Origin of the sequence: Inquilinus limosus, assembly GCF_002195995.1 — a bacterium.
GTDB classification, from domain to species: Bacteria; Pseudomonadota; Alphaproteobacteria; order DSM-16000; family Inquilinaceae; genus Inquilinus; species Inquilinus limosus_C.
Genome location: NZ_NHON01000040.1, coordinates 1 through 54269, shown reverse-complemented (window position 1 = coordinate 54269; position 54269 = coordinate 1). Strand labels below are relative to the sequence as shown.

Below are 54269 nucleotides of genomic sequence, written 5' to 3'. Positions count from 1 at the left end.
AAAAGCCCAAGGTCGCCATCGTCGCCGTCATGCGCCGGATGCTCACCATCCTCAACGCCATGCTCAGGGACAACGCACCGTGGCAAAACCACGCCGCATGACACCTCTCTCCCAAGACAGTTGCTACCCCCCTCCCGCAAGGGGAGGGAGGACTCATAAAAGGTTTGTGAACTCGGCGGACCCGACGAGGAGTGCCCGGCCATGACCGATGCCGTCCTCGCCATGGAGGGAATCTCCAAGATCTATCCCGGCGTGCAGGCGCTGAAGGATGTCAGCCTGTCCGTCGGCCGCGGCGAGGTGGTCGGGCTGATCGGCGAGAACGGGGCTGGCAAGTCGACGCTGATGAAGATCCTGGGCGGGGTCGAGGCCCCGACCACGGGCACCGTCACCGTCGGCGGCACCCAGCGCGCGGCGCTGACGGTGCAGGAGGCGATCGCCGCCGGCATCGCCTTCGTGCATCAGGAGCTGAACCTCTTCGACAATCTCGACGTCGCCGCCAACGTCTTCATCGGGCGCGAGCCGCGGCGCTTCGGCCCGCTGAAGCTGGTCGACACCGCGCGGCTGCGCGCCGACACGCAGGGGCTGCTCGACCGGCTCGTCGTCGATTTCGGGCCGGCGACGCCGCTGGCCGAGCTGTCGATCGCGCAGCGCCAGATGGTGGAGATCGCCAAGGCGCTGTCGCTGAACGCCCGCATCATCATCATGGACGAGCCGACCTCGAGCCTGACCATCGCCGAGACCCAGACGCTGCTGCGCGTGATCGGCGAGCTGAAGGCGGCCGGGGTGGCGATCATCTTCATCACCCACCGGCTGGGCGAGATCGAGGCCTGCGCCGACCGCGTGGTGTGCCTGCGCGACGGCCGGCTGGTCGGGGCGCTGGACCGCGAGGAGATCCATCACGACCGCATGGTGCGGATGATGGTCGGGCGCGACCTGCGGGCGCTGTACATCCCGCCCGGCGTCGCGGCGCAGCCGGACACGGTCGAGATTCGCGGCGTGCGCACCACGGCCTGGCCGGAGCACGAGGTGACTCTCTCGGTCGGCCGCGGCGAGATCCTGGGCCTGGCGGGCCTGGTCGGGTCCGGCCGCACCGAGCTGGCGCGGGCCGTGTTCGGCATCGACCGGATGCTGGCCGGCGAGATCCGCCTGGACGGCAAGGCCTTAGTCATCGGGTCGCCCCGCGCCGCCATCGCCCAGGGGCTGTTCCTGGTGCCGGAGGACCGCAAGCGCAGCGGCCTGGTGCTGGACATGACCATCGCCGAGAACGTCACCCTGCCGGGCCTGCGCCAGGTCGCCAAGCGCTGGCTGATCGACGGCCGCGGCGAGGCGAAGGAGGCCGAAGCCCAGCGCGAGCGGCTGCGCATCCGCACGCCGTCGGTCACCACCACGGCGCTGAAGCTGTCCGGCGGCAACCAGCAGAAGATCGTGCTGGCGAAATGGCTGGCGCTGCAGCCGCGCTTCCTGATCTTCGACGAGCCGACGCGCGGCATCGATGTCGGGGCGAAGTCCGAGATCTACCAGCTGATGCGCAACCTGGCCGATCGCGGCGTCCCGATCCTGATGATCTCCAGCGACATGGAGGAGGTGATCGGCGTCAGCGACCGCATCGCGGTGATGCATGAGGGCCGGATCGCCGGCACCCTGGACCGCGACCGGTTCAGCGAGCCCAACGTCATGCAGCTCGCCGTCGGCCGGCCGCTGGCGGCTTAGTGACTGTCCCCTTGTCGTCATGCCCGGGCTTGACCCGGGCATCCAGGGGGCTCGACATCTTCTGGATTGCCGGGTCAAGCCCGGCAATGACAGCGAATAGAACGCGAAGAGACGCGAACCGGGAGGACGTCTGGTAGATGAGGAAGGAACTGGGGCTGGCGATCCTGATCCTGGTGATCGGCTGCGTCGTGGCGGTGCTGCAGCCGCGCTTCATCTCGGCGGTGAACCTGTACAACATGGCCAATCTGGTCGGGCTGTACGGGCTGTTCTCGATCGGCCAGGGGCTGGTGATCATCACCGCCGGCATCGAGCTGTCGGTCGGGTCGATGTTCGCGCTGATCGGCGTCGTCTTCGTCGACATGGTGGTGAACTGGGGCTGGTCCTGGCCGCTGGCCCTGGCCGCCGCCATCGGCATGGGCGGGGTGTTCGGCGCCATCCACGGCTTCCTGGTCGCCCGGGTCGGCATCCAGCCCTTTGTCGTCACCCTGTGCGCCCTGCTGATCTATCGCGGCGCCGCCCGCTACTACACCGACGACGCCACCGTCGGCTTCGGCTATGGCGGCGATTTCGACACGCTGGCGGATTTCGCCAACGGCCAGAGCTTCGGCATCCCGAACACCTTCCTGGCCATGGTCGTGGTGGCGCTGGTGATGTGGGTGGTGCTGCACCGCTCGGTGTTCGGCCGCTACCTCTTCGCCGTCGGCAAGAACGAGGAGGCGGCGCGCTATTCCGGCATCAGCACCCGGGCCGTGATCGCCTCGGCCTATGTCATCTGCGGCCTCCTTGCCGGCCTCGCGGCCGTGTTTCTCGCCTTCTACACCAACTCGATCCAGCCCTCGGCGCACGGTAATTTCTATGAGCTCTACGCCATCGCCGCGGCGGTGCTGGGCGGCTGCTCGCTACGCGGCGGCGAGGGGTCGATCCTCGGCATCATCCTCGGCACCGTGCTGCTGCAGGTGCTGCAGAACCTGGTCAACCTGCTCGGCATCCCCTCCTCGCTCAACTTCGCGGTGATGGGCACGGTGATCCTGATCGGCGTGCTGGCCGACCAGCATCTGCAGAGGCTGCGCGCCGCCCGCCAGGCCCGTGCCGTCCCGGCCGGGGCCGGTCCGGCGCCGGCGGTCGCGGGATCGTCACCGAAGCCGTGATATCCTGTCCGGACGGCGGCACCCCCGCCGCCGGATGGGAGGCGACGATGCCCGAACACGGCACCTTCTGCTGGAACGAGCTGAACACCCGCGACCCCGAGGCCGCCCGGGACTTCTACGGCAAGACCCTGGGCTGGAGCTTCGACACCATGCCGATGGCGACCGGCGGCGACTACATCGTCGCCAAGGCCGGCGACCGGATGGTGGGCGGCATCTTCGACATCCGCGGCCATGCCGGCATGGAGAACGTGCCGCCGCACTGGTTCGCCTATATCGAGGTCGACGATGTCGACGCCCGCGTCGCGAGGGCACAGCAGGCCGGCGGCGCCCTGATGCGCGACATCTTCGACGTGCCCGGCGTCGGCCGCATCGCCATCGTCCGCGATCCGACCGGCGCGGTCGTCGGCTGGATGACCTCGGCCCCCCGGGCCGGCTGACGGCCACGGCTGGTCTGCGTGGCAACAACCGAGGCGGATTGAGCTCAGGACTGTGTTCTATTTTTCTGTCGTCCTCGGGCTTGACCCGAGGATCCAGGGGCTTTCAGAGCAACTCTCGGTGGCCCCTGGATTGCCGGGTCAGGCCCGGCAATGACAGAAAGGGAGGACGCTCCCGTCTCCGAAGCCTGCATTCGGAGCCCTGCCGCCGGCCGGCCGGATTGACGGCCCCACCCCGCCGCGCTTACTTTGCCGCCATGCGTCGCACCGCCTCCCTTCGCCTGCAACAAGCCCGCCGTCATCCGGCGGTCGCTGTCGCATGCGCGCCCGGGGCGAAGCCGCGGTCTTCCTGACCGGCGGCTGACGGCCCGACGCACGACGCCCCGCCCATCCGGCGGGGTTTTTCTTTGATCCTCGCCGGCCCCTCCCCCGTTCGGAGAGCCCCGATGATCGACCCGCATTTGCTTCTCGCCTTCATCGCCACCGTGACCGTGATCATCCTGGTCCCGGGGCCGAACGTGGCCCTGATCGTCGCCAACAGCGTCGCCTGGGGGCCGCGCACCGGCCTGCTGACCGTCGCCGGCACCAGCTCGGCCATGGTGCTGCAGCTCGGCCTCACCGCTTTCGGCATGGCCGAGGCACTGGGCACGGCCGGCCACTGGTTCGAGGCGCTGCGCTGGGTCGGCGTCGCCTACCTGGTCTGGCTCGGCATCGCCCATTGGCGGGCGCCGCCGGCCGACCTGACCCGGGTGGCGGCGCAGCCGAAATCCGCCCGCGCGATCTATGGTCGCGCCGTGCTGGTGTCGCTGACCAATCCGAAGACGCTGCTGTTCTACGGCGCCTTCTTCCCGCAGTTCGTCGACCCGGCGCGGCCGGCGGGGCCGCAGGTGGCGCTGCTGTCGGCGGTGTTCCTGCTGCTGGCCATGACGCTGGATGGGTGCTGGGCGCTGCTGGCCGCCCGCGCCCGCCCGCTGCTGGCGCGGCACGGCCGGCTGCGGCAGCGGATCACCGGCGGCCTGCTGGTCGGCGCCGGACTCGGCCTGGCTCTGGCGCGCGGCAAGTGATGCCATATACGTTGACGATTATATAATCCTGAGATCATATATTGTCATGGACGTGTTCGAAGTGGTGGCGGAGCCGCACCGCCGGGCGATCCTCGCCCTGCTGGCCGACCAGGCGCGGCCGGCGGGCGAGATCGTCGCCGCCTTCCCGGCCCTGACCCAGCCCGCCGTCTCGCGCCATCTGCGGGTGTTGCGCGAGGCCGGGCTGGTCGAGGCCCGAGCGGCGGCGCAGCAGCGGATCTACGCGCTGAAGCCCGACCGGCTGGCCGAGATGGACGCGTGGCTGGAGCGCTTCCGCCGGCACTGGGCCGGCCATCTCGATGCGCTGGAGCTGCACCTGGCCGCCACCGTGCCGCACAAGCAGGACGACCCGACATGACCAGCCGCACCGGCACCATCATCCGCCACGGCGAGACGGCGACGATCCGGTTCGAGCGCCGCCTGCCCTATCCGATCGAGGCCGTCTGGGCGGCGCTGACCGACCCGGCGCAGCGCGGCCGCTGGCTGGGCCCCACCACGATCGACCCGCGCCGGGGCGGCCGGATCGAGACCGTGGCCGAGGGCCCGCCGGTGCCGCCGCAGCACCGCAGCATCGCCGGCCGCATCCTGGCCTGGGACCCGCCGCGGCTGCTGGAGCATGAATGGCACCAGTCGATCATCGGCGAGACCGTGGTGCGCTACGAGCTGGAGCAGGATGGCGACGGCACGCTGCTGCGCTTCAGCCATATCGGGCTGCGGCCGCGCGACGCCGGGGGCTTCGTCCCCGGCACCCACGCCTATCTCGACCGGCTCGAGGCCCTGCTGGCCGATGCGCCGCTGCCGGTGTGGACGCAGCGCTACGCCGAGGTGCAGCCGGGCTATGGCGGCCCCTGGTCCGGACCGGCAGCCTGAAAGGACTGCGGTCCGCCCTCCAGGGCTGCGCGGGCATCCATCGCGGCCGAAACCGGGCCGCCGACCATTTGCGACGGCCAAGAAAAACAAGACCGCCGCTTCGGTCAGGCTCGCTTATTACGCGCCAATGCCGTATAAAACCGCTTTATTGTAACGTTGATTTCCAGGGAGAAGCCCAAATGGCCAAGATCCATACAGTGCTGTTTGCAGGATTCTTCATGACCGGCCTGGCCGGATGCGGCTCGTCGCAGACGACCGCCCCGGCCCCGCAGGCCGCCGAGACACCGGCCCCGGCGGTCGCCACGGTCAACGAAGCCGGCAAGCTGAGGGTCAATCCGCGGGACTTCGAAGCCTGGCTGAACACGATGCCGGGCGAGGCCGCGTCACTGCATGTCGAAGGCAAGCTCGGCGCCGTGACCGCACCGTCCAGCGGCTGGACGGTCACGCTGGTCGACAGCGACCGCACGGCGGGCCGCAGGACCAAGGTCCTTGAGCTCTGGGCGACGGCGCCCTCCGACCCCGCGACCCAGGCGCTGACCCCGATGGAAGTCCCGCCCTTCGTCGAGGATCCGGCCAAGGCGAATTACAGCCGGGTGACGATCTGGTACGGCAAGCGCCACTTCACCGTCCGGGTCAAGACGGTCCAGTAGGCCGGCACGGGAAGGCGGGCGTCACGCCCGCCTTCCCTTCCGATCCATCGGCGTGTCTATTCCGCGATCGTCAGCCAGGGCCAACGCGCCCGGTACGACTCCGCCTTGGCGCGGAACAGCTCGGGGGAGGGGTTCAGCGGGTTGGGCCGCAGCACGCCCGCGACCATGTCGTCGAGCCCGTTCGGGGCGTAGAGCCGGCCCGTTGCCGCCTCGATGCCGATGCAGGTGCATTGCACGAGATATCGGTCGATGCCGTCGGTGGCCGAGCGCAGCTGCGGATAGGCGCCACCGAAGCGCTGCCGGTACCAGAGATGGACGCGGGCCTGGTTCTTGACCTCGACCGCCACGCCGAGATCCGCGCACAGGGCCGCAGCCTCGCGGATCACCGCATCCTCCGCCTCCCAGGACAGGTCGCGGTTGTCGAAGTAGAAGATGTCGTAGTCCTTCACCGCCGTCTCCGGCGGCTGGCCGGAGCGCCGGTTCCACACCGCCTGGAACAGGCAGCCGGCAGTGAGATAGCACTGCGGCAGGCCGAGGCGCGGTAGCCGCTGCAGCAGCGCGGCATTCACCGGATTGGCCATCGCCCAGGCGACGATTTCGGCGGCGGAGGCCGGCACGGCCGTCAGCGCGTCAATCCTCCGGCCCCTCGGGCTTGGCCTTGGGGTCGAAGTCGAAATAGCGGAAGGTCGTCGCCATGTGCGGCGGCAGCGGCGCGGTGACGTCGATGGTGCCGCGCGTGGGGTGCGGCAGCACCAGCCGGCGGGCATGCAGATGCAGCTGGCGCGGCAGCTCCGCCCCCGCGATCACGGCCTTGCCGGCGCCGTACTTGCCGTCGCCCAGGATCGGCGTGTCCAGCGCCGCCATGTGCAGGCGCAGCTGGTGGGTGCGGCCGGTCACCGGCCACAGCGCGACGAAGGCGGCATGCCGGGCCGCGGCCTCGACCACCGAATAATCGGTGACCGCGCGCTGGCCCTCCTCGTCACCATCCTCGACCACTCGGCCGACATTGTTCGGCGACCGCGCCAGGGCCAGGTCGATGCGGCCCTGATGCGGGTGCGGCACCCCGGCCGTCACCGCCCAGTATTCCTTGCGCGTGGCGCGCTCGCGGAACGCCTCGCTCAGCCGCCGCGTCGCCTTGGCGGTGCGCCCGATCAGCAGCACGCCCGAGGTCTCCTGGTCCAGCCGGTGGATCAGCCGCGGCCGCTCCTTGGCGTCGAACTGCAGATGGTCCAGCAGCCCGTCGACATGCGCCTTGACCTTGCCGCCGCCCTGCGTCGCCAGGCCGGACGGCTTGTTCAGCACGATCACGTCGTCATCGATCAGCAGGATGGCGCGCTTCAGCTCCGCCGCCAGCCCTTGCTCCTTCTCCGCCTTCAGCGGCATCGGCGCGCGCGGCACCGGCGGCTGCGCCGCCGCCTCGTCCAGCGGCGGGATGCGGACGGTCTGGCCCGGCTCCAGCCGCTGCGCCGCCTTGGCGCGCTTGCCGTCGACCCGGACCTGGCCGGTGCGCAGCAGCTTCTCCAGCCGGCCATGGGTCAGGCCCGGGAAGCGCTGGCGGAACCAGCGGTCCAGCCGCAGCTCGCCGTCGTCCGGCGACACCGCGACGTTTTGCACAGCGCGCGGCGCTGGGTCGCCGGATCGCGGGGTGGCGCCGGCCGCGGGCTTCGGCGCAGGATGGTCTTTTCGGGTCGGCGGCGGGGCGGGCGTTCGGCTCATGCGGGTGGTGTAGCACGAGAGGGGATCGTCGCGTGGGGACTTATCTGTGGGTCGCGGCCGGCAGCGCGCTGGGCGGCATGGCGCGGTACTGGTGCTCCGCCCTCGCGATCGAGCGCTTCGGCGCGGCCTTCCCCTGGGGCACGCTGTTCATCAACATCCTCGGCTCCTTCGTCATCGGCATCTTCGGCGGCCTGACCGGGCCGGACGGCCGCTTCCTGGTCAGCGCCGATGTCCGGACCTTCGTCATGGTCGGGGTCTGCGGCGGTTACACCACCTTCTCCTCCTTCAGCCTGCAAACGCTGGGGCTGATGCAGGACGGCGAATGGGCCCGCGCCGGAGCCAATGTGGTGCTGTCGGTGGTATTGTGCCTGGTCGCGGTCTGGCTCGGCGTGCTGGCGGCCGGGGCGGCCAACGCGTTGGCGCGCTGAAAGGAGTCCGAGGGCGAGAGATTTTCCCGCCATCCGTGCATAACATAGTATTATCGTCTCTCGACGGGAGCGAGTCGGCTCAGAGATTTGGGAGATCGGGCGATGAGGCTGGGGATCGTGGCGGGGATCGTGCTGCTGGGCATGCTGGCGGGCTGCGCGCCGAAGCCGCTGCCGCCGGCCCCGACCGCCGAGGACCTGCTGGCCCATGGCGCCAAGCCGATCCCCCGCATGGACCTGCTGGAGCGGCTGAACGACAAGACCGTCTACGGCACCTTCTCGGTCGACACCAACACCGACAAGGCCGGCGACGCCTGGACCGAGTATTTCGCCCCGGACGGGCAGCTATGGTACCGCGACCGGCGCACCACCTTCCGCGGCCGCTGGTACCTGCCGGACGGCAGGGACGAGCTGTGCCTGAGCTTCCGCGAGGGCGAGGAGCGCTGCGCCAAGCTGTATGAGCTGAGCGGCACGCTGCAGTTCATCTCCGCCGCCCAGGGGCCCTATCAGGGCCGCGCCGTCTCCTATGCCGACAAGACGGTGGACGGCGACGCCGAGGGCTTCATCCCGAAGAAGCCGGAGCCGCGGAAGCGCCGGCAGAAGAAATAGTCACCCCAGCGGCCACATCACACCGAAGCTGAACGGCGCCCACAGCGCGGTGGGCGCGCCGGCGGCCCGCAGCGCATCGGCGGTCCAGACATTGCAGGTGCGCCAGGGGCGGTAGGTGCCGTGGGCGGCGTAGAAGGCTTCGTAAGTTCCGGTCCCCGCGGGCGCCGCCAGCACGCCGCGCCCGTCCGGGCCCAGCGCCGCCGTACCGCGGATGGTGTCGACCAGCGCCTGCCGCCCTGCCCGGTCCAGCGCCAGCCGCTTGCAGCCGGGTGCTGTGGCCGGGTCCATGACATAGGCGACGTGCAGGGCGCTGGGGCCGCCGCCGAACAGCGCCGCCATGGCGGTGCGGAAGCGCAGGTCGGCCCAGCGCGGCGTCTCGCGGTAGAAGGTCAGGTCGCCCCAGCCGAAGGCGACATGCAGGTTCGGCACGAAGGCGACCGGCGCCGCGTCCGGGAACACCGCCGTCCAATCGGCCAGGTCGTCCCGTGCCGGCAGCACGATGTCGGAATGGGTCAGGGTGGCGCAGACATAGGCCGGCGGGTCGCCCGCCGCGACCTGCTGCGCCCGGCCGCCGAGCGGCAGCAGCGCCAGCGCCGTGGCGACGGCGATGTACAGCACCGCGAGGCCGAGGAACCCGCCGATCAGGGCGATGACGGTCGCGAGCAGCAGCCGCAGCGCCTTCATCCGCGTACCCCGAAGATCCAGCCCTCGGTCCGGGCGGTGGCGGGGTCCAGCCCCGGCGGCGACCAGACCATCGGATCCCCGGCCAGCGCCCGCAACCCGGCCGCGGCCACCAGAGCGTCGGTGGCGTGGTCGGTCAGCGGATCCGGCGCCGCGGCCGGGCCGCTGCCGAGCCGGGCCAGCGCGGCGTCGAGCCCGGCGCGGTCGCGCACCTTGGCGCTGAGCATGCGGCCGGAGCGGCGCCAGAACAGCCGCGGGAAGATCTCGACCATGACCAGCGGCTGCGCCGCCGGCGTTTCGAACGGCCACACCGCCAGCCGCCCGTCGAGCCGGCTGCGCAGATGGTGCAGCACCCGCATCCCGGCCAGCGCGCCGGGACCGACGGTCTTGGGGCCGAACTGCTTGAACGGGCTGTCCGGCGCGCCCAGCCCGTCGCGGCGACAGGCCAGCTCGGCGGCGCGGTGCGGCTCGACCCAGCCGGCCGGGCGCGGCCCGCGATGCCAGAAATCGGCAACGTAGTCGGCATGGCGGGCGAAGCCGGCGCCATGGAAGTCCGGCGCCCCGGCCGCGACCCGGTCGACCAGCGCCCACAGCGCCCGGGCGTCGCCGCCCGGCGGCAGGTAGCCGGCGGCGACGGCGAAGGGCAGCGAGAAGGCGCAGTCGATCCCGGCCAGGATCCGGCCGCCGCCCAGCGCCTGCGCCTCGAGCCACTCGGTCACGGCGGTGCGGGTCCAGCGCCGGCCGGCCGGGGGCTGCAGCAGCGCCGGTCCCTCGGCGCCGGCCCGGCACTCGGCCACGGCGATGCCGTCATAGGCGCCGACCGCACCGGACCAGTCGATGGCGACGAAGCGGTCGAAGGCGGCAGGGCCGCCTTCATGCGTCAGGGATGTCACCGCAGATCACGCCTCGTGCGGGGAACGGGCCGGCCGATACGGTGGCGCGGCGGCGTGTCCGAAGAAAGGCGATCAGGCCAGGGCGAGGAACGCCGCCAGCAGCCCGCCGAAGAAGACGTATTTGATCGCGTAGTACAGCTTCCGGTTCTTCTTCTTCACACCCTTGAAGTAGGTCCGGATCGGGTAGATGTAGGCGAACGCCTTGTTCAGCCCCGAGACCTTGTCGCCGTCGGCGTTGCGGGTGGCGCCGGCCTGGATCAGGTACTTGGCGAAGAAACGGTTCACCGCCAGCGCCCAGCGGAACCGCATCGGCCGCTCGACGTCGCAGAACAGGATCACCCGGTTCTCGTCCGAGAAGTTCTCGGCGTAGTGGATGAAGGTCTCGTCGAAGACCACGTCCTCGCCGTCGCGCCAGCTGTAGGACTTGCCGTCGACGACGATCCGGCAGCGGTCGTCGTTCGGCGTGATCAGGCCGAGATGGTAGCGCAGCGAGCCGGCATAGGGGTCGCGATGCGCCACCAGCTTGCCGCCCGGCGGCAGCGAGGTGAACATCGCCGCCTTCAGGCCGGGGATGGTCTGCACCAGCGCCACCGATTTCGGGCACTGCGTCGCGGCCGAGGGCAGCGGGTCGCCGTACCACTTCAGGTAGTAGCGCTTCCAGCCGCGCCGGAAGAAGGAGTTGAAGCCGACATCGTCGAGCTTGTCCGAGCCCTTGATGTCGCCCTCCTCCTGCAGCCGCAGCGCCTCCTCGCGCAGCACGTGCCAGTTGTCCTTCAGCGCCTGCAGCTCCGGGAAGCTGCGCGGGTCGTGATAGGGCGTGCTCGGCACCCGCGAGAACAGGTACATGAAGCAGTTGATCGGGGCGAAGAAGGTCGAGTGGTCGGTCAGCTGGCGGGTGAAGCGGTGCCGCACCTGGCCGCGGAAATGCACCCATAGCGCCGAGGCGATGTAGGCGTAGACGATCACGAACTTCGGGGCGAACACAGTGGCCAGCATCTGGGCCGTACCTCCAACCGGGACCCGGGCGGACGGGACCGGGTTTGCGACCAATTCGCACGCTCTATACCATTCCTCCGGTCTTACCGATAGGTCAGGGCGCCGCAGGGCTCAGGACGCCCCCGGCTGCCGCGGCAGGAAGCGGATCTCGCGCAGGTCCTGCAGCGCCTTCTGCCACAGCGTCTCGAACCCCTGGGTCAGGCTGGCGGCCAGGTCGCGGTCATGCACCAGGAGCGAGGCGAAGCGCCCTTCCGGCACGAAGGGGTGGTCGAGCGACAGGATCACCGTCTCGTCGTCCAGCACGTGGAAGGGGTGGCCCAGCTCGCCGGAATAGCGCAGCCCCGACAGGTGGCCGAGCGACCCGCCATGCCGCCGCAGGAAGGCCAGCAGCCGCGGCGCCGTGCGATCGGAGAAGCCGAAGATCGCCCGGTGGTCGAGCCCGCGGCCGGAGGCGGCGCGAGAGACGCGCCGGAGCACGTCGAAGCCGGATTCGGCCTGGCGGTCGATGGCCGAGAGGTCGCCCTCCTCGAGATAGGACAGCACCCGGCGGCGGGCGCCGGCCAGGCGGGCGAGGTGGCGCTTGACATGGCTTTCGGTGCCCAGCGCCAGGTCGACCACGCCGCGGCCGCCGCGCAGCCGCCCCGGCAGGTCGCGCAGGGTGGCGCGCAGCTGGTCGGCCTGGGCGGCGAAGCTCTCGGCCCGCTCGCGCGCCAGCTCGACCAGCCGGTCGACCACGGCGTCGGGCGGCAGCGCGGCATACAGCTTGGGCCGGCTGTGCTGGGCCTCGCACAGCCCCAGCCGGGCCAGCTTCTCCATCGCCAGGTAGATCTTCGAGGTCGGGATGTCGCCCTCGCGGCACAGCCCGGCCGCGTCCGACACGCCGAGAATGCCCAGGGCGACCAGGGCGCGCTTCTCGTAGAGCGAAAAGCCGGCCTCGTCGAGCAGCGCCAGATCCTGCCATCGCATGACCGATTTCTACTCCGAAAAGTAGATGAAAGCGACAGGCCGGCCGCGGACAATCCCTCCACCAGCCACTCATTGGGGAGGACGAGATGAGCGAGGATCTGAGCCACCTGAAATATCCGGCGGCGCCGGCGCAGGTGATCCCGAGCTTCTGGGTCGAGGAGGTGGAGGCGCTGCGCGACTTCTATCTGGAGAAGCTCGGCTTCGGCCACATGATGGGCATCGTCGGCAAGGACGGGAAGTTCGACTTCGGCATCGTCCGCCGCGACGGGATCATGGTGATGATGGGCCGGCCGCAATCGCCCGGCGCCGGCATCGCCCGCGGCCAGGGCGGGGCCCGGCCGCTGGACATCTACTTCTACGTCCCCGATGTCGACGCCTTCCACGACGAGGTGCGGTCGCGCGGCGTCGCGGTGGCCGAGGCGCTGGCCACGCAATGGTGGGGCGACCGCACCTTCGCGGTGAAGGACCCCTACGGCTATTCGCTGTGGTTCTGCCAGACCGTCGGCGCCCCCGAGCCGCCGCCGGGCGTGACCATGGTGTGAGCCAGGCCGGGACGGGGAGGCCTACTCTCCGTCCTCGCCTCTCTGCCCGCGCAGCTTGGCCCAGTAGTCCAGCCGCTTCCGGATCTCGCGCTCGAAGCCGCGCTCGACCGGGCGGTAGAACTCCTGCCGGTCCATGTCCGGCGGGAAGTAGTTCTGGCCGGAGAAGCCATCCTCGGTATCGTGGTCGTAGGCGTAGCCCTTGCCGTAGCCGATCTCCTTCATCAGCCGGGTCGGGGCGTTGAGGATGTGCATCGGCGGCATCAGGCTGCCGGTCTCCTTGGCCGCGCGGGCCGAAGCCTTGTAGGCGGTATAGGCGGCGTTCGATTTCGGTGCCGTGGCCAGGTAGATCACCGCCTGGGCGATCGCCAGTTCGCCCTCCGGGCTGCCCAGCCGCTCATAGGCGTCCCAGGCCGCCAGCGACTGGGTCAGCGCCTGCGGGTCGGCCATGCCGATATCCTCGACCGCGAAGCGCACCAGCCGGCGCACGACATAGAGCGGGTCCTCGCCCCCCGCTAGCATCCGCGCGAACCAGTAGAGCCCGGCATCGACGTCGCTGCCGCGCAGCGATTTGTGCAGCGCCGAGATCAGGTTGTAGTGGCTCTCCTGCGCCTTGTCGTAGACCGGCGCCCGGCGCTGCACCGCCTGGGCCAGGGCGGCGGCGTCGAGCGGCGCCGTCACCTTCAGCGCGAACAGCTCCTCCACCAGGTTCAGCAGATAGCGGCCGTCGCCATCGGCCATCGCCTTGACCGCGTCGCGCGCCTCCGGCGTCAGCGGCAAGGGCCGGCCCTCGGTGGCCTCGGCCCGCTGCATCAGCTCCTCCAGCGCCGCGAAGTCCAGCCGGTTGAGGACGAAGACCTGGCAGCGCGACAAGAGCGCCGCGTTCAGCTCGAAGGACGGGTTCTCGGTGGTGGCACCGATCAGGGTGATGGTGCCGTCCTCGACCACCGGCAGGAAGGCATCCTGCTGGCTGCGGTTGAAGCGGTGCACCTCGTCGACGAACAAGAGCGTACCCTGCCCCGCCGCGCGCCGGCCGCGGGCGGCGTCGAACACCTTCCGCAGGTCGGCGACGCCGGAGAAGATCGCCGACAGCGGCTCGAAATGCAGGTCGGTGTGCTCGGCCAGCAGACGGGCCAGGGTGGTCTTGCCGCAGCCGGGCGGCCCCCACAGGATCATGCTGGCGATGCGGTGCGCCGCCACCATCCGGCCGATCGGCCCGTCCGGCTTCAGCAGATGGTCCTGGCCGACCACCTCGGCGATGCTGCGCGGCCGCAGCCGGTCGGCCAGCGGCCGCGGCGCCTGGTCGGCGAAAAGGGAGGGGGTGTCGTCGGGTCTGGGAGAACGAGCCATGATGGCGCGCATCGTCGGCCAGCGGCCGCGGCGGCGCAATGGCGAGCTTCGAGTCCGGGAGTCGTCGCCGCAATGCCGCCGTTGTTTCGCCCGGTTGTGATCACAATCACTTCCGTGGGAACTTTTGCAGTGCAAAAGGCGAACGGGGGCTAGCTATAACCCCCGACAATTGACAACCCCCCAGGCAGGCCCGACCCTCTTGGCCGGGGACCTCCTTCGGAGAGCGAGACATGATGACCAGGCGCCTGCAGACGCGGCCAGGCAGGGTGCTGGGCACCCTCGCCGCCTTGGGAACGGTGGCCTTCCTGGCCGCGTGCAACGAATCGGGCAGCAGCCAGGCCCAGTCGGCGCCGCCGCCCCCGCCGGTCACGGTGGCCTCGCCGCTGGTCAAGAAGATCACCGAATATGACGAGTTCACCGGCCGCTACGAGGCGACCGCGCGGGTCGAGGTGCGGGCCCGCGTCTCCGGCTACCTGCAGTCGATCAACTTCGCCGACGGCGCCATGGTCAAGCAGGGCGACGTGCTGTTCACGATCGACCCGCGACCCTATCAGGCGACGGTGGATTCGGCCAAGGCCGACCTGACCAGCGCCCAGGCCCGGCTCGACCTCGCCAAGGTCCAGCTCGACCGCGCCTCGTCGCTGGTCGCGCAGTCCAACGTCTCGCGCTCCTCCTACGACCAGGCGGTGCAGGAGCGGCGAGCGGCCGAGGCCGCGGTGGCGCAGACCACGGCGGCGCTGCAATCGGCCCAGCTCAACCTCGACTTCACCCAGGTCAAGGCGCCGATGGCCGGCCGGGTCTCGAACCGCCGCGTCGATATCGGCAACCTGGTGACCGGCGACCCGAGCTCGACCCTGCTGACCACGATCGTGGCGCTGGACCCGATCTATTTCGAGTTCGATATGAGCGAGGCCGACTACCTCGCCTATCAGCGCGCGGTGGTGGCCGGCAAGCTGCCCTCGACCCGCGACAACCAGACGCTGATCCAGACCCGGCTGCCGGACGAGCAGGAGTGGCCGCATGCCGGCACGATGAACTTCGTCGACAACCAGCTCGACCCCGGCTCGGGCACCATCCGCGCCCGCGCCATCCTGGACAACAAGGACCTGTTCATCACCCCCGGCCAGTTCGGCCGCATCCGGCTGCCCGGGTCGAACGAATACGACGCGGTGCTGATCCCGGACAGCGCGATCCTGACCGACCAGTCGAACCGGATCGTGATGACGGTCAAGGATGACGGCACTGTGGAGCCGAAGATCATCCGGCCGGGCCCGACCCAGCCGGGCGGCCTGCGCATCGTGCGCGAGGGGCTGACCGGGCAGGACAAGGTCATCATCAACGGCTTGGTCCGCGCCCGCCCGGGCGGCAAGGTGACGCCGCAGCCCGGCAAGATCGAGCCGGCGCCGGAATACGACGCGAACTGAGGACGGGCCTGATGCGCTTCTCCCATTTCTGCATCGACCGGCCGATCTTCGCGACGGTGCTGTCGATCCTGGTCGTGCTGCTCGGCGCGGCCGCCTATTTCACCCTGCCGGTGGCGCAGTATCCCGAGATCGCGCCGCCGACCATCGAGATCCGCACCTCCTATCCCGGCGCCTCGGCCGAGGTGGTCTCCAACACCGTCTCGACGCCGATCGAGCAGGAGATCAACGGCGTCGAGAACATGCTGTACATGCAGTCGCAGGCGACCGGCGACGGCCAGCTGGTGATCCAGGTCACCTTCAGCCTCGGCACCGACCTCGACATCGCCCAGGTGCTGGTGCAGAACCGCGTCGCCGTGGCCGAGCCGCGGCTGCCGGAGGAGGTGCGCCAGATCGGCGTCACCGTGCGCAAATCCTCGCCCGACATGCTGATGGTGATCCATCTCAGCTCCTCGGACGGGTCGCGCGACCCGCTGTACATCTCCAACTACGCCACGCTGCAGGTGCGCGACGTGCTGGCCCGCCTCGACGGCGTCGGCGACGTGCGCATCTTTGGCTCCCGCGACTACGCCATGCGGGTCTGGCTGGACCCGGACAAGGCGGCCTCGCGCAACCTCACGGCCGGCGAGATCGTCGCGGCGCTGCGCTCGCAGAACGTCCAGGTCGCCTCCGGCGTGCTGAACCAGCCGCCGGTGCCGAACCAGAGCGGCGCCTACCAGCTGAACGTCGAGACCCTCGGCCGGCTGTCCGACCCGCGCCAGTTCGGCAACATCGTCATCAAGACCGACACCGACGGCCGCGTCACCCGCGTGCGCGACATCGCCACGGTCGAGCTGGCGGCCCAGGACTACACCGCCAACGGCTATCTCGACGAACGGCCGGCGGTGCCGCTCTTGGTGTTCCAGCGCCCGGGGTCGAACGCGCTGGAGACCGCGGACCGCCTGATCGCGACCATGCAGGAGCTGTCCAAGAGCTTCCCGCCGGGCCTGCAATACGACATCGTCTACAACCCGACCGAGTTCATCGCCGAATCGGTGCATGAGGTCGAGAAGACGATCTGGGAAGCGATCGTCCTGGTCGTCGTCGTCGTCATCCTGTTCCTGCAGACCTGGCGCGCGGCGATCATCCCGGTCGTCGCCATCCCGATCTCGCTGGTCGGCACCTTCATGGTGATGGCGGCGCTGGGATATTCGCTGAACAACCTGTCGCTGTTCGGCCTTGTCCTGGCCATCGGCATCGTCGTCGACGACGCCATCGTGGTGGTCGAGAATGTCGAGCGGCACCTGCGCGAAGGCAAGTCGCCCAAGGAGGCGGCGCATCTGACCATGGACGAGGTCGGCGGCGCGCTGATCGCCATCGCCCTGGTGCTGTGCGCCGTGTTCATCCCGGCGGCGATGATCAGCGGCATCGCCGGCCAGTTCTTCCGCCAGTTCGCGGTCACCATCGCCGCGGCGACGGTGATCTCGGCCTTCGTGTCGCTGACCCTGAGCCCGGCGCTGTGCGCCATCCTGCTGAAGCCGCACCAGGAGCATCACGAGAAGAAGACCTTCGTGCTGTTCCGGCCGATCACGGCCTTCTTCCGCGGTTTCAACTGGTTCTTCGACAAGCTGTCGCTGGGCTATGGCGGGCTGACCCGCCGGATCCTGCGCTTCGCCGTGCTGATGCTGGTGGTCTATGTCGGGCTGATCGGCCTGACCGGGCTGCAGTTCGGCCGGGCGCCGACCGGCTTCATCCCGCAGCAGGACCAGGGCTACCTGATCACCGTCATCCAGCTTCCCCCCGGCTCGTCCCTCGCCCGCACCGACACGGTGGTGCGACAGGCGGCCAAGGAGATCCTGGAGGTGCCGGGCATCGCCCATGTCGTGCCCTTCTCCGGCTTCGACGGCGCCACCTTCACCAACGCCTCGAACGCCGGCGCGATCTTCACCCCGTTCGAACCCTTCGCCGACCGCGACGCCAAGGGCCAGACGGTGACGGCGCTGCAGCAGGCGGTGACCCAGAAGCTGTCCAACATCCAGGACGCCTTCATCATCACCATCCAGCCCCCGCCCGTGCGCGGCATCGGCACCGGCGGCGGCTTCAAGATGATGGTCGAGGACAAGACCGGCCGCGGCCTGCCGGCCCTGGACGCCGCGACCCAGGAGATCGTGGCCAAGGCGAACCAGACCCCCGGCCTGGTCGGCATCTTCTCGCTGTTCAACACCCGCACGCCGAAGCTCTACGCCGACATCGACCGGGTGAAGGCGGAGATGCTGGGCGTGCCGGCGGACCGGGTGTTCGAGACACTGGAGGTCTATCTCGGCTCGACCTATGTCAACGACTTCAACTATCTGGGCCGCACCTTCCGCCTGACCGCCCAGGCGGACGGCAAGTTCCGCCAGAACCTGCGCGACATCGGCAACTACAAGACCCGCAGCGACAGCGGCGGGATGGTGCCGCTCAGCGCCGTGGCCAGCTTCCACGACCGCACCGGCGCCTATCGCGTGCCGCGCTTCAACCTGTACCCGGCGGCCGAGGTGCAGGGGTCGACCCTGCCGGGCTATTCGACCGGCTACGCCCTGGCGACGATGGAGCAGATCGCCAACGAGACCCTGCCGCAGGGCTTCGGCTTCGAATGGACCGAGATCGCGCTGCAGGAGAAGCTGGCCGGCAACACCGGTATGCTGGTGTTCGTCGCCTCGGTGGTGTTCGTCTTCCTGCTGCTGGCGGCGCAGTATGAAAGCTGGACCCTGCCGCTGTCGGTGATCCTGATCGTGCCGATGTGCCTGCTGGCCGCGGTCACCGGCCTGCTGCTCAGGGGCATGGACGTCAATATCCTGGCGCAGATCGGCTTCGTGGTGCTGATCGGCCTGGCGGCGAAGAACGCGATCCTGATCGTCGAGTTCGCCCGCCAGGCGGAGGAGCATGGCGAGACAAGGCAGGAGGCCGCGGTCTCGGCCGCGCGCACCCGGCTGCGGCCGATCCTGATGACGTCCCTGGCCTTCATCTTCGGCGTGGTGCCGCTGGTGATCGCGTCGGGCGCCGGCTACGAGATGCGGCAGTCGCTGGGCACGGCCGTGTTCTTCGGCATGATCGGCGTGACCGTGTTCGGCCTCTTGTTCACGCCGATGTTCTACGTCGTCTGCCGCTGGCTCGGCTCGGTCTTCGCCCGGCGCAAGCCGGCGGCGCCGAAGCCGGAGAGCACCCCGGCGGCGTGATCGTTGCGATGACGGTGTCCCGGGCCCTCAGCCCGGGACACCGGTCCGCGCCAGCTCCGGCAGGCGCAATGACCGGTAGGCTTCGGCCAGGATGCCGGCGAAGACGCCGACCTCGACCGTGGTCAGGGCCATCGACACCAGGTCGATCACCAGGCTGACGAGGCCGGGGCCCTCCTCCTCCGGCAGGATCGCGTCCAGCACCAGGCCGAGGCCGATGGCGACCAGGAAGAATCCCAGCAGGGCGATGACCAGCGCCGCCAGCACCGCCGTCCGCTGGCCGCGCAGCAGCCGGCTGCTCTCGGCGCCGGTGACGCCCCGGTCGCCGATGGCGATGGCGGGCAGGACCAGCCCGTAGAAGGCGAAGGGCACGGTCGACAGCACCGTGACCACGGCCGTCAGCACCAGGATGCCCGGCACCCCACCCGACGCCCCGCCATCGGCGAAGGCCTGCAGCAGCGACGGCCCGCCGACGAGGCCGAACAGGATCGACAGCACGAACAGCCCGGCCACGGATGTGAGCATGCCGAGGATGCCGAGCCAGATCTGGGCCAGGAAGAAGCGCGCCATGGCGGCATCGGCGGGGAACGGCGCCATCTCGCCGCGCAGCACGTAGCGGTGCCAGCTGACGCCGATCAGCGCGACCGCGAACAGCAGCACCAGCATCGACAGCAGCACGGCCAGGGCGCCGGCACCGGACGGGACCTGCCCCGAGGCCATCGCCGCGACCTCGTCGCCCCACAGCCAGTCGATGGCGAAGCGGAAGATCAGGGCGAAGACGACGGCGGGCGCCGCCAGCCGCGCCAGGGCCCCGGCCTGCCCCAGGACCCAGCCCACGGAGCGCCGCAGCAGGTCGCCGGTCGAAAGTGCCGTCATCGGTCCATCCCCTTCCTCGAATCGGGGCGGATCATTTCAGCCTGTGCCGGGCAGAGCAACCAACGGGCAACGAATCCCATGCCGCCTTGTTGCGTTGCTCTCCCGCAAGGGAGGCCTTCTCGGAACGCCCCCTCGCCGTCATTGCGAGGAGGCGAAGCCGACGAAGCAATCCAGGGGCCGGTTCGCACTGGCCCCTGGATTGCTTCGCTGCGCTCGCAATGACGGCATTGGGAATTCTAGGGTCTCGCAAGCGGGAGAGGCAAAACGACGCCTCAGCGCCCCACCACCGTCTCCAGCACCTGCCCGCCGCGCTGGATGGCGATGCGCCAGGGGCCGCGGGCGCCGCGCAGCGCGTCGTCCAGCGCCGCCGTGCTCTCCACCGCCTCGTCATTCAGCCGCAGCAGCACGTCGCCCGGCTGCAGCCCCAGCCGGGCGGCCGGGCTGCGGGCGGCGACCGCGGTCACCACCACGCCCTTGCCGGGACCGTTCAGCCGCATCTCCTCCACCACCGCCGGCGAGACGTTGAGCACCGTCGCGCCCGCCAGGGGCGAGCGGCCGCCGAGCACGCGCTGGTCGCGCGCCGGGGTCTCCGGCGGCGCCTCGACCGGGAGCGCCAGCTCGGCCGTGTCCTTGCCGCGCCGCACGGTCAGCTTGGCGCTGGCCCCGAGATCGAGCGTGGCGAGGCGGAAGCGCAGCGATTCCGGGTCGTCGACCGCGTGGCCGTCGACCGCGGTGACCACGTCGCCGACCTTGAGGCCCGCCCGCGCCGCCGGGCCGCCGGCGGTGACGCCGTTGACCAGGATGCCGGCCGGCCGGTCCAGCCCGTAGGCCTCGGCCAGGCTGCGATCGACCGCCTGGCCGTCGGCGCCGAGCCAGGGCCGCACCACCGGCTGCCCGGTCTCCGCCGCCCGCATCATGCTGCGCAGCATGTTGGCCGGGATGGCGAAGCCGATGCCGAGCGACCCGCCGGTGCGGCTGTAGATCGCCGTGTTGATGCCGACCAGCCGGCCCTTCATGTCGATCAGCGCGCCGCCGGAATTGCCCGGGTTCACCGCCGCATCGGTCTGGATGAAGAAGTCGTAGTCGGAGATGCCGACGGCGGTGCGGGCGATAGCGGAGACGATGCCCATGGTGACGGTCTGGCCGACGCCGAAGGGGTTGCCGATCGCCAGCACCAGGTCGCCGACCTCGAGCGCGTCGCTGTCGCCCAGCGGCAGCGCGGGCAGCGACCGGCCGGCGAGGTCCTTGAGCTTGAGGAAGGCGAGGTCGGTGCGCTCGTCCGACAGCACCAGCTCGGCCTCGTACTCCGTGCGGTCGGACAGCACCACGGTGATCTGGTCGGCGTCCTTGATCACGTGATGGTTGGTGACGACCAGCCCGCCGGACCCGACCAGGACGCCGGAGCCGAGCGAGTTCTCCACCCGCTGGCGCGGCCGGCCGCCCGGCATGTCGTCACCGAAGAAGCGCTGGAAGAACGGGTCGTCGAACAGCGGGTTCGCCCGCTCGACCACCATGTGGCGGGCGTAGATGTTGACCACGGCCGGCGCCGCGCTGCGCACCAGCGGCGCGAAGCTGAGGTCGATCTCGGCCTTGCTGGTGGGCACCACCGGCTCCGCCCCGGCCGGCCCGGCCAGCAGGAGCAGCACCGCCGCCGCGGCGCCTGCGAAACGGAACATCCTTCCTCCATCCGCCGTCACGGGCTGGGTCTAGCCGAAGCCCCCGCCCAGCGTCCAGGGTGCGGCATGCCGCGGATGGAGATGGTTCTGATAGGTGGGGCCGGCTTTCCCCCTCACCCTCCCGTCGTCAACGCGACGGGCCCCTCCCTCTCCCCGGGGAGAGGGAAAACACAGGCGCGGCCTCTTCACCTCTCCTTGGGGAGAGGTCGAAATCGCATCAGCGATTTCGGGTGAGGGGCGGCACAGACCGACCGCCTACCGCTGCGCCATCTCCTCCCGCAGCAGGGCCAGGGCCTGCAGCAGGGCCGGGGACCGGTCGGCACGGCGCCAGACGGCGGCGATTCGGGCCCGTGGCGCGGGCTCGGCCAGGGCCAGATACCGCACCCCGTCGGGCCGCAGCCGGCGCAGTGGCCCCGGCACCAGCGACACGCCGAACCCGGCGGCGACCAGCGACACGATCGCATGCATCTGATGCGCCGACTGCGCGATCCGCGGCACGAAGCCGGCGACGGCGCAGGCCTCCAGGATCGCGGCGTGGAAGCCCGGCCCCTCCCCCTGCGGGAACATGACGAAGGGCTCGGCGGCGAGGTCCGCCAGCGCGATCCGCCGGCGGCCCGCCAGCGCGTGGTCGGCCGGCACCACCGCGACCATCGGCTCGGACCAGGCCGACCCCTGTTCCAGCCCCTCGCTGTCCGGCAGCGGCGGGATGACGAAGCCGAGGTCGCAGCGGCCGCCGCGCAGATCGTCGAGCTGCCGCATCGTCGTCGCCTCGCGCAAATCCAGCGCCAGTCCGGGATGGCGGGCCCGCAGCGCCTTCAGCACCGGCGGCAGGCGCTCGAACATCGCGCTGCCGACGAAGGTGACGCGCAGCAGGCCGGTCAGCCCCTGCCCCGCCTGGCGGGCCACCGCCACGGCATGTTCGGCCTGGGCCAGGGTGCGGCGCGCCTCCTCCAGCAGCGCCGTGCCGGCCGGAGTCAGCGCCACCCGGCGGCGGCTGCGGTCGAACAGGGCCGCGCCGACCACATCCTCCAGCCGCCGCATCGCGGTGCTGAGCGGTGGCTGGGCCATGCCCAGGCGCTCCGCCGCGCGGCGGACATGCCGCTCCTCGGCCACGGCGATGAACTGGCGCAGGAGGCGAAGCTCGATCATGGGCTGATATCTAGCAGATATCAGATCGATCCGATCTTCGGTTTGAAGTATGGCCGGCATCGCCCCACCTTCCGCCCGTCACGAACAGGAGAACGGATCGATGGCACGGGTTATGGTGGTCAGCGGCGGCGGCACGGGCATCGGCCTGGCGGTGGCGCGGCGTTTCGCCGGGCAGGGCGAGCAGGTGGTGATCCTGGGACGCCGGGCCGGCGTGCTGGCGGAGGCGACGACGGCGATCGGGCGGGAGCATCCTTCAGCCCCGCCGGTGCTGGCGCTGCCGGGCGACCTGTCGCGGCCGGAGATGGTCGAAGGGCTGCGCCGGGGGATCGGCGAGCGCTTCCCGGCGGTCGACGCGCTGGTGCATGCCGCCGGCGGCAACGTCATCCTGCAGGCGCCGCCGGGCCATTACGACGACGGGCTGGCCGGGGTGGCGCGGCGCTGGACCGACAATTTCGCCGGCAACGTGCTGTCGGCGGTGCTGCTGACCGAGGGGCTGCGCGACCGGCTGCGGGCGCCCGGCGGCCGGGTGGTGCTGGTCAGCTCGATCGCCGCCTATCGCGGCTCCGGCGCCGGCTGCTACGGCGCCGCCAAGGCCGCGCTGCACCCTTATGGCTACGACCTGGCCGCGGCCCTCGGCCCGCGCGGCATCACCGTCAACATCGTCGCGCCCGGCTATATCCGCGACACCGAATTCTTCGCCGACCGGCTGCCGGCGGAGCGCCAGGCGGCGCTGATCGCCGAGACGTCGATGCGCCGCGCCGGGCTGCCGGCCGACATCGCCGACGCCGTGGCCTGGCTGGCCTCGCCCGGCGCAGGCCATGTCACCGCCCAGGTGATCCAGGTCAATGGCGGCGCCGAACGCGGCCATTGACCGGCGGGATCCGCAACGAAAAAAGGCCCGACTTGCGCCGGGCCTTGATCCGTTCACCGTCGTGGGGCCGATCAGCCCTCGGCGCCCTCGGCCTCGGCCGCGGCAGCCTTCAGCTCGGCGTCGCGGGCCTTGTCCGCGGCGCCCTTGGCGTCGCGGTCGCGGTCGACCAGCTCGATCACGGCCATCGGGGCGGCGTCGCCGTAGCGGAAGCCGGCCTTGAGCACGCGGGAATAGCCGCCGGCGCGGGTCTTATAGCGCTCGGCGATCACCGAGAACAGCTTGGTCACCACGTCGTCGTCGCGCAGCTGGGCATAGGCCAGGCGGCGATTGGCGAGGCCACCCTTCTTGCCGAGGGTGATCAGCTTCTCGACGATCGGGCGCAGATCCTTCGCCTTCGGCAGAGTGGTCTTGATCTGCTCATGGGTGATCAGGGCCGCCGCCATGTTGGCGAACATCGCCTTGCGATGGCTGCTGGTGCGGCTGAAACGACGTCCGGTCACTCCGTGACGCATGGCGATATCTCCTCATGGCTTGGCCCCCGCGGGGGTCCGATGGCGGAACCCGCCGCCTGCCCGTGCGGGACAGAACGGCGGGGTACAGCAGACTCGTCAGCCGATCAGAACGGCTCTTCGAGCTTCTTGGCGAGATCCTCGATGTTCTCCGGCGGCCAGTTCGGGATCTCCATGCCGAGATGGAGGCCCATGGTCGAGAGAACTTCCTTGATCTCGTTCAGCGACTTGCGGCCGAAGTTCGGGGTGCGGAGCATCTCCGCCTCGGTCTTCTGCACCAGGTCGCCGATATAGACGATGTTGTCGTTCTTCAGGCAGTTGGCCGAGCGCACCGACAGCTCGAGCTCGTCCACCTTCCGCAGCAGGTTGCGGTTGAACGGCATGTCCTCCGAGGTCTCCTCGCGGTGGTCGCGCGACGGCTCCTCGAAGTTGATGAACAGCTGCAGCTGGTCCTGCAGGATGCGGGCGGCGAGCGCCACCGAATCCTCCGGCGTCACGGCGCCGTTGGTCTCGATCGTCAGCGACAGCTTGTCGTAGTCGGTGACCTGGCCGACACGGGTGTTCTCGACCTTGTACGAGACCTTGCGGATCGGGCTGTACAGGGCGTCGACCGGGATCAGGCCGATCGGCGCGTCCTCCGGCCGGTTCATGCTGGCCGGGACGTAGCCCTTGCCGACATTGACCGTGAACTCCATCGCCAGCTTGGCGCCGTCGTCGAGGGTGCACAGCACCAGCTCGGGGTCCATGATCTCGATGTCCGGCCCGGTGACGATGTCGCCGGCCTTGACCACCTTCGGGCCCTCGGCGTTCAGCCGCATCTTCTTCGGGCCCTCGGCGTGCATGCGCAGCGACAGCGCCTTGACGTTGAGGACGATGTCGGTGACGTCCTCGCGGACGCCCGGGATCGACGAGAATTCGTGCAGCACGCCGTCGATGTGGATCGCGGTGACCGCGGCGCCCTGCAGCGAGGACAGCAGCACGCGGCGGATGGCGTTGCCGAGGGTCAGGCCGAAGCCGCGCTCGAGCGGGTCGGCGACCAGGGTCGCCTTGCGCTGCGAATCGTCGCCCGGCTGGACGTCGAGAGCGTTGGGCTTGATCAGTTCCTGCCAGTTGCGCTGAAGCACTGTCATATCATCCTGTTCTGCCACGAGAGGCCGGATACGGCCGAAAATGCCGACAGGGGCCGAAGCCCCTTCCGATCCCATCCGTGGACCCTGTGGCCAGTGGTCCTGTCCCGGATCGGCCGGCGGTACTGTGCTGCGTCAAGGACGGCGGCCCGCGCCGCCCCCGTCCCGGCGAAGGGATGGGGCGGCGCGGGCCGGGCCGGCCTCAGACGCGGCGCTTCTTGCGCGGACGGACGCCGTTGTGCGGGATCGGCGTGACGTCGCGGATCGAGGTGATCTGGAAGCCGACCGACTGCAGGGCGCGCAGGGCGCTCTCACGGCCGGAGCCGGGGCCCTTCACGTTGATCTCGAGCACGCGCATGCCGTGCTCCTGCGCCTTGCGGCCGGCATCCTCGGCGGCCATCTGGGCGGCGTAGGGAGTCGACTTGCGGCTGCCCTTGAAGCCCATGCCACCGGCCGACGACCAGGCAATGGCGTTGCCCTGCGCGTCGGTGATGGTGATCACCGTGTTGTTGAAGGACGAGTTCACGTGGGCGACGCCCGAGGTGATGTTCTTGCGCTCGCGACGACGCAGACGGGCGTTCGCGGCGGCAGCTGCTGGCTTGGCCATGGTTCGCTCGCCTTCCGATTACTTCTTCTTGCCCGCGATGGGCTTCGCCGGACCCTTGCGGGTGCGGGCGTTGGTGTGAGTGCGCTGGCCGCGGACCGGCAGGCCCTTGCGGTGACGCAGGCCGCGGTAGCAGCCCAGATCCATCAGGCGCTTGATGTTCATCGCGATCTCGCGACGCAGATCGCCCTCGACCGTGTGGTCGCTGTCGATGGTCTCGCGGATGCGCAGGATCTCGTCTTCGGTCAGCTCGTTGACGCGCCGGTCGGCCGGGATGCCGAGCTTGTCGATGATCGACTGGGCGGTGTGACGGCCGATCCCATGGATGTAGGTGAGCGCGATGAGGACGCGCTTCTGGGTCGGGATATTGACGCCGGCAATACGTGCCACGTCTCTCTCCTGTGCGGTTGCCACCTTCGGTGCCGCCGCTGCCCTGCCCCCACCGGGAGCCTGGCCTGCAACGCCGGGTTGGCTGGTTCATGTCTGCCCGCGGGCCGGAGCGGCCACGCGAACGCCTTGCGCTTCGGTCGCCTTCCGGCTCCGAAGCGGGCGGAGTATAGTGATCGGCAGGACAGAGTCAACCGCCGAGATTCACGTTCGGAATCCGCGCGGCCGGGGTCGACAGCGACCGAACCATAACCGGGACCGAACCGGCTTGTCACCTGCGCAATTGTGATGATTTCCGGACTGCGGCCGGCCGGCTCTTCGCGCCCCGCCGTGACGGCGTGACGCCGGCCCCGCCCCCGTGCCACCCTGCCCGCTTCGCAATCGCAGAGGGCACCGCCATGGCATCGGGTCTGGTCGAATACGAGGAGGCGGCGCCGGAGGTGCGCGCCGTCTACGACGACATCATGACCACCCGCCGGATCGACAAGGTCAACAACTTCTGGAAGGCGCTGGCGATGCACCCGCCGACGCTGAAGCGGACCTGGGAGAGCCTGAAGGAGGTGATGGCCCCCGGCGCGCTGGACCCGCTGGTGAAGGAGATGGTGTATCTCGCCGTCAGCACCACCAATGGCTGCGGCTACTGCATCGCCTCGCACAGCGTGGCGGCGCGCAAGGCCGGCATGACCGACGCGATGCTGGGCGAGCTGCTGGCCGTGGTCGGCATGGCGAACGAGACCAACCGCCTGGCCACCGGCCTGCAGGTGCCGATCGACGAGGCCTTCCGCCGCCAGGGCTGACGCCCCTCGCCCCATGTCCCGACCCTTCAACCGGAGAGATCATTGCCCCCTTACGCCGGCATCGCGACCTTCCTCAACGCCCCGCACCGCCGCCGGCCGGAAGGCGGCCGCCCCGCCGCCGCGGTGCTGGGCCTGCCCTTCGACCTCGGCACCACCAACCGGCCGGGATCGCGCTTCGGCCCCGGCGCCATCCGCGCCGCCAGCCGCACCCTGACCGGCGACGACCATCCCGACCTGGCGCTGAGCCCGGAGGAGCGGCTGGACCTGTACGACGCCGGGGACGCGGTGCCGATCACCGCCGACCTCGCCGGCAGCCTGGAGGCGATCCGCGCCACGGCGGCGGAGCAGATCGGGGCCGGCGCCCGCCTGCTGGGGCTGGGCGGCGACCACACCGTCACCCTGCCGCTGCTGGAGGCGACCGCGGCGAGGCACGGCCCCCTGGCGCTGATGCAGTTCGACGCGCATGTCGACAGCTGGGCCGGCACGCCGACCGCGCGGATCTATCACGGCTCCTGGCTGCGCCACGCGATCGAGCGCGGCCTGGTCGACCCGCGGACCACGGTGCAGGTCGGGCTGCACAGCCCGGTCGACCGCGCCACCGCCGCCTGGACCCGGGACCAGGGGGTGACCGGCCTGTCGGCCGAGAGCGTGCATCTCGACGGCGTCGAGCGGACGGTCGAGCGGATCCGCGCCGTGCTCGGCGACCGCCCGGCCTATCTGACCTTCGACATCGACGGCATCGACCCCGGCCTGGCGCCCGGGGTCGCCTGCCCGGAGGCCGGCGGCCTGTTCCCGTGGCAGGCGCTGGCCATGCTGCGCCGGCTGGGCGACATCGCCTGGGTCGGGGCCGACGTGGTCGAGACCTGCCCGCCCTACGACCAGAGCGACGTCACCGCCGTGCTGGCCGCCACCGTCGGCTGGACCTGGCTGTGCCTGCTGGCGGCGCGGACGCCGCCCGCCTGATCGTCAATCGAGCACGGCGTAGCCGCGGCGGATCATGCAGTTCCGCACCACGTTCTGGGTGCTGTTGGCGGCGGAGGCGCCGCCGCCGACCGCACCGCTGAGGCCACCGACCCCGGCGCCGATCGCGGCGCCGCGCCCGACATTGCCAGTGAAGGCGCCGATGATCGCGCCGCCGGCCGCGCCGACCGCGCCGCCGACCAGCGCCCCGCCGACAGTGCGCCCGCCAGCATCCACCTGCTTGGCGAGCTGCTGGCACTGGGCCACGTCGTATTCGTAGTTGCGGCCGCCGGCGACCGAGGTCGCGGGGTCGATGATCGGCCGCACCTGATCGGCACAACCGGCGAGACCCAGCGCCGCCACGGCGAAAACGGCTGCCCTGCTCAAGCCCATGTCACTCTCTCCCTCGATCGAACCGGGAATGGCGTTTGAACAATTCTGCCAAACAATAGAGCCATTTGCGGTCAGGGGTCACGTGCCCCGCCACCGTCCGCAAACCATAACATAACCGTAACATCCGGCTTGTAGGGTCACCGCATCGCACCATCGCAGCCCGGCGAGGCCCCGCATGACCACTTCCGTGCTCGACTCCAGGCCGACAGGAGGGCTCAGCCGGCTGACGCCGCTGGCCGTCATCGCCCTGCTCATCATCGGTGTCGTCTACGCCGGCTGGAGCCTGATGAACGACCTGGGCGACGTCCATTCGCCGAGCCTGCTGCCCTTCATCCTGCTCGGCATCGCCCTGCTGATCGCGCTGGGCTTCGAGTTCGTCAACGGCTTCCACGACACCGCCAATGCGGTGGCGACCGTGATCTACACCAACTCGCTGCCGCCGACCGTGGCGGTGGTGTGGTCGGGGTTCTTCAACTTCCTGGGGGTGCTGACCTCCACCGGCCTGGTCGCCTTCGGCATCATCTCGCTGCTGCCGGTCGAGCTGATCCTGCAGGTCGGCAGCAACGCCGGCTTCGCCATGGTGTTCGCCCTGCTGATCGCCGCGATCATCTGGAATGTCGGCACCTGGTATTTCGGCCTGCCCTCCAGCTCCTCGCACACGCTGATCGGGTCGATCATCGGCGTCGGCCTGATGAACCAGCTGATGGCCATCCCCGGCACCGGCACCAGCGGCGTGGACTGGTCGCAGGCGCTGGGCATCGGCAAGTCGCTGCTGCTGTCGCCGCTGGTCGGCTTCTTCGCCGCGGCGCTGCTGCTGCTGGCCGCCAAGGCCCTGATCAAGCGGCCGGAGCTGTACCAGGCGCCGGAAGGCAACAAGCCGCCGCCGCTGTGGATCCGCGGCCTGCTGGTGCTGACCTGCACCGGCGTCAGCTTCGCCCATGGCTCGAATGACGGCCAGAAGGGCATGGGGCTGATCATGCTGATCCTGATCGGCACCGTGCCCACCGCCTACGCCCTGAACCGGGCGATGCCGGAGACGCAGATCACCGCCTTCGAGCAGTCGTCGCAGCAGGCGGCCGGCGTGCTGGCCCACTATGCCGGCACCACGCCCGCCCCCGCCGACTCGCGCGCCGCGGTGACCGCCTATGTCCGCGACCGGGCCCTGGCGCCCGACACGGTGCCGGCGCTGGTCGCCCTGACCCAGGAGATCGACCGCAGCGTCGCCGGCCGCAGCTCGCTGGCCTCGGTGCCGAACGAGCAGGTCGGCAACATCCGCAACGACATGTACCTCGCCTCCGAGGCGCTGAAGCTGATGGCGAAGACCAATTCGCCCGCCTTCAGCGCCGATGACGGCAAGGTGCTGACCGCCTATCGCGGCTATCTCGACACGGCGACCAAGTTCATCCCGGACTGGGTCAAGGTCGCGGTCGCCATCGCGCTGGGCCTGGGCACCATGGTCGGCTGGAAGCGCATCGTCGTCACCGTCGGCGAGAAGATCGGCAAGGAGCATCTGACCTACGCCCAGGGCGGCTCGGCCGAGCTGGTGGCGATGGCGACGATCGGCGCCGCCGACATGTACGGCCTGCCGGTCAGCACCACCCATGTGCTGTCCTCCGGCGTCGCCGGCACCATGGCGGCGAACCGCTCCGGCCTGCAGTGGAGCACGATCCGCAACCTGATCATGGCCTGGGTGCTGACCCTCCCGGTCTCGATCGCCCTGGCGGCCGCTCTCTACTGGCTGCTGCGGCATCTGTTCTGATCCTGGATCAGGGCTTGGACACGGTTTGCCCGCACGCCTCCCCCTCCCTACGCCCTGCGCCGGTTCAACATGCCGACAGAGCAGGAGGGCGGTGCGGCGCGATGCAGCGCATCGCGCAAGCCGTTCGACGCACCATGTCGGCATGTTCAACCGGCCCGGAGGGTCGCCTTGCGGCGGCCGTCTGCGGGCGCGGGCCACTCGGCCGTAGTTCCCGCTACGCTCTTCGCGGCCCGCGCCCTCATTCGACTCACCGCAAGGCGACGCAGGACGTAGGGAGGGGGAGGCGTGCGGGCTAAGCCGACCGTCAGCTTCCGCTTCGGCGATGCGGTCGCCGCCGCCTACCACTTCGATCCCGGCTCCGGCGCCTGCCGCCAGACCGGGGTCGATCCCCTTCCGGCCACCGATGGCGGCTGGGTCTGGCTGCATCTGAAACTGACCGACATCCGCGGCCGGCATTGGCTGGCGCGGCACGAGGTCCTGCCCCCGGCCGTCGCGCAATGGCTGCTGGACGGGCCCGACCGGGTGCAGATGCAGCGGCTGGACGGCTGGCTGGTCGGCGCCGCCAACGGGCTGCATCACGATTTCGCCTTCGAGCCGGACCAGATCGGCCGGCTGCGCTTCTGCGTCGGCCCGCATCTGCTGGTCACCGGCCGGCGCCACCCGCTGCGCGTGGTCGACGAGATCCGCCGCAGCCTGGATGCCGGCAGCGCGCCGGCCACCGCGCTGGGCATGCTGGCGCTGATCGCCGGGCACCTGGCGGCGGAGGCCGAGGCGACGGTCGAGAAGCTGATGGACGAGGTCGACGCCATCGAGGACCGGGTGCTGGACGACCGGACGACCAGCCGGACGATCGAGGACCGCCAGGCGCTGGGCCGCATCCGCCGCCGCGCCGCGACCCTGCGCCGCCATCTGCTGCCGGAGGGCGCCGTGGTCGCCGCCGGCCTGGCCGACCTGCCGGACTGGGCCGACCCGGCCGGCCGTGCCGGCCTGGCCGCCGCCGCCGAGCGCTTCCACCGCGTCGCCCGCAGCATCGACGAGGTGATCGACCGCACCCGGCTGCTGCAGGAGGAGCTGGCGGCGCAGCGGGCGGAGGCGATGAACCGCAGCCTGCTGGTGCTGGCGGTGCTGACCGCGATCTTCCTGCCGATGACGCTGATCACCGGCATCTTCGGCATGAATGTCGCCGGGCTGCCGGGCCTGCAGGACGCCAGCGCCTTCCTGTGGGTGATGGTGCTGATCCTGGCCGCCGGCGTGGCGACGCTGGCCCTGATGTTCTGGCGCCGGATGTTCTGAAAGCCTATTCCGCCGCGGTCTGGTTTCCGATCGCCGGCAGGTTGCGCAGCAGCAGCCGCACCAGCTCCGACTGGCGGTTGGTGCGGGTCTTCATGAAGATCTTCTTGAGATGGTTGCGGATCGTCTCGTAGCTGACGTCGAGGCGGGTCGCGATCTCCTTCAGCGACAGGCCGGCCGCCAGCTCGCCGGCGATCCGCGCCTCGGTCGCGGTCAGGCCGTACAGCCGCCGCAGCTCCGGCTGCGACAGCTGGTTCGCCGGCGCCGGCGCGGCGATGAAGACCGCCGCCTTGGGCTGGGTGAGGCTGAGCAGCGGCCGGTTGCGGCTGACCGGCGCGACCAGCACCGCGAGTTGGTCGCCACCGGCCGAATCCGACAGCGTCAGTCCGCCCCCCGGCTCCAGCCGCGGGTCGTCGAGGATGATCGACGCCGAGGCGATCAGCTGGCGCAGCCGCGCCGTCTCCGCCGGCTGGGTGGCGGCCAGCAGGCCGCGCTGGTCGACCCGCAGGGCGGTGCCGGCCCGCAGCAGCGACTCCGCCACCCGGTTGGAGAAGGAGACGCGGCCGGTCGGGTCGGTCAGGACCACGCCGATCGACAGGCGGTCCAGGCCGGTCTCGAGCACGTCGCGCTGGGTGACCACATCCCCCAGCCGCTGGTGGATCTGCGCCGCGCGGGCGAAATGCGGCAGCAGCCGGCGCATCATCTCCGCCAACCGCTCCGTCTCCTGCGCCGCCATCGGCTCGGCATGCAGCACGCTGATATGGGCGGAGACGCCGCCGCGGCGCAGGAAGGTGCCGCCGATGCCGGACAGCAGCTGCTGCGGCCGCAGCCAGTCGGAGAAGAACTCGGTGCGCTCGAGACTGGGGCGCGACACCAGCGCGTCGCTGACCGTGACCTCGCCGACCGCGCGGCTCAGCACCCGCTCGCTCCACGGGTTGAGGCGCCAGAAGTGCTGGGCGTAGCTGTCGAGGAACCCCTGGTCCCAGCGGCTGGTCGCGGCCAGCGCCTCATAGGCCGAGGTCTCGGCATCGTCGGATTCGTGCAGCAGATACAGGCTGGCATGGCCGTCGGCGAACAGCCCGGCGAGATCGTTGAGAACCGAATCCCAGAGCCCGTGGTCAAGCGCCGCGTCGTAGATTCGCGCAATCAGGTCCGGGAGATCATCCGCCATTTCGGGAACGATCCTCGACTGGACGCCAAAGGAACGGGCCTTGCGTTGCGACGCCCGGCCAGCTTCATCACCCTCTCGGGGAAGATAGTCCATTTGGGTCAGGCTGCCACCCTCAATTTGCAGATGGGACCGGAATGGGTTTTCAGTCATCCTGTGGGTGTTTCAAGCGCACTGAGATTACAGACACCCACGCAAATTGATACGGTTTTTATATATCTGAGGCATTACGTTCGAAAAATCAGAAGCCGAGCGGCTCGTCCGGGGAGGTTCACCGAGGACGACGTGCAAACCGACGGCGAAATAGGGGACAGGCCACACCCGTTCGGTGTGGCCTGTCTCGCTTCAGGGGGGCGGCGGCATCCGCGCCAGAAGCTGGACAAGATCGGCCTGACGGTTGGTCCCGGTCTTGGCGAAGACCCGCTTGAGATGAAGGCGGACCGTCTCGTAGCTCATCTCCTGCAACCCCGCGATCTCCTTCAGCGTCGCCCCCGCCGCCAGGCCCGAGGCGACCCGGGCCTCGGCCGGCGTCAGCCCATAGTGCCGGCGCAGATCCGAATCCGCGGGACTTCGGCGCGGCTGCGGCGTCATCAGGAAGATCATGGCCTTCGGATGGTCCCGGCCCAGCAGCCAGGCGTTGCGGCTGGCGGGGACCACCAGCAGCGAAAGATGCTCGCGCCGCACGGGGTCGGCGACCACGAGGCCGCCGCCGGCCTGGGGGGCTGAATCGTCGAGCGCGGCGGCCGAGCGCGCGATCAGGCCGCGCAGCTGCTCGGCCGTCCGCGGATCGCCGGCGCCCAGCCCCCCATCGGGGTCGACCCGCAGGGTGCGGCCGGCGCGCAGCACCTCCTCCGCCGGTGGATTGGCGAACAGGATACGGCCGGTGCTGTCGGCCAGGATCAGCCCGATCGACAGCCGCTCGAACCCGGCCTCCATCGCCTGACGCTGCGTCCCGGCATCGACCAGATGCCGGTGCAGCTGCGCCGCCCGGCCGAGGTGCGGCAGCAGGCCGGAGATCAGGTCCCGCACGCCATCGCCCGGCCGGACCTCGCCATGCAGCAGGCTGAGATGCGCCGAGAAGCCGCCATGCCGCGCGAAGGTGCCGCCGATTCCGCCGGCCAGCCCCTGGGGCCGCATCCAATCGACGTAGAATTCGGTGCCCTGCAGGCTGCGGAACGGCATGACCGCATCGGTGACCGTGACCTGGCCCAGCGGCCGGCGCAGCGCCGAGCGGGTCCAGGGGTTGGCCCGCCAGTAGTGCCGGGCATAGCTGTCGAGATAGCCCGGCTCCCAATCGCTGGTCGCCCCGAGGGATTCGAAGGCCGGCACGGAGCCGTAACCGGTCTCGTGCAGGACATAGAGGCTGGCCCGCCCGTCGGGCACCAGCGCCGCGAGGCCGTTGAGAAAGCCGCTCCAGGATTCCTCTCCCGTCACGGCCGCGTAGACCTGCCCGATCAATGGACCCAGCTGAAGGCTCATCATGGCCAGTCGCCATGGCTCCGCGAAGCCGTCCCGGCCCAGCCGGCGGCAGATCCCGCGAACACCACAACCCCTCCCCCAAATGGAGTATCGAAACCCATAAAAATACGATCTTATGCGGCGATCATACCGCATTTGGATATTCCGTCCATCTCCCAATTTACTGGGTTAAATCAATCCGCGGAATGCGCGATCCTGGCCAAAATCATGCGGAAACTTTGCCTAACGCAAATCTCCACAATAAATATCGCTGAAGAAACTGCCGGATACATCAAGAGCTTCCAAGACATTCGCCAGACAAAAGCAAGACCCGGAAGCGGGAATCGCGTCCGGATCCCTGCAATTGCCGCTGTATTTTTCAAAAATCGATAGGATCGCAGAGCCATGCCCAGCGTCGTCATCGGCAACAATCTCGACAACACCATCCTCGGGGATACCGGCGGACCGGCGGAGGACGTCATCTTCGGCCAGGGCGGCAACGATGTGCTGCGCGGCCTGGCCGAGAACGACCTGCTCGACGGCGGCGCCGGCAATGACACGCTGGACGGCGGCGCCGGCGACGACATCCTCGCCGGCCGCCTGGGGGCGGACCGGCTCGAGGGCGGCCTCGGCAGCGACACCGCCGTGCTCACCGGCACCTTCGCCCAGGCGACGATCACCGTGACGACGGCGCAGGATCTTGCCGCCCCCGCCGTCACCATCTCCGCGATCCAGGTCCAGACCGCCGAAGGCACCGACATCCTGACGGGCGTCGAGGTGCTGCAGTTCGACGATTGCACCGTCCGGGTGGTCGACAATGGCGGCTACGCCACGATCCAGGCGGCGGTCGACGCAGCCCAGCCGGGCGACACCATCCTGGTCACCGCCGGCACCTATACCGAGAACGTCGTGATCGGCAAGGCGGTCACCCTGATCGGCCAGGACGGCGCCGTGATCCAGGGCAGCTTCCAGGCCGACAACGGCGTCGGCACCGGCGATGTCGACACCTGGCTGCAGGGCCACAACAGCTACAGCGGCGCGGCCGGCGACGGCATCAGCATCCAGGCCGACGGAGTCACCATCCAGAACATCGCCGTCACCGGTTTCCTGCATGGCGTCGCGCTGAACGGCACCGCGACCAACGCCACCATCGGCGACGTCGACATCTCGCAGTCGGTGATGGGCATCTTCCGCAACGACGGCGCCAATGCGAACGGCCTGTCGGTCGAGGGCGGCAGCATCAGCCACGGCCAGCATGGCATCCTGATCCAGCAATCGGTCTCGACCGGCCTCGGCAGCGCCGACGGCGTCAGCATCGACGGCACCAGCTTCGCCCATCTGAACGAGAAGGGCATCTATGCCGAGCAGCTGTCGCATGCCGAGATCGCCAATATCGACATGACCGATGTCGGCCAGTACGGCCGGACGCCGTCCTTCGGCGGCAACGGCACCAACGGCAACGGCATCGACCTCAACCTGAAGTGGGGCGGCTACAGCGACATCTCGATCCACGATTTCACCTTCACGGATGTCGGGTCGAGCAATGGCGGCGGCACGCCGCATGTCGGCGGCGGCGCCATCACCGTGAAAGCCCGCGACGATGGCGGCTATTCCAGCCATCCCGCCACGGTCGATGGCGTCACCATCTCGGACGGGTCGATCGACGGCACCTCGACCGGCATCCGCATCGGCGAGCCCGGCCAGTCCAACAGCGGCCCGACCCATGTCGACATCCACGGCGTCGACGTTTCGGACGCCAGCGTCGGCGACGTCGACAACCGGTCGCAGGCGACGCTGTCGGTCACCGTCTCCGCCACCGATCCGGACCTCACGGCCTCTCCGAACGCGACCGGGCCGATCCACATGACCGGCAGCGCCATCGCCAACGCGCTGACCGGCGGCGGCGGCGCCGATCATCTGGAAGGCCTGGGCGGCGACGATCACCTCGATGGCGGTGCCGGCAACGACCTGCTCGCCGGCGGGGCCGGGGCGGACGAGATCAAGGGCGGCGCCGGCATCGACACCGCCGTCTTCGCCGGCAACGCCGCGGCCACGTCGATCCACTCCGACGGCACCACCCTCACCATCTCGGGCCCGGACGGCACCGACACGGTCAGCGGCGTCGAGAAGGTGCAGTTCGACGACAAGACGGTGCTGATCGTCGGCGCCGGCGGCTATGCCACCATCCAGGCGGCGGTGGACGCGGCCCCGGCGGGGGCCACCATCCTGGTGGCGCCGGGCACCTACACCGAGAACGTCGTCATCGACAAGCCGGTCAGCCTGCTGTCGATCGAAGGGCGCGACAGCACCGAGATCGTCGGCACCTTCGGGGCCGGCGGCCAGGGCACGATCACGGTGATGCCGGGCGTCGACGGCGTCCGGATCGGCGCCACCGGCCAGGGCTTCACCATCGTCGGCTTCGACAATCCGAGCCCGGCCAGCGAGGTCGCGGCGGTCTATTTCCAGGGCAACCACAACGGCGCCACGGTCCAGGGCAACGACATCGTGGCCAAGGGCGATCTCGGCCTGCTGACCGAGTTCTCGGCCACCAACGCCCATTTCCTGATCGACGGCAACATCTTCTCCGGCCAGACCTTCACCGGCACGACGGTGCCGGAGCAGACCTGGGGCGGCAGCTATTCCTCGCAGCAATTCACCGTCGCCAACCTGCCACGCCAGGTGGTGGTGATCTCCGGCGGGGCGGATGCGGGGTCGAACCACACCTCCGACATCGTCTTCACCAACAACGAGGTGACGGCGACGGCCGGCGCGCTGGACACCGGCGGCACGGCGCACGGCAACATCCTGGTGACGATCGACGCGCTGGGATCGACCATCGCCAACAACGTCTTCTCCGGCTTCACCACCGTGGAGGGCCTGCGCTTCCGGGGCCCGAACGCCTCGGTGACCGGCAACCGGTTCGACAACAGCGGCACCGGCAACACCACCGGCGTGTCGTTCCAGCTGACCGACGGCAGCTATTCCGGCAACGTCTTCACCGGCCATGACGGCCGCGACGACGCCTTCGCCGGGACCGCGGGCAACGACACCATGACCGGGGCCGGCGGCAAGGACAGCCTGTTCGGCGGCGCCGGGGCGGACCAGCTGAACGGCGGGTCCGGCGACGACCTGCTGGTCGGCGGCACCGGCATCGACAAGCTGGCGGGAGGCGACGGCAACGACATCATCCTGATCGGCCCGTCCACCGAATATGCCGCGACCGAGACGATCGACGGCGGGGCCGGCACCGATACGATCCGCTTCACCAGCACGGTCGTCGGCGACACGCTGGTGCTGCTGCAATCCGGGCTGACCGGCGTCGAGGCGGTGGTGATCGGCGACGCCACGGGGGCCACCAGCGGCACCACGCCGCTCGGCGTCTATGCCGGCAGCTTCACCAATGCGCTGACGGTCACCGGCAATGAGGGCGCCAACACCATCACCACCGGATCGGGCGCGGACACGGTGAATGGCGGCGGCGGCAACGACGCCATCGCCGTCGGCGGCGGCAACGACCGGGCGGATGGCGGCGCCGGCAACGACCAGATCCTGGGCGGTGCCGGCAACGACACGCTCTATGGCCGCACCGGGGACGACGTGCTGGTCGGGGAGGCCGGCAACGACACCCTCGTCGGCAATGACGGCGTCGACATCATGATCGGCGGCGCCGGCGACGACATCTACTATGTCGACCTGACCACCGACCAGGTGCAGGAGCAGGCGAATGAAGGCCTCGACTGGGTCGTCGCCTCGCGCACCTACACCCTGTCGGCCAATGTCGAGAACCTGATGCTGGCCCCCGGTTCCGGCACCACGGCCGTCGGCAATGCCCTGGCCAACACCCTGAACGGCAACGAGACCGACAACGGCATTGCCGGCGTCGGCGGCAACGACATCATCGACGGCAAGGCAGGCAACGACATCCTCGATGGCGGCCAGGGCACCGACACCCTGACCGGCGGCGCCGGGGCGGACACCTTCCGCCTGATGGCGATCGAGCACAGCGCGGTCGGCGCCGGCCGGGACGTGATCACCGATTTCAGCCATGCCGAGGGCGACAGGATCGACCTGCATTATATCGACGCGAATGTCGGCCTGGCCGGCGACCAGGCCTTCACCTTCGCCGGCGCGGCCTTCACCGGGGCGGCGGGCCAGTTGCGCTTCGTCGGCGGGATCCTGGCCGGCGACGTCAACGGCGACGGGATCGCCGATTTCGAGGTCAAGGTGAACGGGGCGGCCAGCCTCGTCGCTGGCGACTTCGTCCTCTGATCGGAAGGCCCCTGGAGGCCCGGCGCCGACGGCGCCGGGCCTTCTTCTTTCGCGGCTTGCGGATCAGAAGGCGGACAGGGCGATGCCGGCGGCGCCGGCGGCCAGCATCGCGACGGTCGCCGGCAGGATGCGCAGGGCCATCGCCCGGCCGCCCAGGACCACGGCGAGCCCGGCCTTGACCAGCGTGTTCACCCCGGCGGCGATCAGCACCACCGCGGCGCCGACCGCGATGTCGAGCCCGCTTTGGGTCAGCCGCGCCGCCGACAGCGTGATCGCGTCGACATCGGCCAGGCCGGAGACGGCGGCGAGCAGATAGAGGCCGGCGGCCCCAAGGGTGGCGTCGAGCGCCTTCGACAGCACCAGCACCACCACGATCAGCGCCACGATCTTCAGCGCCGACCACAGCTCCAGGGGGTTGCCGAGCGGCGGCGCCTTGCTGGTCCGGTGCGCGGCGGCCCGCCACAGCCACAGGCCGCAGCCGATCGCCACCACGGCAGCCCCGGCCAGCGGCGGCACCAGGGCCAGGAACAGCGGCGGGTGCAGCACCAGGACCAGCGCGGCGACGCGCAGGACCATCACCGCCCAGGCGGCGACGATCCCGGCGGCCAAGGCCGGCGCCGCCTGCGGCGCGGCCCGCGCCTGCCGGGCGAAGACCAGGGTCAGGGCGGTGGAGGAGACGAGGCCGCCCAGCAGCCCGGTCAGCAGCGTTCCAACCCGGGGGCCGGCGATGCGCACGGCGGCATAGCCGGCGAAGGACAGGCCGGCGACCAGCACCACCAGCCACCAGACCTTCGCCGGGTTGATCGCCTGCCAGGGGTCGAGCGTCCGGTCCGGCAGCAGCGGCGGCACCACCACCGCGATCAGCAGGAACTGCAGCGCCGCCGCGGTCTCGGCCGGGGTGAAGCGGTCGAGCAGGCCGTGCAGCCGGACCTTCTCGCGCAGCAGCAGGGCCACGACCACGGCGCCGCCCACACCCGCCAGGACATGCCCCGCCCCGGCGGCGGCGCCGAGCAGGACGGTGACCAGCATCGCGACCTCGGTGGTCAGGCCCAGGCTGCCCTGCTCGCGCCAATAGGCGGCCAGCATGTAGGCCCCGATCCCGGCCAGGAACAACAGCAGCGGGCCGGGCCCGAGATCCGCCGCGAGGAACGCGGCGACGCCGCCGCCGAAGCCGGCGATGGTGAAGGTGCGCAAGCCCGCGGCGCGCCGGCCCTCGGGCCGGTCGCGGTCGGTCCAGCCGCGCTCCAGCCCGATGATCAGGCCGACCGCCAGGGCGGCGCCGAGGCGCAGGGCCGGAAGCGTCTCATCCATTCCAGGCCATCCCCCGCCTCGCCGATCCGCGCCGAGCATAGCCGAAAGGCCGAATTCCGCGATAGCGAAGGGCATGGCGCTCCGCCGGCGGCCGCCCCGGGAGCGGAGCAGTCACCGATCGGCGAATTCATACTTTTTGACAGTATGAATCCAGATGATTTGAATCCAATGATATGCAGCGCTCGACAAGAACAATATTCAACGTGGGGGAAACGCCATGTCGAAGTTGCTTGCCTTATCCCTAAGTATAGCAGTGCTCGGCGCGGTATGGGCATTCCTGGCCCTGGGGCCGCTCGCCGGCGTCGTCCTGGTCTGGGCCGGGTTCATCGCCTGGGGGTGCTTCTTCCACTCCGGCGCCGACGAGAAGGCCCTGAGCAAGACGATCGCCGGCAATGTCTACGGCGCCATCGTCGCCTGGATCGCCCTTCTGATCATCGTCCATGTCCCGATGCCGTCGCTCGGCACCGCCTGGCCGGCCATCGTCGTCGGCGTCACCGTCTTCTTCCTGGTGATCGTCGCCTCGGTCGACCTGCTGTCGGTTGTGCCGGCCAATGTCTACGGCTATGCCGCCACCGTAGCCTATTCGCTGCACCAGGGCGCGGGCGCCGATGGCGTCGGCCCGCTGCAGCGGCTGACCACGGCCAGCATCGGCAACCCGCTGGTGCTGCTGATCGTCTCGATGGTGATCGGGGCGGTGTTCGGCTACGCCTCGTCCAAGCTGGCAGGGGCGCTGTCCCGGGCCGAAGCCGCGGCCTGAACGATCGTCCCGCCGGCGCCGCGAGGGACGGCGCCGGCGGGACGGATCATCATCCCAGCTTCTTCTTCAGCAGCTCGTTCAGCATCGCCGGGTTGGCCTTGCCGCCTGACGCCTTCATCACCTGGCCGACGAAGAAGCCGAACAGCTTGTCCTTGCCCGAGCGGTACTCGGCCACCTTGTCGGCCTGCGCCGCCATCACCTGGTCGATCACCGCCTCGATCGCACCGGTGTCGGTGACCTGCTTCAGCCCCTTGGCCTCGACGATGGCGCCGGCATCCTGCCCGGTCTCCATCATCTCGGCGAACACGTCCTTGGCGATGCGGCCGGAGATGGTGTTGTCGGCGATCAGGTCGACCAGCCCGCCCAGCTGCTCGGCCGAGACCGGGCTGTCCTCGATCTCGCGGCCGGCCTTGGCCAGGCCGCCGAACAGCTCGTTGATCACCCAGTTGGCCGCCAGCTTCGGGTCGCGCCCCTTGGCCGCGCGCTCGTAGAAGAAGGCCTTGGCCTGCTCCGCCACCAGCACGCCGGCATCATAGGCCGACAGGCCGTATTCGGCGATGAAGCGGGCCTTCTTCTCGTCCGGCAGCTCCGGCAGGGTGGCGGCGATGCGCTCGACGAAGCCGTCCTCCAGCACCAGCGGCAGCAGGTCCGGGTCGGGGAAGTAGCGGTAATCGTGCGCGTCTTCCTTGGTGCGCAGCGACCGCGTCTCGCCCTTGTTCGGGTCCCACAGCCGGGTCTCCTGGTCGATCGACCCGCCGCCCTCGATGATCTCGACCTGGCGCCGTGCCTCGAACTCGATCGCCGACATGACGTGGCGGATCGAGTTGACGTTCTTGACCTCGCAGCGCGTGCCGAATTCGGTGTCGCCGACCTTGCGCACCGACACGTTGACGTCGCAGCGCATGGAGCCTTCCTCCATGTTGCCGTCGCAGGTGCCGAGATAGCGCAGGATCGACCGCAGCTTGCGCAGATAGGCCGAGGCGTCGTCCGGGCTGCGCAGGTCGGGCTCGGAGACGATCTCCATCAGCGCCACGCCGGACCGATTCAGGTCGACGAAGGTCTCGCGCGGCGACTGGTCGTGCAGGCTCTTGCCGGCATCCTGCTCGAGATGCAGCCGGGTGATGCCGACGGTGCGGGCCGACCCGTCCGGCAGGTCCAGCACGATCTCGCCGGTGCCCACGATCGGGTCCTTGTACTGGCTGATCTGGTAGCCCTGCGGCAGGTCCGCGTAGAAGTAGTTCTTGCGGTCGAACACCGAGCGGCGGTTGATCTGCGCCTTGAGGCCGAGGCCGGTCTTCACCGCCTGCTCGACGCAATGGTCGTTGATCACCGGCAGCATGCCCGGCATGGCGGCGTCGACCAGGCTGACCTGGCTGTTTGGGGCCGCGCCGAATTCGGTGGCGGCGCCGGAGAACAGCTTGGCCTTGGAGATGACCTGGGCATGGACCTCGAGCCCGATCACCGTCTCCCAGGTGCCCGTCTCGCCCTCGATCGTGTACATGGAACCGCTCGCACTCAAACCGTCCGGAAGCGAGACAGGGAGCGCGGAAGGGGTGCCTCTGTCAAGGATTTCAGGGCTGCCGCGCTACGGGCGGATGGCGACCTCCGCCTCGATCTCGACCGCCAGGCCGAAGGACAGCCCGGCCATGCCGACGGCGGAGCGGGAATGCGCGCCTCGCTCCGGCCCGAACACCTCGACGATCAGGTCGGTGAAGCCGTTGATCACCAGCGGGTAGCGGTTGAAGGACGGCGCCGCGTTGACCATGCCGAGGGCGCGCAGCCAGGCGGTGATGCGGTCGAGGTCGCCGAGCGCGTCCCTGAGGCTGGCCAGGATGGCGAGGCCGGTCAGCCGCGCCGCCTGGTAGCCCTGCTCCTCCGTCAGCTCCTGCCCGACCTTGCCGAGCAGCGGCGCCAGCGACCCGTCCGGCGCCAGGGCGCCATGGCCGGAGACATAGGCCCGGTCGCCATGCACCCGCACCCAGGGGAAGCTCAGCGTCACCCCGGGCGGCAGCTGGATCGGCGCCGGCAGCTGCAGCCCCAGCGCGCTCAGTCTCGCCTCGATCCCGGCCATCCCTGATTCCTTAACTATCGGTAAGTATCGATCAAAATGTCGGCAGGCCCATGCTAGCGCGCCGCCGGGCCGGGGCAACCCCGGCCGCTGCGGCGGAAGAGCCGGCCCGCGTGAGAACAGTATTTATCGCGGCCCGGCCATAAAAAGGACAAGCCGCGGGACCGATGTGGATTGGTCCGACTTTTCAGATCTTCCAGGAATTCCATCCCGTGAACGGGCGCCCCATCGGCCCCGAGCCCCCTTGCCAATCACATCGGGAGAACCCCTATGGCCGCGTCCCCCTGGGTGTCCAGAATAGCCATGGCCGCCGCTCTTGCCGTGCTGTCCGGCTGCGTCACGTCCGGCAACACGACGAAGCCCGCCTACACCCCACCGAGTGCCCAGACCCTGGCGACATGGCAGGCCGACGCGCAACAGGGCAAGGTGTCCGCGCAGGACCGACTGGGGGAGTATTACTTCCAGACCAAGGACTACGAGTCCGCCCGCCGCTGGTACCGCAAGGCCGCCGACCAGGGCGACGCCACGGCCCAGTACAATATGGGCGTGATCTACAATTTCGGCCACGGGGTGCCGAAGGACCAGACGCAGGCCATCGGCTGGTACCGCAAGGCAGCCGAGCAGGGCGACCCCGACGCCCAGGTCATCGTCGGCAGCGCCTATGAGACCGCCCAGGGGGCGCCGCGCGACTATGCCCAGGCCGCCCGCTGGTACCGGAAGAGCGCCGACCAGGGCAACGCCGAGGCCCAGTCCAGGCTGGGCTATCTCTACGACATGGGCCAGGGCGTGCCGCGCGACGACGCCCAGGCCGCCGCCTGGTACAAGAAGAGCGCCGACCAGGGCAATGCGGACGGCCAGAACAATCTGGGTGTGCTGTACCTCCAGGGCAAAGGCGTGCCGCAGGACCGCGCCGCCGCGGCGGAGCTGTTCCGCGCCTCGGCGGCCCAGGGCAACCGCGAGGCACAGGGCAATCTGGCGGACCTGACCGGGCCGTCCCAGGCGCCGTCCGGCGGCTACGCCCCCGGAGCGCCGGGCCCGCAATACCAGGACAACAGCGGCCAGCAGCAGCAACAATACGACGACCAACAGCAGCAGATGATGCAGCAGGACGTCTACATGCGGCAGCAGCAGGAGCAGCAGCACCAGCAGCAGGAGTGGTTCGAGGAACAGCAGCAGCAGCGGCAGGAGCAGCAACAGCAGCAGGAAGAAATCTACCAGCAGCAGCAGGAACAGCAGGAGCAATACCAGCAGGAACAGGAGCAGCAGCAAGAGCAGTACCAGCAGCAGCAGGAACAGCAGATGCAGATGCAGGAATAAGGCCCGGGACCGACCTTACACCGGAGAGCTAGCGATCAGACTCTATAGTCCCTCCTATAAAAGAACCGTCATTGCGAGGAGGCGAAGCCGACGAAGCAATCCATGCCGCCGCTCTTGCGGGCCGATGGATTGCTTCGCTGCGCTCGCAATGACGGCCTTTTCATGGGCTCGCCGGCCTTACACCACGTTGAGCTCGACGATCGGCCGGTTCTCCAGGATCCGGGTGAAGGCGAAGGGCGACAGGTCGAGGCTGCGGAAGCCGCCATGGGCGATCAGCTCGGCCACGCCCCGCCCGGCCGCGGGCGATTGCTGCAGCCCGTGGCCGCTGAAGCCGTTGGCGAAGATCAGGTTCGGCAGGTCGGGATGCGGCCCGATGATGGCGTTGTGGTCGACCGTGTTCATCTCGTAATGGCCGGCCCAGGAATTGACCACCTTCAGGCTCTCGAAGGCCAGCACCCGCTCGGCCAAAGCCGGCCACATCATCTCGTCGAACAGGCCGTGATCGACCGTCAGGTCCTCGGTGTCCGGATCCTCGCCGGTGGGCGGGGCGCCGCAGATGAACAGGTTGCCCTCGGGCCGGAACCAGACGCCCGAGGGGTCGATCACCAGCGGGCAGCCGGCCAGGGTCTGGCGGCAGTCGAAGACGAAGACGCAGCGCTTGCGGCCCTCGACCGGCAGGTCGATGCCGGCCAGCGCCGCGACCTTGCCGGCCTGCGGCCCGGCGGCGTTGACCAGCGTGCCGCAGCCGATGCGGCCGCCCTGCGCCAGGGTCACGCCGGTCACCGTTCCGCCGGCCCGGTCGATGCCGGTCACGATGTCGGTGATATAGGTGGCGCCGAGCGACCGGGCCTTGCGCTTGAAGGCCTGCAGCAGGCTGTAGCCGTCGAACCAGCCCTCGCCGGCGAGGCCGAGCGAGCCGGCCGACAACCCGTCGACATTCAGCCAGGGGAAGCGCCCGGCCAGCCGGTCCGGCGCCATCAGGTCGACGGCGACGCCCTCCCCCACCTGCATCGCGTGGTTCTGCTGCAGCACCGGCAGCCCGGCCGGGGTGGCGAGGAACAGGTAGCCCTTCTCGTGGAAGCCGAAATCCGGCACCTCGCCCTCGACCTCGAGCCAGCGCTCGGGGTGCTTCAGCACCTCGAGGCCGAAGCGGGAGACGGCGACGTTGAAGGGGGTGGAGAATTGCTGCCGGATCGAGGAGGCGGAGAGTGCCGAGGAGGCGGTGCGGTAGGTCGGGTCGCGCTCGACCACCGCGACGGTGCCGCCGAAGCCCGGCTCCAGCATCAGGAAGCAGGCGATGGCGCTGCCGATGGCGCCGCCGCCGATGATGACCACGTCGAAGCTGTCCGCCATGCCCGCACCCGTCCCGGAGTTTCCCGACTCCTACGCCGCCGGCTACCGCTCCGCAATCAGGATTTTTCCGATCGGAAACAGATGCAGCGCGCGGCGGCGCGTGCTTAGCTGCGGCGCATGGACAGTGATGCGCCCCAGAGCCTCGGCCCCCGGCTGAAGGCGCTGCGCCGGACCCGCGGCTGGACGCTGGAGGCGGCGTCCGAGCAGACCGGCCTGGCCAAGTCGACCCTGTCGAAGATCGAGAACGGCCGGATGTCGCCGACGGTCGAGGTGCTGCTGAAGCTGTCGCAGGGCTTCGGCGTCGACCTGGCCGGGCTGTTCGGCGACGCCCGCCCGGCCGCGGCGGCACGCAGCCTGACCCGGGCCGGCACCGGGCCGCGGCACGAGACCCGCAGCTACAGCCATGAACTGCTGGGCGCGGATATGGCGGAAAAGCGCGTCACCCCGGTGCGCGCCCGGGTCAAGGCGCGCACCCTGCTGGATTACGGGCCGCTCGACCGGCATGAGGGCCAGCAGTTCCTGCTGGTCCTGTCCGGCACGGTGACGATGCATTTCGCCGGGGAGGCGCCGTTCCGCCTGGCCGCCGGCGACAGCCTGTATTTCGACGCCCGCACCCCGCATGCCTGCCTCTCGGACGGGCCGGAGGAGGCGGAGATCCTGTGGATCCATGCGGGGTGAGCCCCCTCACCCTCCCGTTGCCAACGCAACGGGCCCCTCCCTCTCCCCAAGGAGAGGGAATGGCAGCGACGCCCTATACCTCTCCCCGGGGAGAGGTCGAAATCGCACAGCGATTTCGGGTGAGGGGGTGGCTCCGGCCCTTACTTCGCCCGCAGCGGCTTCAGCGCCTCGGCCCAGCGGGCCAGCTCGTCCAGCATTCCGGTCGCGGCCTTGGCCTGGGCCTCGGGGACGGTGAGCTTGCCGTCGGCCAGCGAATTCCAGGCCATCGGGATCGCCACCGCCTCGGTCAGCGGCACCACCTTCAGCGTGGTCAGGGTCAGCTTCTCGGCCTGGACAGCGCGCATGCCGCCGGATGCGCCGCCATAGCTGACGAAGCCGGCCGGCTTGTAGTTCCATTCCAGGTACAGGTAGTTCAGCGCGTTCAGCAGCGCCGGCGGCGGGCCGAAATTGTACTCCGGCGTGACGAAGACGAAGGCGTCGGCGGCGCTGACGCTGGCGCTCCACCGCTTGGTGTGCTCGTGCACATAGTGCTGCAGCCGGGGATGCTCCGGCTCGTCGAACACCGGCAGGTCGAAATCCTTCAGGTCGACCAGCGTGGCGTCGAACTTGCCATGCGCGGCGGCGATCTCCTGGAACCAGGAGGCGACCACCGGCCCGATGCGGGCCGGCCGAGTGCTGCAGATCACGGTGTGGAGCTTCAAAGGCACGGCACTCTCCCGTCGGGGGCAGATGGAACAATGAGCCGCGATCTTTGCGACGGCCGCGCTGCCGAAGCAAGCGTGCAGGCCCGCTTCAGCCGGTCGGTTCAGTCGGACTCCGGCCGGCGCGCGATCAGCGCGGTGGAGGTGACGACCTCGCCCAGCGTGCCGTCGGCCTCGTATTCTGCCGTCAGCCCCTCGATCTCGGCGATCAGCGCCTCGACCCGGTCGCCGATCGTCCCCGACATCACGCTCGACATCGACAGGGCCCGGTCGATCAGCGAGTCCGCCGGGATCCGCCGGCGCTCGATCACCGCGACCTCCTCCAGCCGGCTGAAAGGCGAGCCCAGCAGCACGGCCGTGTGGTTCAGCCAGTCCGGCGACTTGCGGATCTGCCGGCCGACATCGTCCTCGGAATAGCGCTCCAGCAACTCGCGATAGGGTTTCACCCAGCGATTGTCCGGCACCTTCGGATGGTCGTCATGGATCAGCACCACCGCGCCGCCGGGATCGAGCATCCCGTCGAGCCGGCGCAGCGTCTCCATCCGGTCCATCCAGTGGAAGGACCGGCCCATGGTCACCAGCCGGAACGCCCCGAGCTGCGGCCCCAGATCGTAGGAGCTGCCCTGCTGCCAGGCGACCCAGACGCCGGCCCGCGCCGCGGCCTCCGCCGCCACGGCCAGCATCTCCGGCTCCGGATCGATGCCGACGACCTCGCCGGCGAAAGGCGCCAGGGCCACCGCGATCTGCCCCGGCCCGCAGCCGAGATCCATCACCCGGTGATCACGATCGAGGCCGCAGGTCCGGGCGATCCGCAGGAACAGGCCGGCGGCATAGGGCGGCCGGCCCTGCAGGTAATGCGCGGCCGCGGTGCGGAACCGTCGCGGCATATAGGGAATCGTGGTCATGGCCGGCCTCCTCGGGCTGATGCCCCTTCCCGGCGCCGGCATAGCAGCTTTCCATGACCGTCCGAAGACGACGGAGCGACGCGGAGCAGCGCCTCCCCTTCAGTCTAGATGGGGCCATCCAGAGATCGAGCCGCTGGATGGCCACGCCCCTCGTGGGCTCGCCATGACGGCTTGAGCTTTGCGATATCGCACTTGAGCGTTACAGGAAGCGAATGCGCAGCTCGTCGTCGTAGGATCGGTCGCCGACCCGCAGCGCCCCCGGCTCCACGCCATAGACGGTGAAGCCGTGCCGGTCGTAGAGCCGCCCGGCCGCCTGGTTGCCGACCGTCACGGCCAGGATGACGGAGTCGAGCCCCTCGGCCCGGGCGTGGTCCAGCACGGCCTCGACCAGCGCATCGGCGGCGCCGGCGCCGCGCCCGTCGGGCCGCACATACATCCGCACCAGCGTGCCGCGATGCCGGCGCTTGGGCGTGCTCTCGCGCGCCAGCCCGGCGAGGCCGAGCAGCCGGCCATCGCGCTCGGCGGCGAAGGTGGCCACCTCGGCGACGCGCCGGCCGAAATCCTCCAGCGACAGTGCGGCTTCGGTCTCGTAGGTGGAGCCGAACGCCTCGGGGTGGCGCTCCAACCCCTCCAGCCGGATCTCGCGGTAGGCCGCGGCATCCGCGAGGCCGAGCCGGCGGATGACGAAGCCTGTCACGGTCGGGAGCCCCCGCCTTAGGAGATGGACTGCGGCAGAGCGGTGAAGCCGGCCGCCCGCTCCATCACCCCGGCGACGCGCAGCACCGTCTCCTCGTCGAAGGGCCGGCCGAGCAGCTGCAGCCCGAGCGGCAGCCCGTCATCGCCCAGGCCGGCCGGCACCGACAGGCCGGGCAGCCCGGCCAGCGACGCCGGCACGGTGAACACGTCGTTGAGGTACATCGCGATCGGGTCGTCCTGCTTCTCGCCGATGGCGAAGGCGGTGGACGGCGCGGTCGGCGTCAGGATCACGTCGCACTGCTTGTACGCCTCGGTGAAGTCGCGGGCGATCAGCGTCCGCAGCTTCTGCGCCTTGGTGTAGTAGGCGTCGTAATAGCCGGCCGACAGCACATAGGTGCCGATCATCACCCGGCGCTTCACCTCGCGGCCGAAGCCGGCGGCGCGGGTGTTCTCGTACAGCTCGTTCAGGGACCCGCCGGTCTCGCGCAGGCCGTAGCGCACGCCGTCATAGCGCGCCAGGTTGGACGACGCCTCGGCCGGGGCGACGATGTAGTAGGTCGGCAGCGCGTATTTGGTGTGCGGCAGCGAGACCTCGACGATCTCGGCCCCCGCCGCGCGCAGCCAGTCGGCGCCCTGCTGCCAGACGCGCTCGATCTCCGCCGGCATGCCGTCGACCCGGTATTCCTTCGGAATGCCGACCTTCAGGCCGCGGATGTCGCCGGTCAGCGCCGCCTCGAAATCCGGCACCGCCATGTCGACACTGGTCGAATCCTTCGGGTCGAAGCCGGCCATCGAGCGCAGCATGATCGCCGCGTCGCGCACGGTCCGCGCCATCGGCCCGGCCTGGTCGAGCGAGGAGGCGAAAGCGACCACGCCCCAGCGCGAGCAGCGGCCATAGGTCGGCTTGATGCCGACGATGCCGGTGAAGGCGGCCGGCTGGCGGATCGACCCGCCGGTGTCGGTGCCGGTGGCTGCCAGGGTGATGCGGGCCGCAACCGAGGCCGCGGAGCCGCCGGAGGAGCCGCCCGGCACCAGCTTGGCGTTGCTGCCATCCTGCCGCCGCCAGGGGTTCTCGACGTTGCCATAGGCCGAGGTGATGTTGGCCGAGCCCATGGCGAACTCGTCCATGTTCAGCTTGCCCAGCATCACCGCGCCGTCGCGCCACAGATGGCTGGTGACGGTCGATTCATAGGGCGGCACGAAATTGCCGAGGATGGCGCTGCCGGCGGTGGTGCGCACGCCCTCGGTGCAGAACAGGTCTTTAATGGCGATCGGCAGGCCCTCGAGGGGACCACCCTCGCCGCGGGCGAGCTTGGCGTCGGAGGCCTTGGCCATCTCGATCGCCTTGTCCGGCGTCTCGGTAACGAAGGCGTTGAGCCCGCGCAGGCTCTCCATCGCGGCGACATGCGCCGTGGTCAGCTCGACCGAGGAGATCTCGCGCTTCTTCAGCGCGTCGCGCGCGCCGGCCAGGGTCAGATGGGTCGGCTTCGACATCACTCGACCACCTTCGGCACGGTGAAGAACCCGGCCTTGGCCGAGGGCGCGTTGGCCAGAACCTTCTCGGGATAGCCGCCGTCGGTCACCTCGTCCGCCCGGCGGCGCAGGCCCTGCTGCGCCACGCTGGTCATCGGCTCGACCCCGTCGGTGTTCACCTCGGCCAGTTGCTCCACGAAGTCCAGGATGCCGGACAACTCGCCGGTCATGGAATCGAGCTCCGCCTCGTCGAGGCGGATGCGGGCCAGATGCGCGATCTTCGCGACGGTGGCTCTGTCGAGCGACATGTCGTAGTCATCTCCGGGGATCGTGAGGCCGCCCCGGGCCGGCATGGGGCCGGAACCGCGGGGGACGGCCGACGGAAAACGGCGCGGAAGGTAACACCCGATATGGCGGTCTGCAATCTTCGCGACCTGAAGCCCCTGCTGCCCCCCGGCGGGCGGCTGATCGGCCTGGATCTCGGGGAGAAGACCATCGGCATGGCGGTGTCCGACCCCGGCCTGTCGCTGGCCTCGCCGATCGGCACCATCCGCCGCACCAAATTCACCCCGGATGCGCAGGAGCTGCTGCGCATCGTCGACGACCGCGGCGTCGCCGCGCTGGTGATCGGCCTGCCGGTCAACATGGATGGCAGCGAGGGGCCGCGCTGCCAGTCGGTGCGCGCCTTCGCCAAGGACCTGCTGAAGCTGCGCGACCTGCCGATCGCCTTCTGGGACGAGCGGCTGTCGACCATGGCGGTGCAGCGCCAGATGATCGAGTTCGACGTCACCCGGAAGAAGCGGGCCAAGGCCGTCGACACCGCCGCCGCCGCCTGGATCCTGCAGGGCGCGCTGGACGCGCTGCAGTTCGGCGCCCCGCTGCCGCCGGTCGGCTGACCGCTCAGGTCTCGCCGGCGCGGATCTGCCGGCGCGCCTCGTCGGCCAGAGGGTGCAGCACCGCGGCCGGCGTGTCGCCGACCAGGGTGTAGCCGAGGCCCTGGTCGGCCCAGGCAAGGCCGGAGACGCCACCGCTGCTGTGCTCCGACATCGGCGTGTCGCCCTCGATGTCCATCGGCCGCACCAGCATGGCCAGGCGCGTGCCGCGATCGTCGTCATACATCAGCAGCCCGGCCGGGCCGTGCGCGGTCGCCACCAGCCGACCGCCCATGAAGCGGTAGCCCGCCTGGGTCAGGTCGGGCACCGCGATCGGCCGCCGCAGCCGGTCCGACAGCCATCCGACCAGCTGCGTCCGGTCGGCGGCGCCGAGCTCGACCGCGCGGGTATGGTCGGCGGCGTAGACGGCGTAGTTCTCGGCCCCCTCCCGGGCCAAAGCGGCGATGCCGGCCCGCGCCGGCTCGGCCAGGCCACGCCAGGTCCAGCCGCCGGCCCCGCCGATGGCCAGCAGCAGCACCGCCGCCGCGGCGGCTATCCAGGGCCGGCCCCAGGACGACGGCCGCCGCCGGGCCTCGATCATCCGGGCCAGCGACAGCTGCGGCGGCACCGGCTCCTCCGCCACCGGCCCCAGCGCCTGGCGCAGGCCGTCGCGCTGCGCGGCATAGCCTGCGACCCGGTGCGCCACCTCCGGATGCTCGGCCAGATAGGCCTCGACCTCGGCCCGGCGCTCCGGCGCCAGCACCCGGTCGACATAGCCGTGCAGGTCGTCCTCGGTGATCGGGAGACTCATTTCACGCTCCGCAAGCTCGGGGGGCGCAGGGTCGCGGGCCGGCCTGAGGCCTCTGCGTCTTCCATGATCCGCAGCAGCCGCTCCCGCCCGCGGGAGAGGCGAGACATGACGGTGCCGATCGGCACATCCAGCACCTTGGCCGCCTCGGCATAGGACAGGTCCTCGACCGAGACCAGCAGCAGCACGCTGCGCTGCTCCTCCGGCAGCTGGTCCAGCGCCTGCAGCAGCTCGCGGTGGCGCAGCCCGGCCTCCTGCGTCGGCGGGCGGGCGGTGGCGGCCTCCGCCGCGTCCTCGATCGGCACGTCCCGGCCGCGGCGGGCGCGCTGCCGCATCCGGTTGACCGCGAGGTTGTGCAGGATGCTGAACAGCCAGGTCCGGGCGTCGCCGTCGGTGCGGCGCTGGTGCCAGCGGGTGATCGCCCGCTCCAGGCAGTCCTGCACCAGGTCGTCCGCCCCGGCGGCGTCGGCCCGCATCAGCGACCGGGCGTAGCGCCGCAGCGCCGGGATCAGCGGTTCGACCAGGAGCATCATGTCCTTCATGGCCCGATCGCCTCTCGATCTCCCGCCGCCGCCGAGGCCGGCGCGGGAGGCTCCGTTCACTGCGCCTGGATCTGCACCGGCGCGCCGGCCTGTGCAGCGGTGCCGGGCGCGATCACCAGCCAGCGCCGCCCTGCCTCCGCCTGACCTTGCACCACCTGCCGGATCGGGCCCAGCGCATTGACGATGGCGGAGCCGGCCGGGTTGGTCATGAAGGCGGCCAGCGGCTCCAGCGGCCCGCCGCCATCGGCCTGGCCGGACAGTGCCAGGACGTAGGGCTGCTTCGGCTGCAGCCCGGTGGCCGAGGCCTGCAGCACCTGGGTCAGCCCCTGGTCGAACAGCGACACGCTGGTCGGCGCCGGGCCATTCGCCGGGGCCGCGGCCTTGCCGTCCTGCAGCGCCACCATCGACAGCTGCGCGGTCTGGCCGGCGACGCCGAGCGGCTGCAGGTTCCGGGTGCCGTCACCCTCCGGCACGGCGTCGGGCACATAGTTCACCGCCTGCGGCGCCTGGCCGATCGGCACCGAGCCGATCACTTTGTTGGTCAGTGTGTCGATCGCGGTCAGCTCGTCGCCATTCTCGATGCCGACATAGACCCGGCTGCCGTCGCCCGACGGCCAGATGCCGTGCGGCAGGTTGCCGACCGGGATGGTCGCGACCCTGGAGAAGTCGTCGGTGCGGTAGACCTGCACCTGGTTCAGCCCGCCGACGGTGATATAGGCGAAGCTGCCGTTCCTGTTGCGGACGATGTTGACGTGGTTGGTGATCGGCCCGGTGTCGATCGTGGTCAGCAGCGTGAAGGGCGGCCTGGCGTCGAACACCTGGGCCTTGCCGGTGTCCTTCAGCGTGAACCAGACCTGGGTGCCGTCCGGCGTCGCCGCGATGTTCGGGCAGAAAGGGCTGGCCTGCCGGACATGGCCGACGATCTTGCGGTCGGCCACCGAGACCACCACCGTCTCCGGGTTGAAGGAGGAGCAGATGTAGCCGTACTTGCCGTCCGGCGAGAAGATCTGCATCCCCGGCCCGCCGGGGACGGTGATCCGGGTCGTCTCCTCATAGGTCCTGGCGTCGAGCACCGAGATGTAGGTCTCGCCGCGCACCGTCACCCACACCTCCTTGCCGTCCGGCGTGTAGAACGCCTCGTGCGGCGACCGGCCGATATAGGTGGTGTGCTTCACCGTGTTGGTCGCGGTGTCGATGAAGGTGACGGAGTTCGAGCCGATCGACACCACGGCGAGGGTGCGGTGGTCGGGCGAGAAGCCCATGCCGTGCACCAGCAGCTGGCCGCGGTAGAGCGGGCTGAAATTGGTCGGCTGCGGGTCGCCGAGGCGGATCACCCCGAGCAGCCTGTTGTCGGCCGGGTCGGTGACCGAGACGGTGTTGGAGAACTGCTCGGCGGCATAGACCCGGTCCCTGTGGCTGACCGGGATGTCGGGGTCCGAGGCGGCGAAGGGCACCTGCCCGGCGAAGGCGGCGGGCGCGGCGGCCATGATCGTGGTGGCGGCCGAGGCGGCCAGGAGCGCGGAGAGCAGCAGGGTGCGGGTCACGGTCAGTGCTCCATCGACAGGGTCATGGACGGCATGGAAGAGCCGGCGGACGGCGGGATCTGGTCGGGCGCGGGGTCGGAGGGCGGCAGCGCCTGGCCCAGCGCCAGGCGCATCGCCGCGATCTCCTGCTGCTGCTCGACGATGATCTCCTGGGCGATGCGGCGCAGCTGCTCGTTCTTTCCATAGCGCAGCTCGGCCTGGGCCATGTCGATCGCGCCCTGGTGATGCGGGATCATCATGGCGGCGAAATCGGCATCGACGTCGCCGGTGGGCTTGATGATCATGGCGGCCATCATTCTGCCCATCGCGACATCGCTCTCGCGGGCGAACGGCAGCTCTTCCGGCGGCGACAGCCATGTCAGCCCACAGATTGGAACCAGGACGTCCTCCGGCCCTCGCGCCGGAAGGCCACGCCAGCCCACAAGCCCGGCAGCCCAGGCTCCGGCGGCCCCGAGCAGCAGGGCGGCGACGACGGCCGCCGACGGGCGGGGAAGGAAACGGGACGGCATCGGGGTCTCCGGCGGGAGGGGCGGCGTGGCATCCATGACGGATGGGACACCTGCCCTCCGGCTTTATTCCCGGGGACCCGATCTTTTTTGATGAACTATCCGCAAGGTCCCATCACGGCGCGGGATGCGGCGGCGGTCACTGTGCCGGCACCGGGCAGCTCAGGTCGCCCTCCTCGCAGCTCAGCAGCGCCTTGAGGTCGTCGGCGCGCTGGGTGGTCAGCTGCTCCAGGCACTGCGCCACGATCATCGGCCGGGCGCTGCCGCCCTCGACGCCGGAGGAGATGAAGTCGCATTCGGCGTCGCGATAGGCGATCCAGGCGCGCTGGGCCGCGACCAGCGACTTGGCCGATTCCTCGCTGTCCTTCAGTCGCGCCATGATCTGCTTGTAGGTCGCGTTCAGCGCCGCATCGGCCTTCTTGTAGGCATCGCCGGCGCATTGGTTGAGACCGGCCTGGCTGTCGTCCGGGCAGTCCTGCTGGGCCATGGCGGGCAGGGCCGCGAGCAGGATGGCGGCGGCTGCGATCACGGGCTTGAGCATCGACGAATCTCCCTCGGCTGGCGGCAGCATGCGCGCCTTCGCCGATGCGATGGGAGCGGCAAATTTTCCGCGGCTAGAGCGTTAGCCACCTAGGTTGGCGCGAGATATCCGGAATTGAGGATGTAGTTCTGGCATTCGAGCGGTGGGAAACGGTCGAGCAGTGAGCCGATGCGGTTCCACAAGGCGTGTCGGTTGCGGGGTGCGGCCCGTCGTATCAGGG

The 54269-nt window shown here is 70.0% G+C and carries 53 protein-coding genes; 22 read left to right on the top strand and 31 right to left on the bottom strand.

The window, feature by feature from the left end; translation table 11 throughout:
* Window positions 1-201: 201 nt before the first annotated feature.
* From BWR60_RS20610 to BWR60_RS20580, 7 genes are all read left to right on the top strand, one after another.
* Window positions 202-1710 (top strand): sugar ABC transporter ATP-binding protein, encoded by a 1509-nt coding sequence (locus BWR60_RS20610; RefSeq protein ID WP_088152887.1) that lies wholly within the window; start codon window positions 202-204, stop codon window positions 1708-1710.
* Window positions 1711-1847: 137 nt separating this feature from the next.
* On the top strand, window positions 1848-2858 hold the full coding sequence (locus BWR60_RS20605; protein WP_088152886.1) for an ABC transporter permease: 1011 nt from the start codon (window positions 1848-1850) through the stop codon (window positions 2856-2858).
* A 47-nt stretch (window positions 2859-2905) separates the two neighbouring features.
* Complete coding sequence (locus BWR60_RS20600) at window positions 2906-3295, top strand: VOC family protein (RefSeq protein ID WP_088152885.1); 390 nt, start codon at window positions 2906-2908, stop codon at window positions 3293-3295.
* 443 nt (window positions 3296-3738) lie between these two features.
* A complete protein-coding gene (locus BWR60_RS20595) occupies window positions 3739-4356 on the top strand; it encodes a LysE family translocator (protein ID WP_088152884.1) in 618 nt (205 codons plus the stop codon).
* 46 nt (window positions 4357-4402) lie between these two features.
* Window positions 4403-4732: an ArsR/SmtB family transcription factor gene (locus BWR60_RS20590; RefSeq protein ID WP_088152883.1), complete on the top strand. Its 330-nt coding sequence runs from the start codon at window positions 4403-4405 to the stop codon at window positions 4730-4732.
* Entirely contained in the window at window positions 4729-5244 is a 516-nt protein-coding gene (locus BWR60_RS20585) for an SRPBCC family protein (protein ID WP_088152882.1), read from the top strand. Before BWR60_RS20590 ends, BWR60_RS20585 begins: the two co-directional genes overlap by 4 nt.
* A 179-nt stretch (window positions 5245-5423) precedes the next feature.
* Entirely contained in the window at window positions 5424-5894 is a 471-nt protein-coding gene (locus tag BWR60_RS20580) for a hypothetical protein (RefSeq protein WP_088152881.1), read from the top strand.
* A gap of 56 nt (window positions 5895-5950) precedes the next feature.
* Here BWR60_RS20580 and BWR60_RS20575 read toward each other — a convergent pair whose 3' ends face one another.
* Complete coding sequence (locus BWR60_RS20575; protein ID WP_230983123.1) at window positions 5951-6511, bottom strand: nucleotidyltransferase family protein; 561 nt, start codon at window positions 6509-6511, stop codon at window positions 5951-5953.
* A 13-nt stretch (window positions 6512-6524) separates the two neighbouring features.
* On the bottom strand, window positions 6525-7493 hold the full coding sequence (locus BWR60_RS20570; RefSeq protein ID WP_230983122.1) for an RluA family pseudouridine synthase: 969 nt from the start codon (window positions 7491-7493) through the stop codon (window positions 6525-6527).
* Between the two features lie 149 nt (window positions 7494-7642).
* On the opposite strand from BWR60_RS20570, the gene crcB reads away from it, so the two are divergent.
* Both crcB and BWR60_RS20560 read left to right on the top strand, forming a co-directional pair.
* A complete protein-coding gene (crcB, locus tag BWR60_RS20565) occupies window positions 7643-8038 on the top strand; it encodes a fluoride efflux transporter CrcB (RefSeq protein ID WP_088152879.1) in 396 nt (131 codons plus the stop codon).
* A gap of 102 nt (window positions 8039-8140) precedes the next feature.
* Window positions 8141-8644, top strand: a complete 504-nt coding sequence (locus BWR60_RS20560; protein ID WP_088152878.1) for a hypothetical protein — start codon at window positions 8141-8143, stop codon at window positions 8642-8644.
* On the opposite strand, the gene BWR60_RS20555 is transcribed toward BWR60_RS20560, so the two are convergent.
* From BWR60_RS20555 to BWR60_RS20540, 4 genes are all read right to left on the bottom strand, one after another.
* Complete coding sequence (locus BWR60_RS20555) at window positions 8645-9328, bottom strand: DUF2459 domain-containing protein (RefSeq protein ID WP_088152877.1); 684 nt, start codon at window positions 9326-9328, stop codon at window positions 8645-8647.
* Complete coding sequence (locus BWR60_RS20550) at window positions 9325-10218, bottom strand: hypothetical protein (protein WP_230983121.1); 894 nt, start codon at window positions 10216-10218, stop codon at window positions 9325-9327. Before BWR60_RS20550 ends, BWR60_RS20555 begins: the two co-directional genes overlap by 4 nt.
* Window positions 10219-10290: 72 nt before the next feature.
* Window positions 10291-11214: an aspartyl/asparaginyl beta-hydroxylase domain-containing protein gene (locus BWR60_RS20545; RefSeq protein WP_088152876.1), complete on the bottom strand. Its 924-nt coding sequence runs from the start codon at window positions 11212-11214 to the stop codon at window positions 10291-10293.
* A 111-nt stretch (window positions 11215-11325) separates the two neighbouring features.
* Window positions 11326-12180, bottom strand: coding sequence for a TrmB family transcriptional regulator (locus tag BWR60_RS20540; RefSeq protein ID WP_088152875.1), 855 nt, complete (start codon window positions 12178-12180; stop codon window positions 11326-11328).
* 86 nt (window positions 12181-12266) lie between these two features.
* Here BWR60_RS20540 and BWR60_RS20535 point away from each other — a divergent pair, with 86 nt between their 5' ends.
* Window positions 12267-12722 (top strand): VOC family protein, encoded by a 456-nt coding sequence (locus BWR60_RS20535; protein ID WP_088152874.1) that lies wholly within the window; start codon window positions 12267-12269, stop codon window positions 12720-12722.
* A gap of 21 nt (window positions 12723-12743) precedes the next feature.
* Here BWR60_RS20535 and BWR60_RS20530 read toward each other — a convergent pair whose 3' ends face one another.
* Window positions 12744-14069, bottom strand: a complete 1326-nt coding sequence (locus BWR60_RS20530; protein WP_088152892.1) for a replication-associated recombination protein A — start codon at window positions 14067-14069, stop codon at window positions 12744-12746.
* A gap of 230 nt (window positions 14070-14299) precedes the next feature.
* On the opposite strand from BWR60_RS20530, the gene BWR60_RS20525 reads away from it, so the two are divergent.
* Both BWR60_RS20525 and BWR60_RS20520 read left to right on the top strand, forming a co-directional pair.
* Window positions 14300-15493 carry an efflux RND transporter periplasmic adaptor subunit gene (locus BWR60_RS20525; RefSeq protein ID WP_088152873.1) on the top strand — a complete coding sequence of 398 codons (1194 nt, stop codon included), beginning with the start codon at window positions 14300-14302 and terminating at the stop codon, window positions 15491-15493.
* A gap of 11 nt (window positions 15494-15504) precedes the next feature.
* A complete protein-coding gene (locus BWR60_RS20520; protein WP_088152872.1) occupies window positions 15505-18687 on the top strand; it encodes an efflux RND transporter permease subunit in 3183 nt (1060 codons plus the stop codon).
* A gap of 27 nt (window positions 18688-18714) precedes the next feature.
* On the opposite strand, the gene BWR60_RS20515 is transcribed toward BWR60_RS20520, so the two are convergent.
* The 3 genes from BWR60_RS20515 to BWR60_RS20505 form a co-directional block, all read right to left on the bottom strand.
* The gene (locus BWR60_RS20515) at window positions 18715-19560 is read right to left on the bottom strand and encodes a hypothetical protein (protein ID WP_088152871.1); all 846 of its coding nucleotides are present in this window, start codon (window positions 19558-19560) and stop codon (window positions 18715-18717) included.
* 272 nt (window positions 19561-19832) lie between these two features.
* Window positions 19833-21236 (bottom strand): Do family serine endopeptidase, encoded by a 1404-nt coding sequence (locus tag BWR60_RS20510; protein ID WP_088152870.1) that lies wholly within the window; start codon window positions 21234-21236, stop codon window positions 19833-19835.
* 255 nt (window positions 21237-21491) lie between these two features.
* On the bottom strand, window positions 21492-22385 hold the full coding sequence (locus BWR60_RS20505) for a LysR family transcriptional regulator (protein WP_088152869.1): 894 nt from the start codon (window positions 22383-22385) through the stop codon (window positions 21492-21494).
* A gap of 100 nt (window positions 22386-22485) precedes the next feature.
* Between BWR60_RS20505 and BWR60_RS20500 the strand changes: the two genes are divergently transcribed.
* A complete protein-coding gene (locus BWR60_RS20500) occupies window positions 22486-23256 on the top strand; it encodes an SDR family NAD(P)-dependent oxidoreductase (protein WP_088152868.1) in 771 nt (256 codons plus the stop codon).
* A 71-nt stretch (window positions 23257-23327) separates the two neighbouring features.
* Here BWR60_RS20500 and rplQ read toward each other — a convergent pair whose 3' ends face one another.
* The 4 genes from rplQ to rpsM all read right to left on the bottom strand — a co-directional run bounded on the left by rplQ (window position 23328) and on the right by rpsM (window position 25886).
* Window positions 23328-23768, bottom strand: a complete 441-nt coding sequence (gene rplQ / locus BWR60_RS20495; protein ID WP_034844393.1) for a 50S ribosomal protein L17 — start codon at window positions 23766-23768, stop codon at window positions 23328-23330.
* A 104-nt stretch (window positions 23769-23872) separates the two neighbouring features.
* Window positions 23873-24889: a DNA-directed RNA polymerase subunit alpha gene (locus BWR60_RS20490; RefSeq protein WP_034844395.1), complete on the bottom strand. Its 1017-nt coding sequence runs from the start codon at window positions 24887-24889 to the stop codon at window positions 23873-23875.
* A 205-nt stretch (window positions 24890-25094) separates the two neighbouring features.
* Window positions 25095-25499, bottom strand: coding sequence for a 30S ribosomal protein S11 (gene rpsK, locus BWR60_RS20485; protein WP_088152866.1), 405 nt, complete (start codon window positions 25497-25499; stop codon window positions 25095-25097).
* Between the two features lie 18 nt (window positions 25500-25517).
* Window positions 25518-25886 (bottom strand): 30S ribosomal protein S13, encoded by a 369-nt coding sequence (gene rpsM, locus BWR60_RS20480; RefSeq protein ID WP_088152865.1) that lies wholly within the window; start codon window positions 25884-25886, stop codon window positions 25518-25520.
* Window positions 25887-26281: 395 nt separating this feature from the next.
* Between rpsM and BWR60_RS20475 the strand changes: the two genes are divergently transcribed.
* On the top strand, window positions 26282-26680 hold the full coding sequence (locus BWR60_RS20475) for a carboxymuconolactone decarboxylase family protein (RefSeq protein ID WP_088152864.1): 399 nt from the start codon (window positions 26282-26284) through the stop codon (window positions 26678-26680).
* Between the two features lie 42 nt (window positions 26681-26722).
* Window positions 26723-27643 (top strand): arginase family protein, encoded by a 921-nt coding sequence (locus tag BWR60_RS20470; protein WP_218823595.1) that lies wholly within the window; start codon window positions 26723-26725, stop codon window positions 27641-27643.
* A 3-nt stretch (window positions 27644-27646) separates the two neighbouring features.
* Here the strand turns inward: BWR60_RS20470 and BWR60_RS20465 are convergent, their stop codons facing one another.
* A complete protein-coding gene (locus BWR60_RS20465; protein WP_088152863.1) occupies window positions 27647-28033 on the bottom strand; it encodes a glycine zipper family protein in 387 nt (128 codons plus the stop codon).
* A gap of 175 nt (window positions 28034-28208) precedes the next feature.
* On the opposite strand from BWR60_RS20465, the gene BWR60_RS20460 reads away from it, so the two are divergent.
* Together BWR60_RS20460 and BWR60_RS20455 are read left to right on the top strand one after the other, a co-directional pair.
* Window positions 28209-29792: an inorganic phosphate transporter gene (locus tag BWR60_RS20460; RefSeq protein WP_088152862.1), complete on the top strand. Its 1584-nt coding sequence runs from the start codon at window positions 28209-28211 to the stop codon at window positions 29790-29792.
* Between the two features lie 285 nt (window positions 29793-30077).
* On the top strand, window positions 30078-31085 hold the full coding sequence (locus BWR60_RS20455) for a CorA family divalent cation transporter (RefSeq protein WP_088152861.1): 1008 nt from the start codon (window positions 30078-30080) through the stop codon (window positions 31083-31085).
* Between the two features lie 4 nt (window positions 31086-31089).
* On the opposite strand, the gene BWR60_RS20450 is transcribed toward BWR60_RS20455, so the two are convergent.
* A complete protein-coding gene (locus tag BWR60_RS20450; RefSeq protein ID WP_088152860.1) occupies window positions 31090-32253 on the bottom strand; it encodes a LuxR C-terminal-related transcriptional regulator in 1164 nt (387 codons plus the stop codon).
* Between the two features lie 342 nt (window positions 32254-32595).
* A complete protein-coding gene (locus tag BWR60_RS20445) occupies window positions 32596-33732 on the bottom strand; it encodes a helix-turn-helix transcriptional regulator (RefSeq protein WP_144445680.1) in 1137 nt (378 codons plus the stop codon).
* A 381-nt stretch (window positions 33733-34113) separates the two neighbouring features.
* On the opposite strand from BWR60_RS20445, the gene BWR60_RS38220 reads away from it, so the two are divergent.
* On the top strand, window positions 34114-37977 hold the full coding sequence (locus BWR60_RS38220) for a beta strand repeat-containing protein (RefSeq protein WP_088152858.1): 3864 nt from the start codon (window positions 34114-34116) through the stop codon (window positions 37975-37977).
* 63 nt (window positions 37978-38040) lie between these two features.
* Here the strand turns inward: BWR60_RS38220 and BWR60_RS20435 are convergent, their stop codons facing one another.
* Window positions 38041-39288, bottom strand: a complete 1248-nt coding sequence (locus BWR60_RS20435) for an MgtC/SapB family protein (RefSeq protein WP_179221861.1) — start codon at window positions 39286-39288, stop codon at window positions 38041-38043.
* Between the two features lie 217 nt (window positions 39289-39505).
* On the opposite strand from BWR60_RS20435, the gene BWR60_RS20430 reads away from it, so the two are divergent.
* Entirely contained in the window at window positions 39506-40045 is a 540-nt protein-coding gene (locus BWR60_RS20430; RefSeq protein ID WP_088152856.1) for a DUF1097 domain-containing protein, read from the top strand.
* Window positions 40046-40094: 49 nt separating this feature from the next.
* Here BWR60_RS20430 and gatB read toward each other — a convergent pair whose 3' ends face one another.
* Entirely contained in the window at window positions 40095-41546 is a 1452-nt protein-coding gene (gene gatB, locus BWR60_RS20425; protein ID WP_088152855.1) for an Asp-tRNA(Asn)/Glu-tRNA(Gln) amidotransferase subunit GatB, read from the bottom strand.
* Between the two features lie 84 nt (window positions 41547-41630).
* A complete protein-coding gene (locus BWR60_RS20420) occupies window positions 41631-42116 on the bottom strand; it encodes a RidA family protein (protein ID WP_088152854.1) in 486 nt (161 codons plus the stop codon).
* A 300-nt stretch (window positions 42117-42416) separates the two neighbouring features.
* Here BWR60_RS20420 and BWR60_RS20415 point away from each other — a divergent pair, with 300 nt between their 5' ends.
* A complete protein-coding gene (locus BWR60_RS20415; RefSeq protein WP_179221860.1) occupies window positions 42417-43430 on the top strand; it encodes a tetratricopeptide repeat protein in 1014 nt (337 codons plus the stop codon).
* A gap of 177 nt (window positions 43431-43607) precedes the next feature.
* On the opposite strand, the gene BWR60_RS20410 is transcribed toward BWR60_RS20415, so the two are convergent.
* Window positions 43608-44783 (bottom strand): NAD(P)/FAD-dependent oxidoreductase, encoded by a 1176-nt coding sequence (locus tag BWR60_RS20410; protein WP_088152852.1) that lies wholly within the window; start codon window positions 44781-44783, stop codon window positions 43608-43610.
* A 117-nt stretch (window positions 44784-44900) separates the two neighbouring features.
* On the opposite strand from BWR60_RS20410, the gene BWR60_RS20405 reads away from it, so the two are divergent.
* A complete protein-coding gene (locus tag BWR60_RS20405) occupies window positions 44901-45461 on the top strand; it encodes a helix-turn-helix domain-containing protein (protein WP_088152851.1) in 561 nt (186 codons plus the stop codon).
* Window positions 45462-45601: 140 nt separating this feature from the next.
* On the opposite strand, the gene BWR60_RS20400 is transcribed toward BWR60_RS20405, so the two are convergent.
* The 5 genes from BWR60_RS20400 to gatC form a co-directional block, all read right to left on the bottom strand.
* Complete coding sequence (locus BWR60_RS20400) at window positions 45602-46168, bottom strand: NADPH-dependent FMN reductase (RefSeq protein WP_088152850.1); 567 nt, start codon at window positions 46166-46168, stop codon at window positions 45602-45604.
* Between the two features lie 98 nt (window positions 46169-46266).
* On the bottom strand, window positions 46267-47067 hold the full coding sequence (locus tag BWR60_RS20395) for a class I SAM-dependent methyltransferase (RefSeq protein WP_218823593.1): 801 nt from the start codon (window positions 47065-47067) through the stop codon (window positions 46267-46269).
* Window positions 47068-47266: 199 nt separating this feature from the next.
* Window positions 47267-47764, bottom strand: a complete 498-nt coding sequence (locus tag BWR60_RS20390) for a GNAT family N-acetyltransferase (protein WP_088152849.1) — start codon at window positions 47762-47764, stop codon at window positions 47267-47269.
* Between the two features lie 17 nt (window positions 47765-47781).
* The gene (gatA, locus tag BWR60_RS20385; RefSeq protein ID WP_088152848.1) at window positions 47782-49257 is read right to left on the bottom strand and encodes an Asp-tRNA(Asn)/Glu-tRNA(Gln) amidotransferase subunit GatA; all 1476 of its coding nucleotides are present in this window, start codon (window positions 49255-49257) and stop codon (window positions 47782-47784) included.
* Window positions 49257-49544, bottom strand: a complete 288-nt coding sequence (gatC, locus tag BWR60_RS20380; protein WP_088152847.1) for an Asp-tRNA(Asn)/Glu-tRNA(Gln) amidotransferase subunit GatC — start codon at window positions 49542-49544, stop codon at window positions 49257-49259. The genes gatA and gatC overlap by 1 nt, the downstream gene beginning before the upstream one ends.
* A gap of 102 nt (window positions 49545-49646) precedes the next feature.
* Between gatC and ruvX the strand changes: the two genes are divergently transcribed.
* Window positions 49647-50132: a Holliday junction resolvase RuvX gene (ruvX, locus tag BWR60_RS20375; RefSeq protein WP_088152846.1), complete on the top strand. Its 486-nt coding sequence runs from the start codon at window positions 49647-49649 to the stop codon at window positions 50130-50132.
* Between the two features lie 4 nt (window positions 50133-50136).
* Here ruvX and BWR60_RS20370 read toward each other — a convergent pair whose 3' ends face one another.
* The 5 genes from BWR60_RS20370 to BWR60_RS20350 all read right to left on the bottom strand — a co-directional run bounded on the left by BWR60_RS20370 (window position 50137) and on the right by BWR60_RS20350 (window position 54049).
* The gene (locus tag BWR60_RS20370) at window positions 50137-50919 is read right to left on the bottom strand and encodes an anti-sigma factor family protein (RefSeq protein ID WP_088152845.1); all 783 of its coding nucleotides are present in this window, start codon (window positions 50917-50919) and stop codon (window positions 50137-50139) included.
* Complete coding sequence (locus BWR60_RS20365) at window positions 50916-51458, bottom strand: sigma-70 family RNA polymerase sigma factor (protein ID WP_088152844.1); 543 nt, start codon at window positions 51456-51458, stop codon at window positions 50916-50918. The genes BWR60_RS20370 and BWR60_RS20365 overlap by 4 nt, the downstream gene beginning before the upstream one ends.
* A 56-nt stretch (window positions 51459-51514) precedes the next feature.
* Window positions 51515-53002, bottom strand: coding sequence for a YncE family protein (locus BWR60_RS20360; RefSeq protein WP_230983120.1), 1488 nt, complete (start codon window positions 53000-53002; stop codon window positions 51515-51517).
* Window positions 53003-53004: 2 nt separating this feature from the next.
* On the bottom strand, window positions 53005-53547 hold the full coding sequence (locus BWR60_RS38215) for a DUF305 domain-containing protein (protein ID WP_230983119.1): 543 nt from the start codon (window positions 53545-53547) through the stop codon (window positions 53005-53007).
* 100 nt (window positions 53548-53647) lie between these two features.
* Window positions 53648-54049: a lysozyme inhibitor LprI family protein gene (locus BWR60_RS20350; RefSeq protein WP_088152843.1), complete on the bottom strand. Its 402-nt coding sequence runs from the start codon at window positions 54047-54049 to the stop codon at window positions 53648-53650.
* Window positions 54050-54269 lie beyond the last annotated feature (220 nt).

Coding starts and splice junctions, on each gene's coding strand:
- BWR60_RS20610 (WP_088152887.1), top strand. CDS start 202: ATGACCGATGCCGTCCTCGCCATGGAGGGAATCTCCAAGATCTATCCC.
- BWR60_RS20605 (WP_088152886.1), top strand. CDS start 1,848: ATGAGGAAGGAACTGGGGCTGGCGATCCTGATCCTGGTGATCGGCTGC.
- BWR60_RS20600 (WP_088152885.1), top strand. CDS start 2,906: ATGCCCGAACACGGCACCTTCTGCTGGAACGAGCTGAACACCCGCGAC.
- BWR60_RS20595 (WP_088152884.1), top strand. CDS start 3,739: ATGATCGACCCGCATTTGCTTCTCGCCTTCATCGCCACCGTGACCGTG.
- BWR60_RS20590 (WP_088152883.1), top strand. CDS start 4,403: ATGGACGTGTTCGAAGTGGTGGCGGAGCCGCACCGCCGGGCGATCCTC.
- BWR60_RS20585 (WP_088152882.1), top strand. CDS start 4,729: ATGACCAGCCGCACCGGCACCATCATCCGCCACGGCGAGACGGCGACG.
- BWR60_RS20580 (WP_088152881.1), top strand. CDS start 5,424: ATGGCCAAGATCCATACAGTGCTGTTTGCAGGATTCTTCATGACCGGC.
- BWR60_RS20560 (WP_088152878.1), top strand. CDS start 8,141: ATGAGGCTGGGGATCGTGGCGGGGATCGTGCTGCTGGGCATGCTGGCG.
- BWR60_RS20555 (WP_088152877.1), bottom strand. CDS start 9,328: ATGAAGGCGCTGCGGCTGCTGCTCGCGACCGTCATCGCCCTGATCGGC.
- BWR60_RS20545 (WP_088152876.1), bottom strand. CDS start 11,214: ATGCTGGCCACTGTGTTCGCCCCGAAGTTCGTGATCGTCTACGCCTAC.
- BWR60_RS20540 (WP_088152875.1), bottom strand. CDS start 12,180: ATGCGATGGCAGGATCTGGCGCTGCTCGACGAGGCCGGCTTTTCGCTC.
- BWR60_RS20535 (WP_088152874.1), top strand. CDS start 12,267: ATGAGCGAGGATCTGAGCCACCTGAAATATCCGGCGGCGCCGGCGCAG.
- BWR60_RS20530 (WP_088152892.1), bottom strand. CDS start 14,069: ATGGCTCGTTCTCCCAGACCCGACGACACCCCCTCCCTTTTCGCCGAC.
- BWR60_RS20525 (WP_088152873.1), top strand. CDS start 14,300: ATGATGACCAGGCGCCTGCAGACGCGGCCAGGCAGGGTGCTGGGCACC.
- BWR60_RS20520 (WP_088152872.1), top strand. CDS start 15,505: ATGCGCTTCTCCCATTTCTGCATCGACCGGCCGATCTTCGCGACGGTG.
- BWR60_RS20515 (WP_088152871.1), bottom strand. CDS start 19,560: ATGACGGCACTTTCGACCGGCGACCTGCTGCGGCGCTCCGTGGGCTGG.
- BWR60_RS20510 (WP_088152870.1), bottom strand. CDS start 21,236: ATGTTCCGTTTCGCAGGCGCCGCGGCGGCGGTGCTGCTCCTGCTGGCC.
- BWR60_RS20505 (WP_088152869.1), bottom strand. CDS start 22,385: ATGATCGAGCTTCGCCTCCTGCGCCAGTTCATCGCCGTGGCCGAGGAG.
- BWR60_RS20500 (WP_088152868.1), top strand. CDS start 22,486: ATGGCACGGGTTATGGTGGTCAGCGGCGGCGGCACGGGCATCGGCCTG.
- rplQ (WP_034844393.1), bottom strand. CDS start 23,768: ATGCGTCACGGAGTGACCGGACGTCGTTTCAGCCGCACCAGCAGCCAT.
- rpsK (WP_088152866.1), bottom strand. CDS start 25,499: ATGGCCAAGCCAGCAGCTGCCGCCGCGAACGCCCGTCTGCGTCGTCGC.
- BWR60_RS20475 (WP_088152864.1), top strand. CDS start 26,282: ATGGCATCGGGTCTGGTCGAATACGAGGAGGCGGCGCCGGAGGTGCGC.
- BWR60_RS20465 (WP_088152863.1), bottom strand. CDS start 28,033: ATGGGCTTGAGCAGGGCAGCCGTTTTCGCCGTGGCGGCGCTGGGTCTC.
- BWR60_RS20460 (WP_088152862.1), top strand. CDS start 28,209: ATGACCACTTCCGTGCTCGACTCCAGGCCGACAGGAGGGCTCAGCCGG.
- BWR60_RS20450 (WP_088152860.1), bottom strand. CDS start 32,253: ATGGCGGATGATCTCCCGGACCTGATTGCGCGAATCTACGACGCGGCG.
- BWR60_RS20445 (WP_144445680.1), bottom strand. CDS start 33,732: ATGATGAGCCTTCAGCTGGGTCCATTGATCGGGCAGGTCTACGCGGCC.
- BWR60_RS38220 (WP_088152858.1), top strand. CDS start 34,114: ATGCCCAGCGTCGTCATCGGCAACAATCTCGACAACACCATCCTCGGG.
- BWR60_RS20435 (WP_179221861.1), bottom strand. CDS start 39,288: ATGGATGAGACGCTTCCGGCCCTGCGCCTCGGCGCCGCCCTGGCGGTC.
- BWR60_RS20430 (WP_088152856.1), top strand. CDS start 39,506: ATGTCGAAGTTGCTTGCCTTATCCCTAAGTATAGCAGTGCTCGGCGCG.
- gatB (WP_088152855.1), bottom strand. CDS start 41,546: ATGTACACGATCGAGGGCGAGACGGGCACCTGGGAGACGGTGATCGGG.
- BWR60_RS20420 (WP_088152854.1), bottom strand. CDS start 42,116: ATGGCCGGGATCGAGGCGAGACTGAGCGCGCTGGGGCTGCAGCTGCCG.
- BWR60_RS20415 (WP_179221860.1), top strand. CDS start 42,417: ATGGCCGCCGCTCTTGCCGTGCTGTCCGGCTGCGTCACGTCCGGCAAC.
- BWR60_RS20410 (WP_088152852.1), bottom strand. CDS start 44,783: ATGGCGGACAGCTTCGACGTGGTCATCATCGGCGGCGGCGCCATCGGC.
- BWR60_RS20405 (WP_088152851.1), top strand. CDS start 44,901: ATGGACAGTGATGCGCCCCAGAGCCTCGGCCCCCGGCTGAAGGCGCTG.
- BWR60_RS20395 (WP_218823593.1), bottom strand. CDS start 47,067: ATGACCACGATTCCCTATATGCCGCGACGGTTCCGCACCGCGGCCGCG.
- gatA (WP_088152848.1), bottom strand. CDS start 49,257: ATGTCGAAGCCGACCCATCTGACCCTGGCCGGCGCGCGCGACGCGCTG.
- gatC (WP_088152847.1), bottom strand. CDS start 49,544: ATGTCGCTCGACAGAGCCACCGTCGCGAAGATCGCGCATCTGGCCCGC.
- ruvX (WP_088152846.1), top strand. CDS start 49,647: ATGGCGGTCTGCAATCTTCGCGACCTGAAGCCCCTGCTGCCCCCCGGC.
- BWR60_RS20370 (WP_088152845.1), bottom strand. CDS start 50,919: ATGAGTCTCCCGATCACCGAGGACGACCTGCACGGCTATGTCGACCGG.
- BWR60_RS20365 (WP_088152844.1), bottom strand. CDS start 51,458: ATGAAGGACATGATGCTCCTGGTCGAACCGCTGATCCCGGCGCTGCGG.
- BWR60_RS38215 (WP_230983119.1), bottom strand. CDS start 53,547: ATGGATGCCACGCCGCCCCTCCCGCCGGAGACCCCGATGCCGTCCCGT.
- BWR60_RS20350 (WP_088152843.1), bottom strand. CDS start 54,049: ATGCTCAAGCCCGTGATCGCAGCCGCCGCCATCCTGCTCGCGGCCCTG.